Below are 57,671 nucleotides of genomic sequence, written 5' to 3'. Positions count from 1 at the left end.
TCTCCTAAATAAATCCGGGAAATCCAACCGCCTGCTGAATGTCCAATTAGGTTGATTTGCTGGGACTGATATTTCTGCAATATTTGTTGAACAGTCAGGTCAAGCTTTTGCAAAATGGGTGTGACAGGTCTACCGCCAATGGTGGGGAGCCAATCGCGCCGTCTTAGTGGTACTGTAACTGTGGGAAACCCCAACTGTGTGAGGGAGGTTTCTAAGTTGAGGTAGGCGATCGCACTTTCTAAATAGCCAGGGACAATAACTGTAGGTAACGGCATTTTGTGATGAAAATCCGAATTTTATAGTTAGATTATGATGTCATTAAAATATCAGTAATTAGCAAGCCCTACTTATTAGCGAAACCGCTAACTTAGCCACAATTAAAAACTAGCTGATGTGATACCATGTCATCTGGATGCAATTTCTGGCATACAATTGACTAAGTGCCTACTGCCACAACTCAACTGACTAAATAACATTTATACTGCTATTTGAGTCGGGTAAATTTTAGATTGATATACCTCTAGACTGATGCGTGGATTTTCACTGCCAACTACTGTAAGTGTCAGTTGGGACTGCGTAAATCTATACACAAGATAGAAATTATTGAAGCGTTAACTATTTAATTCACATTTTGATTTGCATCTGCAACCAAAAGAGATAAAATTGCGTCATTAAAAAATTGAAACCTGACAAAAAATCTAAATTTTGTCGTTTTGAATTTTACCCAAGAAGTTATTCTCTTTAGAAGGGCGCATTTTGTACCATCAAGATAATATTGATTTGCGAAAAAACTTTAACTGAGCCGAGTGAACGATAACAGCTATGTCTTACGTCTCCCTACTAAAAAATATACCTGAAATTTTAAGCCAGCCAACGGGAATCGCTGCTTTAGCTTCAGTTGGGATTCATGGCGCTATTGCACTGATTGTGCCATTAATGCCAGTAGATCCCAGTAAACCAAAAGATGCAGCGTCATCAAAATCAGTGGGTATTTTGGAGTTAAGCCAAGCTGATCAAAATCGTTTACCCCAAACTCCTGGTACATCTCAATTTGCTGTGCAACCACAATTACCAACATTGTCGCAACAGCAACTAGCACTACAACCACAAGCACTTCCGCCTAACTTTGGTGGACAAACAACTGTCATTCCTCCCTTACCACCATCTGGTTATACACAGTCAGTAATACCATCCATACCGACTACTTCTAATAACTACCGGATCTCCTCAATGCCTGGTAGGCAGTCTATACAATTTCCCAGACAAAGTTATGGCTTTGACTCCCGTTTTAAAGTTGGGAACCAAAAATTTACTGCTGCAATTCCGAATTTTGATAACAAGCCAGTCATTCCCGAAAATTCGCAACCGCAATTACCAGATTTACCCCCAGCACAAATACCACCGGACATCCTCAATAGTCCAACTCCCAATCCAGCATATAGCTCAAGTGTGACAACTGCAAATAGCAAAGTTACTCCCCAATCTGTACAGCCTGAGCCTGAGAATAATGTGGCGACTAATCCCAACCCAAATTCGGGAACCGTCATCAATCAAACACCCAAGACAGGGGATAATACAACATCAACCACAAATCTCCCTGCTTTAAAGCCAATCAATACACCGAACTTACCGACAAAAGCTCCTAACCAAACGCTAATAGCCCAAGTTCAATCTTACGAAGAACTGCGAAAAGAATTACAACAGAAATACCCTAATTCAGAAGAAAAACCCGTGATTCGGGATACAGTTCCTGTGAGTAAAACAGGTGTAGAAGGCACAGTACTAGGGGTTTTAGTAGTAGATCCTGATGGCAAAGTATTAGATATCAAATTCCAAGATAAATTGCTTTCTCCAGCACTGTTATTAAAAACAAGACAATATTTTAATGCTAAGTCTTTGAAGGGTGAGAAAACAATTAGCCGTTACCCATTTAACCTGCGTTTTCAAGATGGTAGCAACACTGCGGGAGATGGTTCACAACAGACACCATCAGCGACTAATCAACCAGCAACAGATAGCCAGCCAATCATTCTTCCCGCAGGTAATAGTAGCAAACTCAAGCCTAATCCAGTGGTGACATCTCAACCATTGACTACACCTGCTGGTGATAACCTGCAACCTAAATCATCAACATCTATAACTAATCGGAATCAATTATCTTCTTCTCAAGAACCTAATCCTGAACTAATTCAAAAGTTACGTGATGTCAAGGAAAAAAGAGAAAATTCTGATTCAGGGAAATAAAATTTGCCAAATGTTTGCTGATTTTATCCTGAATAATTTGTAGTGAAGCAATTCAGGAGAAACTGGATAAACAGAAAAAGCAAAGTACAGGTTAATGGCGTTGCTATAAAACAAGTTACAAAATTAGCGATCGCATAAATAACAAATGCGATCGCTATATTTTAGAACCATTGTTGTTTTTAAGCTAATACAAGGGAAACTTGCTTAACTGAACCGTATTGGTCTTTAACCAACAACAAAATTCACCAACTTACCAGGTACGACAATCACCTTTTTAATCTCCTTCCCTTCTAAGTGACGCTGCACAACTTCTGATTCACGGGCGTATTTTTCCAACTCAGCTTTGTCTGCTTGTGACGGAACTTGAATATCAGCCCGCTTTTTGCCATTAATTTGAATTACCAAAGTAATTTCATCAGCAATTAAAGCAGCAGCATCATAAGATGGCCAAGTTTGGGTATGCACTGAATTTTTATTACCCAATAAATGCCACAATTCATCAGCAATGTGTGGTGCAAAAGGAGCCAACAATATAATTAAACTGTGAATACCTTCGGCATAAATTGGCGAATTTTTACAATCACTATCAGTTAAGGAATTACTCAACTTCATCAATTCCGAAACAGCAGTGTTGAATTGATATTCATCTTCCAAATCTTCGGTGACTGATTTAATGGCTGTGTGAATTGCTCGACGTAAATCTTTTTCTGATTTACTTAAATCAGCGAGTTGCGCTTTTTTACGAGATACCCCAGCCGCCACATAATCTGTTACCAACCGCCACACCCGATTTAAAAAGCGGAATTGCCCTTCCACATCAGCTTCATCCCATTCCAAGTCTTTTTCTGGTGGCGCTTTGAATAAAATAAACATCCGCGCTGTGTCTACACCATACTTAGCAATGACATCTTCTGGCGCAACACCATTACCCTTAGATTTGGACATGGTAGCGTACAGACGTTGTAATGGTTCTCCGGTTTGGGGGTCGCGGGGGTCGACAGGGTTAACCAAATGGGAGGGAACCCATTTATCTTTGCCGCCCTTGTTGGGATTCATGTAAGTTAAACCCTGCACCATCCCTTGAGTTAACAACCGGGCAAAAGGTTCATCAAAATTCAACAAGCCGCGATCGCGCAATACTTTAGTAAAGAACCGTGAATATAACAAGTGCAGAATCGCGTGTTCAATACCGCCTACATACTGATCTACAGGCATCCAGTTGTTAGTTTTGGCTGAGTCAAACACCTGCTGTTCATTCTTTGCATCGGTAAACCGCAAGAAATACCACGAAGAATCAATGAAAGTATCCATCGTGTCAGTTTCTCGCTTGGCTGGAGTACCGCAAGTTGGACAAGGTACATTTACCCAACTTTCCAACTGCGCCAATGGTGAACCACCCCGCCCCGTAAATTCCACTTCTTCCGGTAACTGTACTGGTAAATCCTTGTCTGGGACTGGCACAATTCCGCAGTTCGGACAGTGAATAACTGGGATGGGTGCGCCCCAATAACGTTGTCGAGAAATCAACCAATCTCGCAAGCGGTATTGTACTCGTTCTTTACCAAAACCTTGTTCTTCGGCATATTTAACAATCGCAGCTTTCGCATCTACTGAATTCATCCCCGTAAACTGCCCAGAATTAATTAAAATTCCTGGCTCAGTATATGCTTCGTTATATTCAATTTGTATGAGTTGAGTCACTTCCTCAGTTTCGGATGCGGGAGTTAAGTCAAACCCGTCCACATCTGCTGGTGCTGCAATCACAAACTCAATTGGTAAATCATAAGCCTGGGCAAACTTAAAGTCGCGCACATCATGGGCTGGTACACCCATCACCGCCCCAGTACCGTATTCATACAAGACATAATCAGCAATTAAGATTTGCACTTCTTCCCCAGTGAAGGGGTTAACGGCTTTACCACCTGTGGGGATACCGCGCTTGGGTTTGTCTTCGGCGGTGCGTTCCAACTCACTTTGATTGGAAACTTCAGTAATAAAAGCTTCCACTGCGGCTTGTTGGTCTTTAGTGGTGACGCGCTTAGTTAAGGGATGTTCTGGGGCTAAAACTACATAGCTAACACCAAACACAGTATCAGGGCGAGTGGTGTACACACCAATTTTTTCCTCCATCCCGACAATCGGAAATTCTAAATAAGCACCGACAGATTTACCAATCCAGTTAGCCTGCATTAACTTGACACGTTCCGGCCAACCTGTCAATTTATCCAAATCGTTGAGCAATTCTTCGGCGTAGTCGGTAATTTTGAAAAACCATTGGCGCAATAATTTACGCTCGACCTTTGCACCACTGCGCCAAGAACGACCTTCGCTATCAACTTGTTCGTTGGCTAATACAGTTTGGTCAATCGGGTCCCAGTTCACCGCCGCTTCTTTTTGGTAAGCTAACCCTGCTTGCAAAAACTGCAAGAAAATCCATTGTGTCCACTTGTAATAATCTGGTGAACAGGTAGCAACTTCACTTTCCCAGTCGATAGATAAACCCAAACGCTGTAACTGTTGGCGCATTTGAGCAATATTTTGATAAGTCCACTTGGCGGGGGGAACTCCACGGTCGATGGCCGCGTTTTCTGCGGGTAAGCCAAAAGCATCCCAACCCATTGGGTGCAAGACTCGATAACCTTGCATTCGCTTGAGACGAGCAATCACATCTGTAATTGTGTAATTACGGACGTGACCCATGTGTAAGCTACCCGATGGATAGGGAAACATGGATAGAGCGTAGAATTTTGGCTTGTTGTTGTTTGTCGGGGTATGATCTAAATTCAGTTCCGCCCAGGTTTTTTGCCATTTTTCTTCAATGGCGGCAGGAGAATATTTATTTAACGCAATATCATTACTTTTAGCCTTTAAATTCTCTGTCATGCTCAGTCTAATACTCAAATGTGTAATTTTCAGTGTTTGAGAGGGAGTTTTGAGCAGAATTTGACACTTAGAGTCTATGCTCAAAAAATTCTCATTCTTTATTATCTCTTTCTCGCTGTTTTATGTAGCTCAGAGTTAGGGAAGAAATCAGAGAGGCGATCGCAGCATAATTTATTTTTGCAGATGTTTGCTACACATCCAGGGCTTATGCACAAAGATTGTCTATGAAGAATGGGTAAAAGGGCTAAATGAGAGCTTTAAACTAAAAAATAAATCCCAACAATTGCTAGAAATGGCAAAACCAGGAGTAAAACAGGCAGTTGAGACTGATAAAGCAACAGCCACAACTTGGATAAACCAGCAACTTAAAGCATTAGGCATCACCCTAACTGCCACCACTTAAACCATCTGGGAGTAATCATGAAAGCACTTAAAGTCATGGCAACGATTAACGATCAGGGACAACTAACTTTAGATCATCCGCTTTTAACTGATAAAAATAGCCGAGTAGAAGTCATTGTGCTAATCCCTGAAGAAGAAGTTCTGGATGATCAATCTCAAGCAGAAGTTTTAGCAGATTTCCGGCAAGCTTGGTATGAGGCTATGACTGGGCAAACTATCCCAGTGGCTCAACTTTGGGAAGGCTAAAAAAGATAAACCAGCAACTAAAAGCCTTGGAGGTCAACCAATCATGATTGCTCAACCTGAAACCAAACGTTACACCCTTGATGAGTATTTAGAACTGGAAATCACCTCAGAAACGCGCAACGAATATTGTGATGGAGAAATAATCCCTATGACTGGCGGTACTCCCGAACATAATGAAATTGCCAGTATTCTCAATGCCGCCTTAAGAGTCAGTTTGAAAGGTAAACCCTACAGTATTTTTGTAGCGGATCAACGGCTTTGGATTCCTGAACGCAAGCTTTATACCTACCCGGATGTTATGGTTGTTCCCCGTCCACTTGAACGACAACAGGGACGAACTGATACGATTACTAACCCAGTGATGATTGCCGAAGTGCTTTCAAAATCAACCAAAAGCTACGATAGGGATGAAAAATTTTCAGCGTATCGTACCATTTTCACATTTCAAGAATATTTATTAATTGATCAATATACTGCTCATGTTGAGCAATACTCTAAAACAGACTCTCACAAATGGATCTTTACTGAATATGACGATCCAGAATCGTATATTTCACTCTCATCGATTCCCTTTGAAATTCGTTTAGCAGATATCTATGAAAGTGTTGAATTTGAGCCATAGTAGAAATTGCTAAAACAGGAGTATAACGGGCAATTGAGACTGATACAGCAACAGCAATAATTTGGAGAAACCAGCAACTAAAAGCCTTGGAGGTCAACCGATCATGATTGCTCAACCTGAAACTAAACGTTACACCATTGATGAGTATTTAGAACTGGAAATCGCCTCAGAAACGCGCAACGAATATTGTGATGGAGAAATCATTCCTATGACTGGTGGAACCCCAGACCATAATGATATTGCCAGCAACCTTGTAGCTATCCTAAAAGCAGCATTGCGGGGAAAGGCTTACCGGGTATTTATTCTGGATCAGCGACTCTGGGTTCCCGATGCAAATCTCTATACTTACCCTGATGTCATGGTTCTACCCAAACCCATAGAACTTCAAACGGGACGTAAAGATACTGTGGTCAACCCCTGCTTTATCGCCGAAGTTTTGTCTAAATCTACCCAAAACTACGATTCTCCTATGGAGACGCTGCGCGAACGCGGTGAGAAATTTGTTGCCTATCGGAAAATTCCTACTTTCCAAGAATATCTGCTGATTGATCAATATCGCATACATGTTGAGCATCATCTCAAAACAGCCGCTCATCAGTGGCTATTTTCGGAATACGATGACCCCAATGTTACCCTTTCTTTGAGTACTTTGGAGTTGCAAATTCAAATTGCCGAACTTTACGAAAATATTGATTTTTCAAGTGTTTGAGTTGAATGACTAAAACAGAAGGAGACTGCGGCAGCGATCGCAATTTTACAACCATCATATAAGTGATACAATATGATGCCTCTATAACTGTATTCTTACAGTTGTCTAGTTAAGAAACATTACTTCTCCCACTTAGGAGCAATTATGACAAAGAAACATCTGTCGGCGTTGGCACATCGCACACTGGTTATCTTTGTCACTATGCTGATGTCATCGGAGTTAATGATGACGGCGGCTAGGGCGAATCATCTCTACATAGCCCAAAAACCGCAAAATACTAGTCCTGAAAGGCAAAGAGCCGCAGCACAAGCTAAAAAACTGCTGCAAGAAGCACAGCAATTATACGAACAAGGTACAGCTACAGGGCGGCAAGAAGCGATCGCAAAATATGAAGAAGCATTGAAAATTTGGCAGCAAATTGGCGATCGCAATTATGAAGCTACCACATTATTAGCGATCGGCACACTCTACTATACACAAAATGATAACCAACGGGCGTTGGGATATTTTCAACGAGGGCTAAACATTCGCCGCGAACAAAAAGACCGTTTTGGCGAAGCGATAATGCTAAATTCTCTTGCTAATGCTTACGCCAACTTAAGTCAACCAGAAAGAGCTTTGCAATTTTATAGTCAAGCATTGCGATTATTTCGTGCTGACAAAAAACCTGATTTTGTCGCTAAAACTTTATTAGGTATTGGGGGCGTTTATTTCAATGCAGGCGACACAAAACAAGCACTACAAGCTTATAATCAAGCCCTGGTAATTCAACGTGAGCAAAAAAATTTAGATGGGCAAGCTGATATTTTACAAACTATCGGCATTACCTATACTAATTTGGGTGAAACACAAAAAGCCTTGGAAGCTTTTCAACAGTCATTAGAAATTCAACGCACAAGAAATGACTTAGCTGGACAATCTGATGCACTCAACTATATCGGTGTAGCTTATTTATCAATTGGTGATGAGCAGAAATCTAGAGAAGCTTTCAATCAATCACTAAAACTGCAACAACAAATTGCTGCTAATCTTTCTGGTGTAGCTTTAGCATTTAGCCTCACCAAGCAAGCTATAACGCTGAGTGGGCTTGCAGGTAGCTATTCTTTTAGTGAACCACAAACAGCTTTAGAATATTATAACCAAGCGCGATCGCTGTTACAAAAAGCAGGTAATCCCCACTCGGAAGCGGAACTATTAGGTCAGGTGGCTTTTGTATATGATCGATTGGGTGAAAAGCAAAAAGCACTTGATACTTTAAATGAAGCAATTGCATTACAACGTCTCACTAAAAATCGGGCGCGGGAAGCTTTTACTCTAGATACAATTGGGGGAGTTTATGCTTCATTAGGTGATTATCAAAAAGCCATTAATACTTATAACCAAGCCCTAACTATTGAACGGGAAGTGAAAGATGTTAGCGGGGAAGGTAATACACTAAAAAATATTGGTTTAGTGTATAGTTTACTTGGTGATTATAAAACAAGTATTGACACTTATAATCAAGCCCTAGAAAAATTTAAAAGTACAGGCGATCGCGATAAACTAGCTTTAACTTTAGATAACATTGGCAGTGCCTATCGGGCGTTAGAAAATTATCCCAAAGCCATAGAATATTACAACCAAGCACAGCAGGTAAGGCGTGAACAAGGAAATATAATTGGTCAAGTTAGTGCCATTAGCGGTATTGTCCGCGTTTACGAATCATTAAAAGATTATCCCAAAGCTTTAGAAGCGACTAACCAAATTTTGGCATTGGCGCAGCAAACAAAAAATAGCTTTGCCCAAACCAGTGCTGACGGTTTTTTTGGCAGAGTTTATTTAGCGGCTGGTGACTATCAAAAAGCTTTAGAATTTTCCCAAAAAGCTGCGGCTGGCTGGCAAAAATTAGGGCTAAAAACTGCCCAAGCCAATGTTATTGGGAATTTGGGTAAAACTTATAATGCCTTAAAACAACCACAACAAGCGATCGCCACTTACAATCAAGAATTAAAATTGCGGCAGATGATAGGCGATCGTACCGGAGAAGCAGACACCCTGTATTCTATAGCTCAGACAGAACGCGATCAAGGCAATCTCACCGCCGCCCGCACCCACATCGAAAACACCATTAAAATTGTCGAAGATATCCGCACCAACGTTACCAGCCAAGATTTGCGGACATCTTACTTTGCCTCTGTGCAGAAATATTATCAGTTTTATATCGACTTGCTCATGCGCCTACATCAAAAGCAACCATCCCAAGGTTATGATGCTTTGGCATTGCAAGTCAGCGAACGTGCGAGGGCGCGTAGTCTTTTAGACTTACTCCAAGAAGCAAACGCAGATATTCGTCAAGGTGTCAACCCCAAACTACTGCAAACAGAACGCAACTTACAGCAGCAACTCAATGCCAGAGAAACATTGCGTATCCAACTGTTAAGCGGTCAATATACGGAATTACAAATTAAAAATTTAGACAAGCAAACTGAAGAAATATTGCAACAGTATCAACAAGTCCAAGCAGAAATTAAAAATAGCAGTCCACGTTACGCTGCCTTGACCCAGCCACAACCCTTATCATTAAAGCAAATTCAGCAGCAAGTATTAGATGACAATACTTTACTCTTGGAGTACTCCTTGGGAGAAGAACGCAGTTATCTTTGGGCTGTGAGCCAAAACAGCATTACTAGTTATGAACTACCCAAACGTGCTGATATTGCCACAGCCGTGCAGAAATTCCGCGATGCTTTAACCGCCCCATCCCAAAGAACAAGTGTCGCCAGAAGCAGCAAAGCCGCAATGGAATTGTCACAGATGATTCTCGCTCCAGTCGCCCAGCAACTCGGCAAAAAACGCTTAGTTGTGGTTAGTGATGGCGCTTTGCAGTATGTCCCCATTGCGGGATTAGCAATACCCAACAGTCCCACCTATCAGCCACTAATCACAACCAACGAAATTATTTCCCTCCCCTCAGCCTCAACCATCGCTTTGCTGCGTCAGGAAGTCAAAGGTCGTAAAAAAGCCCCAAAAACCGTAGCCGTACTGGCAGATCCCGTATTTTCTGCGAAAGATGAGCGGATTAAAAACCAACCAGCAAATCGGCTCTCTATCATTCCAGACTTGGATACATTTGATCTAAAACAATTAGCACGTTCAGCCAGAGAAGCAGACATTGACTTTGAACGGTTGCGCTTTACCCGCCAAGAAGCCGAGACAATTCTTTCTCTGGTATCTAATAAAGAACGTAAGCAAGCCTTAGACTTTACCGCTAGTCGGAATTTAGCCACCAGCCCAGAGTTAAGCCAATATCAAATCATCCATTTTGCCACTCACGGCATCCTCAACAGCCAAAATCCCGAATTATCTGGGGTTGTGCTGTCGTTGTTTGATAGTAACGGCACTCCTCAAAATGGCTTTTTGCGCCTCCGTGATATTTTTAACCTGAATTTGCCAGCAGAGTTAGTCGTTCTCAGTGCTTGTCAAACAGGGTTAGGTGAAGAAATCAAGGGAGAAGGATTAGTTGGGTTAACTAGAGGATTTATGTATGCGGGTAGTCCTCGTGTAGTCGTGAGTTTGTGGAGTGTGGATGACCAAGCTACATCGGAATTGATGAAACTATTTTATACCAATATGTTACGCAAAAATTTAAAACCTGCGGCAGCGTTAAGGGCAGCACAAATAGAAATGTTTCAGAATCAAACTTATGCTGCACCTTATTATTGGGCTGCCTTTACATTGCAAGGCGAATGGAGATAATTCGGAAAGAATTCAGGAGTCAGGAGTAATAATTCAGATAGAGTGGGTCTTTTTCCCTGCTGTAGGACTAATATTTGATTTCTGAAAAAAATAAGTACACTCCGAATCAGGCTTCTTTCCTACTCCCTACTCCCCATTCCCTATTCCCTACCTACACAAATAAATTCAGGAATCAAACCGTATTCCTATATATAATACGGTTGTACCCCCTATTCTTTAATTAATTATGGTACAAACAATCCAAGCACGGGATATCAGTCTTTACGAACTGGAAGAGAATTTTGGATTAGAGTTAGTTACCAATAATGATTTTTTCACTGAATGGGTAGAAAACTTACCGTTACTAACAGATGTTGAAAAATCATCTTTAGAACGATTAAAAAGCAACTATTTAAATTTAACTAAACGTCGTCCTATGTCAGAAGAAGTAGTGAAGATGGTTGTACTATCTCCACTGCTTGATTTGGCAGGTTTTTATCAACCTAATTTCGAGATTGAAACAGAAACTTCTACTGAAATTTCGGCTGTAGATGAAAGTTTTATTGTTAAAGGTAGTATTGACGTTTTATTAGTGAATAAAAAGCTATGGATACTTGTTATTGAGTCGAAAAGTACTAAATTTGATGTGGTAGCTGCACTACCTCAAGCACTTGCTTATATGCTCAATGCTCCCAATGTTGAACGACCAATTTTTGGGTTGCTTGTCAACGGTAGAGAGTTTGTTTTTATCAAGCTAGTTCAGACACAGAAGCCAAAATATGCTCGTTCCTATGCTTTATCAATAGAAAAACCAGATGAGCTACAGCAAGTTTTAAGTGTATTAAAAAAAATTAGTCAATTAATTTTATTGTAGTTATGACTCATATTTGATTTCTGAAAAAAATAAGTACACTCCGAATCAGGCTTCTTTCCTACTCCCTACTCCCCATTCCCTATTCCCTACCTACACAAATAAATTCAGAAATCAAACCGGATTCCTATATTCCTAATCTGCTAAAGTTATGACTCAAACCTTACAAGCTAAAGATATAGATTTACGCTACTTAATTGATAATTTTGGAATTCAGTTAATTTTAGATAAGCAATTCTTCCGAGAATGGCAAGAAGACTTACCTGAGATTACAGAGTTAGATAAACAACTGTTGGATAAAGTCAAATTCGGTTATTTAAATCTGCTCAATTATCCTACCTTATTAGAAGATGTCGTCAGAATGGCAGTTGTAGATCCCATTCTTTTTATTGGTGATTTTTATTTAGCTCCATTTTATGTCAAGTCGGAAGAACCTATAGATATTGCTGTACCAGATGAAGATACACTCATCAAAGGCAGAATAGATACTTTAGTCTTACAAGACCAATTATGGGTAATGATTATTGAATCAAAAAAAGCTTCCTTTTCTATTGAAGAAGGACTTGCACAAATACTTGCCTATATGTTAGGACATCCCCATCCAGACAAACCTAGTTTTGGAATGATTGCTACAGGTAGTGAGTTTATTTTTGTAAAATTAGTTAAAGAAGAGCTACCCCGTTATAGCTTATCCAAAGGTTTTTAATGCGTAACCCTGGCAATGAATTATACGATGTACTGCGTATTCTGAAGCGTTTAACTCAATTGGTGGTTTCTGAAAATATTAGTAGCTAACAGAGTGTATCAATCTGATTCAACATTCTCTGATTGTGTATATGTCTTGTAGTCTTCAATTTTCTTAGCTAATCTTGCAGCCAAAAACGGACTCGCATCTTTCAGAGTTTCATAAATCTGTATAGCCTCTTCTCGATATTTCGTAATTTTTTCTTGACTCCAGTAATGTGGCGGTGCTTGGAGGTTGCTGATTCTATCTGCTAACTTAACCATCCAAATTTCTGGTGGTTGTTGTTTTAACCGCCTTAAACTATCTGCCATTTGCAGATGTTTCGCCAAACTTTTATCTTTGGTTAATGCAAGCACACCTTTGGCAACTGCTTCACCGAACTCGGTTTTTATTTGTTCAAAAGTTATACCACTATCTTCGATGGTGTCATGTAAAACTGCACATTGAATTGCCAAATCAGCGTTAGCTACTTTTTCTACGTTTAAAGCTGCAATTAATTCCATACTGACAAAACTCAAGTGCATGATATAAGGCAATTCAGAACCGGGAATAGTTTGGTTATGATGTGCGATCGCAGCAAATTTATAAGCTTTAATATAACTCTCTTGTGACCAGTTTTTTGGATTAATTTGATTTTGATTCATGTCAAAAATTATAAATCAAATATTTAATAACTGAGAATCTAAGATCCCCGACTTATTTGAGAAGTCGGGGATCTTATCGCTCAGACATAATTGCAGGTTATTGACTAAATTTTCTCACCAGTTATAGCTGATTTAGTGGATAATTTATTCCGGCGAGAAAAGCCAAATAAACCAACTACAAAAAGTAAACCCATAACTGTACTTGGTTCTGGTACTGTAGTTGAAACAGGAGGCTCAGGAGTTGGGTTAGTTGGAGTTTCAGGTGTTTCAGGAGTTGGGTTAGTTGGAGTTTCAGGTGTTTCAGGAGTTGGGTTAGTTGGAGTTTCAGGTGTTTCAGGAGTTGGGTTAGTTGGGGTTTCGGGTGTTTCGGGTGTGGGATTAGTTGGGGTTTCGGGTGTGGGGTTAGTTGGAGTTTCTGGCTGTGGTTTGGGTATGTTAGGTAAGTTCCCAGCAAACTTAGTATTGTGAAATTCACCACTACCGGATAACGAAGAAGCTACTAAAGTTCCTTCTACATTCCCGTTATTAAATAGGACATTAGCTTTAGTTGCAAGTACACTACCATAGAACGAGAAACCAGTAGTTTTTACTTGAGTAGCATCAACAAAGTTAAACAAAATATTTTGCTTATTTAGTCCATTAAGGTTAAGTCCAAAGTTACTAATATTGACGCTATTACCTAAAATATTAAAAATTACTGTAGAGTTACTGCCTACTCCAGCAATATTCAAATAAGTGCTGTTAGAAAACTGTGAACCATCAATAGTGAAAATATTTAAATCACTATTGTTACCCTGGAGATGAATTCCACCCCATTTATACTCTGTATTACCTGTAGAACTTAACCCGCCTAAAGATTCAGAAAGATAAGTTAATTCTTGGCGTGCTGTCTCAAAATTAAGCGGTGTACCTGAACTAACACCACAGTTCGGAGAACAGTTGAAATTCACAGAAGTTTTAACACTACCACCGACAACAGCATTACCACCAAAAACTTGACCACCGTTGTAAGTTAAATCTCCACCTACTATCAGTCTAGTATCTGTACCATTAGAATTAGCTAAACGGTCAGCGATACCAAAATTAGTGAATGTCGCATTACCACCAACTGCTACACGACCTTCAGAATCGGAACTTTGATTCATGTCGCCAAACACGAATACGTTATAGTCTTGCGCGATTCCCAAATTAACAGCCATAGCTGGTTGTATTAAACTCGCTAAGGTAACTGTAGCTAGAGATAAAGGAATCACAGCAAATTTTGTTTTGTGTTTTATCGACATTGTTAGTATGACTAAATAACTGTCTTACTAATGTAGTTTCTATTCAATTAATGTTAGATAAATGCAGCATGAAATTATAGAGAAAATATCATCTCATAAAACCAGTTAAATAACCGTGTTTTCCACAGTATTCAATACAGATGATATTTTTTCATAGTATTTATACGGTGAAATTTGTCCCGGAATATTCACAAAATCATTTCAATATATAGACCAAAAAGATGTCCGACTTATTGAAGAGAATAAGGGGCAGGGTGCTGGGTGTAAGGGGGAAGAATCTTCCTTATGTTGGTCGCCGAGCGAAATCGAGGGAGCATCCCACTTTTTTTAATACGTCATTGCGAGCGCAACGAAGTGGAGTGAAGCAATCGCAAAATCCCTCACTAACAACGAGTCCATGCGATTGCTACCCTGCGGGAAGTCTTACGCCTACGTCGTGCCTCCTCTCTGCGAGACGCTACGCGAACGCAATGACAGGATTATTATTTTGCTGAGTAATAAAAACTGGGATGCACCCGAAGTCGAGGTGTTACTCTCTACCTTTTTTAACTATTCTCTTGACATTATCTGAAATACATACTACAAATGTATTACAAGGATGACAGCCCACTCAAGAGGCGAAGATTAATCCTTGCAGAACCTTGATAACTCGATAAACACAGCTATTTTCCGCATTACCCACTGTTGGGGCCGCGATTGGCGTTCGACTGCTCCGAAACCAACAAACGGACGGTTGCAGGATTCGTGTACCCTTCGGGAAGGCAAAGCCTACAATTCCCGACGGCTCCATTTGCATTGACTTTGATTAACTTCAATCAGAGCATTGCAATCATCAAAACATGGGTCTGTAGCTCTAACGGTAGAGTTCCCGGATTCCACTTGTGTCCTAACAGAAAAAGCTTACATACTAGCTCAATAGTAGAGCGATCGCTTGGAAACGATAAGTTGCAGGTGCGATTCCTGCGTGTGTTACCACGGCTTTTTCAACTTGCATGAGGAGTGAGTGCAACTCTCACAGGGAGGGTATCGGTTCAATTCCGATCAGATCCACTCAGGACTTACGCACAAAGGTTCTCTATTAAGAATGGGTGTAAGGGTTTAAGGGTATAGGGGTGTAAGAGTTGTTTACACCTATACCCTTCTCGAAAACCTTGATTTTTTGTTTTCTTACGTAAGTCCGACTATTAATAACAATTTGTAATTTAAAAGAGGTGATGCCAATGGTTCATATTCGATTTGAAGGACGTTCTGTTGATGTTGCAGAAAGACAACTAGGAATTGTTGCAGGGATGAATGATGTAACAGTCAAAGAACAGGTAGCGCGACATTTAGATGTCAAGAGCGATCGCCTTTCTGCTTACATAGTAGATCGTCGCCCTAGTGGAGACTTGATTGTGCGTCCTGAAGCTGTCTACGGTTGAAGACCCTAATTTTCCGTGTCCTGACACATCAAGCATACATACACATTGATAACGGCTCTAAGGTAGTAAAATTCGAGCGATCGATCTAGCGAAGCATGATTTCTAAGTCTCTCGCAGATTTAGCGTGCGTGTCCACTGCCAATATTTGGTAAGAACGGCCGTAGTTGTAACAAGCTTTTTGAACTCGCACGGAATTATTTAAACTTTATTCCGCACCCTAACTTGTAAAGCCTACACACTATCCAGTAATGGATATACAGGTTCGATTCCTGTCGCTCCCGCTAATGGGAGCGTAGCCAAAATGGTAAAGGCAATTGTTAAAACTGCTTTGCTAACTTGTGCGGAATTCCAATAATTGAAATTGTATTTAACTAAAACATTAATTCAATCATAGAGAGGTGAGTTCCATGATGTCCCATAACTTATGTAGCCACAAAACCCCATCAGTAAAACTATCTTTAAAGAACATAAGTTATGAGCGAACATCGTTTGAGCGAAGTTGTGATTGAACGTCCTCGTCATGGTAAAAGAATTAGTCTAAAAAAGCAGACAGGCTATAAAAAGCAACTGTATAAACTCACTCAAGAAGCAACTGAATATGGGTTATTCAATCCCTACATAATTAAAACCAACTGCAGACATAGAACAAAGCATTCTTCAGATCAGCTTGGCCCTTTGCGTCGGTTTTTGCGCTCTCATGTTGGACAACCGTGGGATGATGTTTATAGCAAACTCTGTCAACGTTTAAAGACTAACACAATGACAGGACAACACGTTATTGGTCACTTGTGGGATGTCGTTGAACGCCACGTAGAAATCATTGATGGTGTCTTGTATGGGAAGTCTTATCGGTGGTATGGAATTAAATTAGATGGGATTGACCGCAATTGCTTCTATGTTCATCCAGAAACTGGGATTCTTTGTGTAGCAAGGCGAGTAGCTCGTAGATGGAATTACCCAAGCAATAATGATGTTATTAGCATTGATGATTATCATCAATACCAAAAAATAAAAGATATATGGTATCTCGTTACTTTTGAAGATTCTCCCCCTGACCCAAAAGATGATACAGAGGATATTTTTAAAGGTGTACTGAATAGGTATTATTTAGCCGGTGGCGTTTACGCTGTGAAAAAACAACAGTGTAATAAAAAACAACTCCGATGGATTTTAAAACAACTTTCTCAAACTTAAAATTTTTCACTTCGTGTCCTAACCGTAAAAGCCTACATACTAGCCGAATTGGAATAGGCACTTGACTTAAAAGCAAGAGTTTACGGGTTAAACCCCCGTGTATGAATCAACAGCTTTTTCGACTTACATGAAGTGATTTCATGTCCGGTAAATTACTTGTGATAAGTCATTGCGAGTGTAACGAAGTGGAACGCCGCAATCGCAAGGACTCTGCGATTACTTCACTTCGCTATCGCTACGTACCCTACGGGAAGGCTTACGCCTACGTAATGACAAGCATTTAGTCGGACTTGATATGATTTTATTCATCACAAATTATGAGTTAAATGCAACTCATTGGAGGTTGCTATGTCTGTGAAAACTTTAGAAATTTTAGAACAACTCAAGTCTCTCACTGCCAACGAAACTACTCAATTAGTCAAGCAGATTGAAGCAACCTTCAATGTTGATAGTTCCACACCGAAATTAGTTCGGATTGGTAAACGAGATGAAGATGAAATTCAACCGCAAATTCAGACCGAATTTGATGTTTTATTGGTATCGGTTCCGGCGGAAAAAAAGATTACCTTACTCAAGATCATCCGTACGCTAACTGGAATGGGACTCAAAGAAGCCAAAGACTTTGTAGATTCCCTTCCTCAAGTGATGCAGTCGGGATTGGATCAAGAAGCGGCTGAAACTTTCAAACAGCAGCTAGAGGAAACTGGTGCTGTTGTTTCTCTCAAATAACATAATATCGGCAGTTGTTGCCGCGCCCCGATCGCAGAAGCTTACATAACTCTGAATCAGTTACAAAAATGCTTCTAAAACTTGCGCGGTGACAATATCACCCCGCGTGCAACATCTGCCTCCTGCAATTTTGTGATTTTAGATTGCAATCCAAAATCTAAAATCCAAAATCTAAAATTTTTTGAGGAGGTATTATGAATACTACAGAACGCGATTTGCGTTTAGAAATGCTCAACAGTTTGCTGACAACGCCTCACCGCAAACTTGAGCAAGTTGCAGAAATTCATAAGTTAATTGTTGAACTCGACCCCATATTTTACGGACATTTGGCAGTTTGGTATCAACGTTATGGTGATGTCCGCGACCACAAGGAAGTGTTTGTGGCTCATTTGCTAACTAGCAATTTGACTGAACACAGAGATGCTGGATTTATCATGCTGCAAGAGTTTCCACCTTATCAGGTGGCTCGTGTAGTCGATTTTATGAAGCAGCAGCAAAATAAAATGCCACGTTCGGCACGGACTGCGGTGCGACGTTACCTCAAAACCAGAGAAAGCAATCCGGTTTTATTCGATCGCGCGGCGCTGCGAGGACGTAAAGCAATGAAGCGTTTGTATGCGTCTCTGCACATCAAACCAAACGAACGCGCAAATGCGATTTTATTCCGCGACACTCCACCAGAAGGTTCTTTAGCAAATGTGTTGAAGCAACTGGCTAAGGCAAACAGTACCGCAGAACAAGCAAGGTTGATTGTGGAATTTAAGATTCCCTATACTATTGCGATCGGTGCAATCAAACAACTTACACCAGTTGTCTTGGTAGCCTTAATCAACAGCATGACTCCCCAAGAAGTGATCAATAACCTCAAGTCACTTCAGGCGCGGGGTGCAATGGATCATCCAGAAGTTAAAAAGCTGATTGATTTTAAGCTGGAAGAAGCATCTAAAAGTGGTCGTGTGGCTGCATTCAAAGCCCAGATTGCCGCAGACACCGCAGACTTCGACGCAGATACCGTTGCGCGACTAGAAAAAGTCACTAACGAGCAGGTGAAACGACGCGGAACAATTGCCCGTCCAACCGCTTTGCTGATTGACAAATCTGGTTCAATGGATAATGCGATCGCTCTTGGTAAGCAACTTGCGGCGCTAATCTCTGGTATCACCCAAGCAGAATTGTTTGTCTACGCCTTCGATACCATTCCCTACCCTATCACCGCTAAAGGCAAAGAGTTAACAGATTGGGAGCGTGCCTTCCAGCACATCAATGCAGGTGGTGGTACGAGTATCGGTTGTGCATTGGAAGCAATGCGGAAGAAAAAGCAGGTAGTTGACCAGATTATTCTGGTGACAGATGAAGGTGAAAATGCTACACCTTATTTCAGTGAAGCCTATAAGACTTACTGTCGTGAGTTTGCAGTGATGCCTAATGTTGTAATTGTTCGTCTTGGTACTTATTACAACTGGGTAGAAACTCAACTCAAGCAGCAGCAAGCACCTGTAGAAACTTTCACCTTCGCCGGCGACTACTACAGCTTGCCTAACCTTGTTCCACTTCTAACACGTCCCTCTCGCCTAGACTTGCTAATGGAAATTCTAGATATGCCATTGCCTGTGCGTGAGGATAAGTAGAGTGTATCAGGGTACGTTATGGTTACTTCTAACGTATCCTGATATTGCATTACTTAAGACTAAGGATTCTCAATCTTTTTAAAATTATTTACGTATGATTACAGTTGTCTAATTGTTAAAAAATATTATTTTAATAATATCAAAATTTTATCTGTTGTCATCAAAAATTATGACTAATACTAGAGAAAAGTTTGAATCAAAAATAATAGAACTTGGGGAAAGCTTATATCAATCACATTTTCACTTAAAAATTCATGAGTGGATGACGCACGAGAGCAACAAACGCCTGAATGAGTATCCACCCTTCTTTCATTGGTCACGTATGGCTCATTTTGAAATCGGAGTATTAAAACTTACTAGAGCGTATGATCAAGATAAAGATAGTTTAGGACTTTTAAAAATTCTAAACATACTTGAATCTGATTATAGACATTGGGGGTGTTCAGAAACTCTCAATCATCAAATTCTAAAGCAAGATAAAAAATTTGTAATAGAAGAGAACAATCCTATAGTTAAAAAGCTAAAACATTTGAGGGACAAAACTATTGCTCATACCGATCACAAACAATTTCCTTCCAGTATTAGTGATGATATAGCAAAAGTATATAAGGAATATGGAGATGAATTAATTTGGCAGCAAGGCCGTCTCACTACAGAAGAGATTGAAAAACAACCTCCTGCGAAGAGAGATGCAATCTTACACCAAATGAGTGAGGAAATTTTTCAAGTTTTCGATAACCATGAAAATAGAGTGTTAGGTCAAGAAATTCCCCTATTCAGTGATTTTTATCAACTAACAACTAAAGGTATTGAGATATGTAATAGATATATGCAAAAATTATCTATTCCTCTAATAGAGCTAAAACTAGAAGGAATAGATTGTTAAAAATAAACCTTACTGTAATAAAACAGTTATTTGATGAATAAGGTGTATGAAGTGGTAGGAATCGCCCGAACACAAAATCTCTCTAACCATCTTATTTATTCTCTGTATTTAAATCTGCCGTGCCTGTTTCCAAAATCCTAGTTAATTCTGTTTTTATGAATGAATAGAAATCATTTTAATGCTTTGAGTGCGATGAATTGATCTTTCTAGTTTTTCATTAGTAATAAATTCCGTTGCTCCTACAGATATAGCGGACGCAATATGTAAAGCATCCATTGCTCCCACGCCAAATTTACTTGATTCCTCATAAGCTGTTTCAATAATTGTATTAATATCCTTTGCCCAATAGGAAACTTCATCAAAAAAGGCTTCATAAAATTTTACTTCGCTTCTTTGTTGATTGTAAATTGCTTTCGGCAATACTTCTAACTTGAGAAAAATACTATAGCAATCCTAAATGATATGTGAGAGTTCAAAAAGCCTCAAACGCTTATAAAACAAGGATTTTTATCTACGTATTTTCTCACGTTTGGGGTAGGATTGCTATAGAAGCAAATTCTCGGTTTTCATCCTCCAAAATTTCTAAAGCTTTCTCAGCAATATCTCCTTGAGAACGAGCAGCATAAATTAAAACACCAGCATCAATAAAAGTACGAATCATCTCAGGTCTTCTCCATAACCACCCCGACGTTCTGCTTTCTCTATATCTGCTTCTTCCTCAGTTAACAAAGGAAGCCCAGAGTCAATAATTTCTTGACGAATTTCTCTTAATTTTATACCTAACTTAGCACTATGTTTTATTTGATGCTTTTGGCTTTCAAGTGAATCAATAAATGCTAAAACTTTTTCTTGTTCATCTGCATTTAATTCTTGCAATTTATCCAGTATTTGTTCGGGGGTCATATTGGTTATCACTTTATTTGTCAAGAGAATCATAATACATTTATATTGTACTTTCCAGGATTTTATTTGCATCAACATACATTAACCCAAGCTGATGATATGGATGACTGATATTCAGACAACTAGGCTCTACTAAAAAACTTTCTTGCCATCTATGGAAACTTTTGTAGTATAATGTATTATAAATCTTGCGTGACCCGACTCTTGGAGCCTACATACTAGTACGAGAGGAAAAGTAACACTGTCAAATGCAGTGGGCGTTTGTAAACGGGGAGTACGAAGAACCTGGGAAGTTGGCTTGAAAGTAGCCATCTTTTAAAGAGTGTGTAATAACTTACCAGTGGAGTCCCTCTAGTAACTGAGAAAACGCAATGCTCTATCAACTTGCACGCGGGATTATATAGCAATCTTAAAATTATTGTTTATTACTAAGATCCCCGACTTTTCAAAAGAAGTCGGGGATCTGAAACCTACTTATGACTAACATCCGTCAGCTAATTAACCAAATTGCTAATGCAGAAGCTGAGTTATTTACTAGTGAATTTCTCGCGCCTTGTGTCAAAGGTGGACGAGTTCGCACAAAGGTAGCGGGGATGGTTTACACCTTCACACCAAAGCCGAGTAAATTTGAAGGTTGGGGTATTTTTCAGCCTGTGGATACAAAGACAGCAAAGGTTATTGAAGAAGCCGACTTACCCCAAATTGGAGAATATCTGCAACATTTTCCTCAAATCAGGCTGCGGTTAGCATATCAATTACAGGGAAAAACTTGGTTAGCATATCCGGTGAATGAAGTAGATGTGCGTCAACGATCGCAAGTAGTAAAACCGATCGCAGTACATTTAGTAACTGAGGCTGGCGTATTTGAGCAAATTATCGCTCGTTGGAATGGACAATCTTGCTGGTTTGAGGATATTGATCGCCGCACAGATCCGATAATTGTGGAAACTCTGCAATCTGCTGTGAAGCAACTGATTCCTGTGGAGGAATTGCAGTTTAAGGATTTGACTCCAGAAATTCGCACTGTATATGAATTAGCAACTAAGCGGATTGATGGTTTTGATCAAACCAAACAAGATGAAAAGCGATTAAAAAAAGCTTTGCAGATGGGTGGTGGTGAATTAAACCAATTTCACGATCGCGGTGATTACTGGACAGTCGATTGGACAACTGCGGATGGTGTGCGTCACAGCAGTGCGATCGCTAAAACTGATTTGACGGTGATTAGTTCTGGTATTTGTCTGAGTGGACGCGATCGCGATTTTGATTTGCAATCCTTAGTTGCTGTAATAGAACAACGGGAGTATTGAGGACGATGAGCATATTTTTTCACGAACAGCTTTATCGCAGCAATGCTGTTATGGCAAAGTTGAAAAATTATCCTGTAACAATTTGTGGCGCAGGTGCATTAGGCGCTAACATTGCAGAAAACTTGGCTCGGTCTGGTTTTGATCAACTGACGGTAATTGATCGCGATCGCATTGAGGAACGCAACCTTTCGACTCAACCTTACTACCGTGCTGATGTCGGTGCATTCAAAGCCAAAATTTTGGCTAATAATTTATATCGTGCAGTTGGTACTAAAGTTGATGCCAAAACTAAAGAATTGACATCAGAAAATACCAATCAATTACTCAAAGATAGTCAGCTAATTGTTGATGTTTTTGACAATAGTGTGTCACGCCAAGCCGTGAAAGATTATGCTGATCAATTGCAGATTCCTTGTATTCATGCTGGTTTAGCTGCTGATTATGCAGAAATCATTTGGAATGACGTTTATCGCGTCCCTTCTGATGTGAATGATGATGTCTGTGACTATCCTTTAGCACGAAATTTGGTGATATTAACTGTGGCTGTGACTTGTGAGGCGATCGTTTCATTGATTGCTACAGAAAAGCAGCATAATTTCACAATCACCCTCAAAGATTTGCATGTGCAGTCTTTATGTTTGTGAACTCATAAAAAAAGGGAAAGTGATAACTTTCCCTGAGCTATGAAGTATCTACTAAACTCCCAGATTTAGTAGTAATAGCTTGTAGCTGACTTATTAGCCTTCTATTATTATTAAGTCTTCCATCATCAAATAAATCAGACTAAAGTCACCATTGATTGCATGACTTTAGTCACATTAAATAATCAAGAAGAAGCAAAATTAATATTTGCGTCTTTTGCTAAAGTTTGACGATTTAGAAAGTGAAAGTGGTTCGGATTGTGCCAATCACAATATCATCGTTGTCATTATTATGGTCTGGTGCAGTTAACCAGATGACTCCAGGCGTAATGCTGATATTATCGCTGAGTTTGTATTGATAGAAGCCTTCAATATGCAGTGAAGTATCAGGATCTGTACCAACAGCGTTTCTCAACCCAGTACTAGCACCTGTGACTTTTGGTTCCATCCCTACAATAATGCCACCAACACTGCCTTCTTTACCCAAATCTGGGAAGGCGAGGGTAACAGCATAGTTCCAAATGTCTAGTTCACCGCGAGGAATAGTACTACCATTTACATCAACTGCGGCTAAGGTACGGGTGTTGGTATAGCCAACCCAACCACCAATCACAAATTTGGGACTAAGTTGGAAGGATGCTTGAAAACCGTAGGAATTACTGGAAATTGGCAAATCTCCACCAGCAAATTGACTCAAAGAAGTTGGCAAAGAAGGATTATCTGCCAAAGCAGTACGCAAGTTAGCGCGGTTACTACCTGCACCCAAGTCTGCATTATAGGAATTAACGTAGGTAAAGCCGAGAGTCAAACCTTTAGTCGGTTGGACTGTTAACTGTCCCATCGCACCATACGCGCCGTTAAATAAACCATTTCCAGAGGTAGGATCATCAGGGCTACCAGCTAAATAACCTAAACTTAATTCTATTTGGTCATTAAATTGGTGTCTCAGACCAATTCCCGCACCATCAACGGGATAATATATCGGGTTGCGTGTACCAAATACAGACAATGCCCCAAAGTCACCATCACCGTCAAAAAATGGATTGACTGTGTTAGTAAAGTCATCAGCCGCACCAGCGTTAGCTTCTAGAATGACAGTGGTTTTGTCGCCTAGAGGGAAGCTATACAACAGTGCGTCTATTTCCACACTATTATTGTTTCCCGAACTGAAGGTGTCATTGTTTGTAAAGCGTAAATCCCCTTCTGGTGTCAAGGTGGAAGCCGACAAAGCATTTAAGTTAGTGGCTTGTAGGCGGGTTCTTAATAAGTCTTTACCAGTAAAGCTGGTGTTGAAATCCAACCGGATTCGATCGCCAAAAGAAGTTCCTCTATCCAGGTTCTCACCGTTGGCGCGATCGCCTGCAAAAAAGCTGGTTGGTGCAAAAATCGCAGTCCCACTGAGTTTGGTTGTGGTGGAAAACTGATTTGCTTCTAACTCAGAGGTGCGTGCTTCTAAAGCATCTACGCGACCCCTTAATGTCGCTAATTCTGCGGCAAATTCTTCTTGGAGTTTCTGTAATTTGGCTAAATCTTCTTTGGTGACTAAATCAGCCGTGGCGGTAGCTAGTAGTTCGTTAACTCTATCCAAACAAGCATTTAAACCTGCCGCAAACTCATAGCGTGTAAGTGCGCGATTACCACGATAAGTACTATTTGGATAACCTGCAATACAACCATAACGCTCTACCAATGATTGCAATGCTTGAAATGCCCAATCTGTAGGTTGTACATCCGACAATTGCGACACAGATGTAACTTGTGCCATTGTCTGTTCTTGATGGGAATTCTCAAGTGGCTTTTCAGAACTCGTAACAACTAATGGCTGATTTTTATCTTCTGATGTAGTTGATATTTCTTCGGCAAAAGTAGCATTATTGATTGATATAACGCTGCTGCTAACTGCTGAAATCAGCAGTAAATAAGACAATGGTTTCTGCATTTTCCCTCACACTTCTTTACCGTCTGTAGCACTTATAACTGTGCTATTTTCATCACACTTTTAAAAAGTATTCTCAAAATATTATCAGTACTGAGTAACTCTTTTAATAAATAAAGTCAATAAATATTTAATCTTTGACAGGATGTCACCAGTCGAGGTAGTAATAACCACGATTTACAAAAATCTGCTGTGTTGGCAGACACAAAAATATCCTGGGATAGATTGCATGAGAATGATAATTATTATAATATAGATTTCAAAATAAGTATCATTGTCAGTAGTGATAACCAGTAAACAAATCTCCTGTTGTGGGAGAAAGCCAATGACTAAGACTCGTAAAAGACAAGCTAGAGGTATTTTGCCGTTAATTTCCTTACTCACATTGCTAGTGAGTATTAGCGGCTGTAACCAAGCAAATACCAATCAAACCAATAGTGTTGAGAGTTCACCACAAGCACAAGCAACTTCTCAAACATCATCTAAAACCAAGGTTGTCACAACATTTTTACCGATTTACTTGTTGACTAAGGCGGTGGCTGGTGATGCGGCTGATGTGCAAATTTTAGTGCCTCCTGGTACAGAGGTACATGAGTATCAAGCAACACCAGATAACGTGAAAGCGATCGCCACAGCTAATATATTAGTTAAAAATGGTTTGGGCTTAGAAGAATTTCTGGAAAATACAGTTAAAAATGCTCAAAACACTCAATTAGTTGAAATTGATGCGAGTAAAGGTATTAAACCCTTAAACGAAATTTCTCCGGTAGAAACTACCGCATCAGGTGAAAAAGACCATGACCACGACCATGCAGAGGGAAATCCTCATGTTTGGTTAGATCCGGTTTTAGCAAAGCAGCAGGTAATGAATATTCGAGATGGATTAATTGCTGCTGATGCTAAAAATAAAGATGTTTATACAGCTAATGCGGCGGCTTATATTCAGGAATTAGACAAGTTACATAGTGAATTTCAGCAAGCTTTACAAAAAAAGCCTAACTGCACTTTTATCACTTTTCACGATGCTTATCCATATTTAGCGCAACGCTATAACCTCAAGCAAGTTGCTGTGGTAGAAATTCCTGAAGATCAATTATCACCTACCGATGTCCAAAAAGTAGTGAATACAGTCAAAAAATACAAAGTTAAAGCTTTGTTTAGCGAACCAGGTGTAGATAATAAATTGCTGAAAAGTCTGTCGCAAGATTTAAAATTACAGTTACAAACTCTAAATTCTTTAGAAACAGGTGAAAAAGACCCGCAATACTATTTCAAAGCAATGAGATTAAATTTGCAAACTTTAGAATCAGCATGTCAGTAAGCTAAATATCTTATTTTATAGTTATTTTCAAAATTTAATTTATGAACTTACCTCTTTTAAAAGTAGATGGCTTAACTGTATATCAAGGCAGTTATTTAGCGATTCGAGATGTTTCTTTTGAATTATTCCCAGGAACAGATACGGCGATAGTTGGGCCAAATGGTGCGGGTAAAAGCACTTTGGTAAAAGCCATTTTAGACTTAATACCACGAAATGCTGGCAGTGTAGAAATTTTTGGTTCTCCTATTACTAAACTAGGAAATTTGCGTCACTGGTTGGGATACATGCCACAAAATTTCATTTTTGATCGCAGTTTTCCTATTTCTGTGAGTGAATTAATTGCTTTGGGATGGCAGAAAGAAAGTCAACAGCCAAAAGCCAAAACACAACATACTTTATTTTCTCGATTATGGAAACAAAACCGCGACAAAACAGCAGCAGTGACAGCAGCTTTACGACGCACTGGAGTTTATCATCTGCGGAATCAACCCATCGGAACTCTTAGCGGTGGTCAGCTAAAGCGAGTATTACTAGCTTATTGTTTAGTTATGCCGCGAAAACTGTTGGTGTTAGATGAAGCTTTTGCTGGGGTTGATATGCAAGGTGCAGCCGATTTTTATGTTTTACTTAATGAGTTGAAACAAGAAGAAGGCTGGACGATTTTACAAGTTTCCCATGACATTGATATGGTTAGTCGTCATTGCGATCGCGTGCTTTGTCTCAATCAAACCGTCGTTTGTACTGGTCAACCAGAATTTGCTTTATCACCTGAAAATTTGTTAGCAACTTATGGCCCTGGTTTTACCCGTTATCACCATAATCATAATTAAATAGAAGGCAGGAGGCTGTGGTTCGGCTACTTCGGCTGCGCTCAGTACAAGTCCGCTCACCAACCGGATGCAGAAGGCAGGAGGCAGGAGGTTTTAGAGAGACATTATTACCTCCGCAACTCTTGGTTTTTAAGCCTCTAATATTTATTTATGGGTATTCATTCTGTCTTCTGACTTCTGCCTTCTTCATTCAGGTTCATCAAGGTGTTCAGCTACTACCTGATAAAGATGGAGAATATGATTATCATGAAGGCGGTAAAATACATTGCGGCCTTGTTTGCGATAGTTAACTAACCGCATAACACGTAAATTTCTGAGTTGATGTGAAACCGCAGATTCACTCATATCTAATAATGTGGCTAAATCGCTCACACATAATTCTTTTTGCGCCAAAAAAGAAAGAATTCTTAACCGATTAGGATCACCTAAAAAGCTAAAAAATTCGGCCATACGTTGGGCTTTTTCAATATGGAGAAATTCTGCGGTAGTTGCGGGTGCAATATCACTATCTATAGTTGATATAGGAGTATTTTGAATCATTTGTTTACTTAAAAAGTATATATAGTAGATGATATGTTATGGGATTTATGAGATCCCCGACTTCTTCAAGAAGTCGGGGATCTCGCAGTCCAACAACAAAATATTGATGATATTGACTAGAATTTTTAGCCTTAACTGAAATATTTTACCCTATACTCTGACTTTCTAATTTACCTAATAACCAAGTCACTGCACCATCAACATCTGCAACTTTTTCTCCCATTGGAACTGAGGGACGCTTGACCATAACAACTTGTACGCCTAGTTCTCGCGCGGCAATAATTTTAGCGTAAGTTGCATCACCACCACTATTTTTACTCACAATGGTATCAATGTTGTGCTGAACTATAATTTTCCGTTCATTTTCTAGGATAAAAGGGCCGCGATCGCACAATATTATTCCTGGTGGTACTAAAGTATCTTTTCCAGGCGGGTCAATCATCCGCATCAGAAACCATATATCTTGAAGATGGGCAAAGGTGCTGAGTTCTTGTCTACCAACTGTTAAGAATACTCGTTTGGCTTGGTTTGGCAAAATATCGGCGGCGGCTGCATTACTATCTACTTCAATCCAGCGATCGCCTGTTGTTTTCTCCCACGCGGGACGGATTAACATTAATCTGTGTATCCCGACTTCATTGGCTGCCGCCGCCGCATTGTCAGATATTTGATTGGCAAAGGGATGGGTAGCATCAATTAACACATCAACTTTCATTTGACGCAGATATTCTACCAGTCCATCCACGCCACCAAAACCACCAATTCGCACATTTCCAGAGGGACGTGAGGGTTCACGGGTGCGACCGGCTAAAGATGCGATCGCTTCAATCCCGTCAATAGTTGCAACTCTCGCACCCAGTTCCGCCGCTTCTGTGGTTCCACCCAAAATTAAAACACGTATATACTCAGTACTCAGCACTTTACTTACAACGGTGGAATTTTCGCTAATATACCTCGTTTCAATGGTTCTGGTCGTTCTGACCAAGGCAATACACCGTTAGTTTTAGCGTAGTATTGACTAGCACATTCCAAAACAGCCGCCGCACTGCTATCAACATCTAAATCACCAAACAGATAAGTTAACTTACCTTTAGCGGCAAAAGCAACAACACAAGAACGGTTACAAGCACTCATACATTCAACCGCTTGAATCGGAAATTCCTCGCGCAAATCCCAATCTTGCGCCAATTGCTGAATTTGGTGCAGGAGTTTTTGACCACCACTTTCACCTACACGCTTACCATCTTGCCAAACACTGGCACAGGTCTGGCAAACAAATAAAGTATGAGTGTGGGCAGAAATCGTCTCAGAATCACTTGTAATAGTAGTATGGGCAGCAGTCATCCGTACCTCGCAGATGTGATGGACTTAATTTTATAATTCGGCGGGCATTCTGACTGGGAAAGTGGCTTGTAAAGCTTCTAACTTTCCTTCACAGTTGCGGGACAGCGCCGGATTTTCACCGAACTTTCCCCCTTTCCTTTGGTGGCTGACCCCCACCAAAACCGAATATTTTACCTATCATAAACTGAGTTGAAAGTGCTGAGTAAAAAATACTAGCCTCTAGCCTCTAACCCCTAGTCTTTCTTTCATCCAAAGCTTGTGGAATTTACTTTATCTTGGCTATTTCAATTTAATGAGCCAAAGTTTTTTCTAGGTACGCTAATTGTACATTAACCTCAGTGAGATAGCTGGGATTGTATAAAAACTGATTGGGGATTTTTTTGGCATTAATGGCAGCTTTTACCAAATCTTCTGCCTTAACATTACCGCTCTGGTGTTGAAATATCAAAGTCTTACCACCGGGAATACCCTGTGATACTAAATTACCTTGATAAGCAAGATAAACTAGATTCAGTGGTTGCATAACATGAGAATTAGCAACATTACTGGGCGACATATAAGAGTTAACAGATGTAGTGATTACTCGCCCATGTGTTGTAGTATTAGCAACATTACCATTGTGTGAGATTTTTTCACCATTCGCTTGAGCAGATGAAATTCCAACAGACAAAATTAAAGAAGCGATGGTAAGAAAAGAAGTTGTGATCGTTGAGATTTTCATAAGCTTATACCTCGGTTCTGTGTAATAGTTGGGATAAAAATTAACTAGTATTAATATTTGTTCTATAACTTAAGACTTGTTTTGCTGAATTCACCTGAATGGTTGAATTATGGCTTGGTTAAGGGAGTGGATACTTGTAAAGAGTAACTACAGTCACAGTAGTCTGATTCCAGAAAAGACGGATAAAAATTTAGCAAGTTTACAGATTAGATAAGCGTCTTTCTGTAAAATGTTTTTAGACTGGTTGGAGAAAATTAGCGATCGCTCTATTTATATTTTACGCGATCGCTTACACTAAAGCTAACAAGTTAAGACGCGATTTTGTAAGTTTAATTCCAAGCGATCGCCGGGTTTAGGTTCTAACACCTGGGTGGTAAGATTGTTGTTCTGGAAAGAAGTCCGCAAATCTTCAGCAGTCCCCACAGCCTTTAAAAAATTCACCATCAACCCTTCATAGGTTGTATTTGCCTTTGCTGCTGTAGGTAGGATAAATTGTGGTTGCAGCCATTTAGCTACTTCCAAAGCACTATTTGTTCCACGAATAATTGCGCCGACTAACGGTAATGTCAAATCAACCGTTGGCGTAATTAGCACATCCACTGGTGCAAATTGTTTTAACTGTGGCGAGTGATAGCCATGCGGCTCATAGTAAAGTGTGAAATCAGTAGCTAATTCTTTTAACAAATAACTGTTTTCGATCAAAGTCGGGCCAATAGGGGAACCAGGTAAAGCCCGAATTTCTAGTTGATCATTAAAAGTAAAAGTTTCACCATGCCCCAGACAAGTGACACAAGTGTAACCCAAATCTTGAACCACTTTGGTTGCATTCGGCGAAGCCACAACCGGAATTTTATGGTCAAGTTGCTTTAATGTCGGCACATGTGCATGGTCTGGCAAACCTTGAGACAACAATATTAAATCAATCTGCTCTGAAATTAAGCGTTCTTGTGTGAGAGAACCTTTAAACAGCCAATCTAAGCCAAAACTTAATTCACCAACCAGCCAAGGGTCAACTAGTATCCGTTGACCACTCATTTCAATTAACCAACTATTGTTGTCTAACCAAGTTAAGTACATAACCAAACCGAAGTAACACCTGCTTTTATTATTACGGATGGTTTTGGTTATTGCATATCAGTCTTTAGTCAAAGCTAAAGACTGATGAAACTCCTCAGTATGCTTGACTCATACTCAGAGGTTATTGATCAAGTAAAAATAAAATTCCTGTAGTAATTATCAATTCAAAAGAATGTAATTCATCTTGTGGATAAACCAGCTAATACAGACTGCTGCTTAACAGGCTCAAACTTCCAATTAGAAAAATCCTTGATTTCCAATTGTACACCTTTAAAATTAGCTAACATCAACTCATCTCGTTTGTACCAAGCGGTAAATATTTTATCTCTGCTATCATAAAAAGTTACTGGGTCTATTTGATAACCTTCATTAACAGTTTTTAACTTTAATCCCAATAGCTTGAGTAACTTGCTGAGTATTTTGATTTGAGAAGTAACGGCTTCTTCCCTAACTAAGTTAATGCTTAAAACCCGTTTGATATGTTGACTGTGTTGATAAACAACATCTTGCAACCAAAGTAAATCAGGGTCATTTTCAATAAAAGTTCTAGCTGGGTCAATAAACTCTAGCATTCCTAAAGCTTTCATCGCTTCAACTTTGACAGTGTAAGTCTTGATGTCTGGCAAGAAAACTTTACCTTCACCTAACAGTAATTGCTGTTGCCATTCATGTTGGTCTCTAACATGAAAATAATCACTTTCGTGGGTTAAATAATAGTGAATTAATAATTGGGAGTAATAACCTTGGTCATCTTTTAATTTGAGTTCTGGTGTAACCTCGACACCATACTTTTGTTTGAGCGTATATTTATGTATTTGATGACGCTCTAAATCTGTGAGAGAATTTTTAGATGATAACTGTTGATATTCTACATAATTTATATCTGGAGCGTCGGCAATAATTTTGGCAGTAGCTAATTGATTTTTGAGCTTGATGTCTTTCATTTGCCGTTTAATATCTTTCGCCTTTTGCCGCTTATCTGTCCAATCTCTTTGGACTTTGACAATTTCCAAAATTAATCGCTTGCGTGTTGCTAAATCACTAGAGTCAGTTGCTAAAAAGGCTAAACGTAAATCTCGGATAATATTATTGTGAACTGCATTACTCCGCAGCCAAATTTGATGTCCGTCAGTGCTTAATCCATCTTGCATAGACTGACGATAAAGACGGATAGAAGCATTAACTCTTGCAGATAATTTTGCCCAAGTTCGTAAATGAATTGGGTCATATACTAAAGGCAAATCTACATCGATTTTATGCAGTGGACTCAGTAAAGCTAAATTTTCTTGTTGATTGGCTTGATACCAATCAGATAATAAACGATAGTTGGTACTACCGCTACCAATTAAACCAATTCCTCGTTTAGCACACCAAACAATCCGAGGGACATTATCTCTAACTCTGGCTAAGGCTTGTCTGGCTTCGGCATCGGGAATTACACCTTGGAATATGCCATAAACTCTATCAAAATGTTGCACATCAATACTAATACCAGTTCCTAGACTGGGAGTCACAAAAATCGTGTCGTATTCACCAATCTTTTGATTAATATTACCAACAAATTCAACTGCTGGATGGTCAGGTGTATTTGTAGTTCGACTACTAATTACTAAGCTTTTAGGAAATTGATAGCGTAATTTTTCCAACCGTTCTTTGAGATAATTTTCAATAGTTTCACAGCTATATCGTCCAGAACGACTATCGGTAGTGACGTAGCATTTACGTCCTGCAAGTAAATCCAATTCTAGTTGATGAATTAAAGGTGTGGGGTTGGGTGAATCATAAAAGGTGATATCCCAACCGCGTGCAGGTTGCCATTGGTTGACAAGTAACCAAGGTGTGATTTTAATGCCTGATAAACCTTGCAAATATTCTAAAGATACATCTGATAAATCAGCATCTTGGGCAATGACTAAACCGCCAGTTTGTAAAACTGTGGCGATTAACTTTTGGAAATTTTTTAAGATTTTGACACGTTTATTCTTACAAGTATCACTATTTAATAAATGCCATAATAATTGCTCAACTTCATCTAAGATAACTATGCCACCTTGCCATTGATCGACATTTATTTTCCAAATGGAGTCAATACATAAACCCAAAGAAGCGGTAGTTGGACTGTCAAAGTATGAGAATAAATTATTATTATTGTTTAAACCCCATTGAATCCCAATTTTGTCACATAAAAATTTTCCGAGTTGGATTCTGTGGGTAATTAATAAGATGGGCTGGTTTTTGGTTTTAGATTGTTGGACAATATTTTGTAATGCTGTGGTTTTACCTGTGCCTTTGGCGGATTTCACGCCGACTAAACCTGAGTTGGGAAAGGCTATTTCACCTAAATAGGGACGGTTGATGGTGAGTGCAGCCGGAATAGTTAATTCTGTATGTGGTTTGGTGTGGGCGAGGTAGATTTCTAAATCAACACTTTGGCGATAAACTTTATCGAAGGCGCTACTATTTTTAGCAACTATGAGTTCATCAACACCTTTTTCTGGCCCTGGTAATTCGATAACTTTAACTAAGCAATTTTTTTCTTGGAATAAGCAGCCAAGTTGAGCGATCGCATTATTCACTGCTGCTATAGTCTTAGGTTGAGTTTCAAAATCAAAACATATATATATGTGGCGTTTTGCAGTCGCAAACAACGCTAAATCAGGAATGAGTTGACGACGGGTGACTTTACCAAATCCATCTTTGACGACTCGATAACCGCTAGTAATTCCCGGAACTGCGATCGCAGCATAGCCTTGTGATAACAGAGCAGCCGCCTTTTTTGCACCTTCGCAGATAATCACGGGGATGTTCTGTTCCATCACCCATTCCCAAAAACCCACCGCTTCGCCGTTAACATCAACGCTGATATTCTCAGGTAAGTCGAGATTATAACGCTGTGCAGTTTCTTGCCAAATTTCCTGCGTCACCCGCAGACAAAATACCCTGGTGGGTGTGCTAGGGGGGTGTTCGTATTTGATTGGTTTGCCATTATCCTTGATGCGGGGTTGATTTGGCTTAAAGCATCCCCACTCCATTGGTTGCCAATTATTTAGCGGATCAAGTCCCCCACACCACCAACCGCCAGCCGTGATATGACTGTAACGCTGCAACCAGCCGCTTTTTAGCATACCTGTGTTTGTGCGCGGGAGTAGTTCGGAGATTAACAGATATTCGTAGGCGATCGCACCTTGGAGAGACTTAAAATTGAGTTGCGCTAGGTGTAAATCTATACTACTGCCCTTGACTAATTCTTCAAGGTGTTTGGGTTCTAGATAGTGTAGATACATGATGAGAAGCGCGAAAAGAAACGATAGGATTTAAACCTTATCATGCCTACCCCGATTTTTTTGATCGGCAACTACCAAGTTTTTTTGATGATTTTTTATACCTCGTTGTTAGAAATACAAGGGTGAATCGGTAGGTAATCTATTTTTCTTGGCGGGATCGCTCTACTAATAAGCTTGTATTGTAATAATTTGTCTGCATTAAATTTTATTTATCAGTGTTAATCCGCAAGTTTCAGGTAACGGCTTGCATATTTATAGGAAGATGCTTGCTGTGTCAAGGTGTAGAAAACCACACCAACTAGTACAAATAAAACTGAAGTCTGAAATGAAGAAACCCTGATGGTGCGCTGTTCGGCAATTGATCATAGGTGCTTTATTTCTGCTGACCTGTACTAATCATCAACAGGACTTACGCACCACAATTATCTGTGGGGATTGGGTGTGGGGGTGAAATGGTATGGGATGAAAGGGTTTTGAATACTTATACCCTCATACCCCTGCACCCTTTACTAAAACCTTATGTTTTCGTTTTTTTGCGTAAGTCCGAATCAAATAAATTAGATTTTTTTAACTGTTCAATATTGTCTTGAGTATGATTTTGACAACTCATTTTAAAACTCTGCAAATGTAGGTGTTTACAGTTTAGTTGCGGGCAAATGTATCTCTAAAACTGGATTAAGATTGTCACTACTTTTTTGAAACTACCCAAAGATCATCTCAAGCAAGACAGCAACGCTCAAATATGCCGTTCAGTTTGTCAGTTCCAGAAAACTAGATGTGACTAACGAAGGGACATACTCAAAATTAAGGAGAAAACAATTGCACTGGCTTCTTTACTGTCACTAACGAAGACTACGAATAATCAACGTTAGCAGAACCCCAACATCGCAGAGTTTACCAAACAAAGCAGATTTTTCTGTCTTTGTTTTTTCCCGATTTTCGGAATAGAAATAGCCTTGTCCCTAACAAGGTGCCGTGAGGCGGAGTGTGATGGAAGAAAGTACAGAATTTATCTGTTATCAATCGGCGATACACCGATCGCTCACAAAGGAGTAAACTTTCTGTTGACTAGTTACATATCGCGCGGCGGTATACGTTCAATCCAATGGTTGGCGTACCAGTTGGGCATACAGAACCCACACTAGAGCTTGGCACAATGTATTCCTAATCACTCATTAATGTAACTCAAGATAATGTGGCAGTCTGGTTTGGATGAATAAAAGAGACAAGGCGGATAAGGTAGACAAGGGGGAGATTTTTGTCAATTATTGAGGATTAGGTCGAAGCACTCAATTAAACCTAACTTGAAATTACCGAGTGTGGATACTGAGCGCAGTCGAAGTATCCACACTGCGCTACAGCTTTCTTCTCTTCAGCTGATTGAGAATTGAGCATTGAGCGAAGTCGAAATGCTCAATGCTCAATTATTGTTTCCACCTACTTATACCAATTCACGAAATTACTGATACAAATCACTTCCTCTACACCTTTGTTTCCGGTCGCCGAGCGGAGTCGAGGCGCTGCTTGCCTATCTGTATCATGTTTAGAGTGAAATGGTATTATTCTTGCCATATTTTTCTTGAATACGCTGAATTTGTTGTTGAAACTCTGCACCTTTTTCGGGGTTAACCATTGCGACAAAGTTGGCAAATCCGGTGATAGAAGCGATGAGGTTGGATGAGTTACCCCAATGCTTACCTTCTAAGCCTTCATTTTCTATTTGATGTAAAGTTGCACGGAAACTTTTTAACTTTTTCCGAGGGACATTAATTTTTTGATTAACGATAATACCTGTAACTTCTTGCTGTTGAGAGTTTCGTAAAATGCGGGTTTTGTCGGGATTGATGGCAAATCCTTCGTCAGAGATAATTGACTGAATTTGCTTGATGATATTTTTGGTATGTTTCAGATTCTCACCTGATGCGGAAAATGTTAAATCATCAACATAGCGAGTGTATCTAAACCCAAATTTTTCTGCGATCGCACACAAACGCTGATCTAAATTACGACAAATAATATTGGTAATTGCAGGGCTGGCTGGAGAACCTTGGGGAAGATGACGTTGCTTAAGTTCCACAAAGTCTGTTTTATTATCTAAGTTGTGTTCTTCCACTACAGGCGCGGTACATAATAAACCAAAAATTGTAGCTACAGATGAAGTATAACCAAACGATTGAAATAGTCCTTTAACACGCTGATATGTAATAGCTGAGAAAAAATCTTGCAAGTCGATATTAATAATTATTTCTGCACCAACATGGGGATTAGCATTAGTAATAATGGAGCGATCGCCGCAAAAACCATGTGCAGCGTCATGAATGGTAATTTTTTGTAAGATATTCTGCAAAATCCAGTATTGAGCGCGTTTTAAATCAGGCAATGGTGCAGAAATAATGCGATCGCCTGCAAGTTTTTTGGCAGTTTTAAAGTAAATATAATGTGAAATCTGAGAAGTTTTAGAAGTAAAGGTAAGAAACCGCAGTTTATCAATACTAATTTCCATAGCCGATGCAATCTGCTCGGCATTATCATAGACACCTAAATTGTATTTTTTTAACTGTTCAATATTGTTTTGAGTATGCTTTTGAAAACTCATTTTAAAACTCTGCAAATGTAGGTTTTTACAGTTTAGTTGCGGGCAAATGTATCTCCAAAACTGGATTAAGATTGTTACTACTTTCTTGAAACTACCCAAAGATAATCTCAAAAAAGACAGCAACGCTCAAATATATCGTTCAGTTTGCCCATTCCAGAAAACTGGAGGTAAACGAAGGACATACTCAAGTTAAGGCGAAAACATTTGCACAGGCTCCTTAACTGTGACTACCAACATCACTAAGTAATATTAGTAGTCAACCTACAATGCAGAGTTTTTACTCAAATTCAATTAGCTATCGTGACAGGATAGTGTCTTTTAACCCGGACAGGGTTTTGGTGGCAGAAAGTGGATTTGAACCACTGATCTTTGGGGACAGGCCCAACGAGCTAACCAACTGCTCTATTCCGCAAATTTGTCTTTTAACCTAGACAAGGTGGGAGAAAGTACAGGAATTGAACCTGCAACACATCGATTAAGAGTCGATTGCTCTACCAGTGAGCTAACTTTCGGGTGTTTGATGTAGGAATCGAACCTACGACTAGCCGAGTACCTCGGATGCTCTACCACTGAGCTAATCAATCAATGGAGTAACAAGCCATTGCTCTACGGTATACACTCAATCCAGAGGTTGGCGCACCAGTCGGGTATACAGAACCCGAACCATAGTTGAGCAGATGTATTATTACCTTGTAACTCAATGTAGCACAAAAAATTATCTTACGTAAATTGCCATTTAATTTATTTTTTATGTTTGGGCGATCGCAGCATCAATAAAACTGTAGTTAGAATAGAAAAAACAAGCTAACTGACTAATAACAGGCAATTGTACTCATCTCTATCAAATTAATTAGCTCCAGACATTATTTTTAATTGAATTTAGGCATATTTAACGGATATTTACAGCTAATGATAGAGTACGTCTGTATTTTCAATCATTAGGATACAAGTAGTTGAAAATATTCATCTACTAACAATATCTTCATTAAAATACTATGTCTGTTAATTGCTTGAAAACCAGAAATAAAAATCATGATACTGATACAGATAATTCTAATCAAGCATCAACAAAGGTAGAAATAGCTCTAGCATTAGATCAAATCAAAAGTTGTGTTTGGATGATAGGTATTCCATCATGGTTATTTGCCATCACAGACAGAAGTTTTGCGATGTTGTCAGATGGAAATTTATCACCAATAGAGATATTGCAACTATTGATGACTTGCCTCTTTTTTGTGAGTTGGATTTATTTAAAACCAGAGGAAAGTTTAACCAGCAATGATGTTGAGCCGAATGAATATGCAGAATATCTCAGTCGCAGCCAAGCCCTGAAGCTTAGGTTGAAGAAGCGACACATGATTAGCCAAGATTATATTTTACCTTTTCCTTACTATTGCCAAATCTATCACCTACTGAACTTAAAACACTTAGAAACCGTTCATAAATTCAGCCTCAATAGTTTAAAGGTTTTGAGTATCAGTCAATTCCAAACAACTCATATCGGGGGAGTGCTGAAATTTAATACCATGTTGCAACCAAATATGAATCTGTTAAGATTTTGGCGGCAACCAATAGTAGAAGTAGATTTAATTTTACATACTCCCTATACTATTGAACTGAGCATTCCTGCATATAACGATAAAAGAATCGTTGTCCTCTTTCACGCTTTCCCTATAAATGAAAAAGAACATCAATTATTTATCGATATTTATAGTGATTTAGATTGGCCGAAGCCGATATTGCAATTTGTTTTACACTGCGCCACTTGTTTGACACTTTTTGAAGATTTACCATATTTACAGGCTTTAGCGGACACAAATATCGAGCGTTTGTTTAATATAAATTCTGCTTCTAAGCATGAAACAATGTTATTGTTTAAACGATTCATAGAACTGTATGGTACTCGACAAAAGAGCATTCAGTTACCAGAATCGACATAAGTTTACTGAACAAACAGATCCCCGACTTCTTATACCATTTTGGATTTTAGATTTTGGATTTTGGATTGGGAAATTGCTTACTGGTGAGCTTTTCAGTAACCCATTTGTCGCAATCATTTTTCAAATTGGTATTAGAGGATGTTTGGAAAGTCTAAATTATTACTCACCGGGCGATTGGAAATCGCGGCTACACAGACGAAACCCACGTAGGTGGGTTTGAAAACCTTGATTTTGTGTTAGTCCACGTAGGCGGTCACTGAGCTTGCGATATGCCCTGAGCTTGTCGTTCGCGTAGCGTCTCCGGCAGGAGAAGGGTCGAAGTGTGGACTTTGCTTGTGTAGTAGCGAATTCTATTCGCCCAATACTTTTCAAACATCCTCTTAGAAGATACAGTCTGTGTCGTCTAAAAAGTCGGGGATCTGAATTAATTAATAGTTCCCGTCACAGGTGAACTAGCACTAGCATAAGATTTGATGGGCATTCGACCGGCGAGGTATGCTAAACGACCAGCGACGGTTGCTAAATTCATTGCGTAAGCCATTGCTGGGGCATTTTGGGCTAGAGCGATCGCACTATTAATTAATAAGGCATCTGCGCCTAATTCCATTGCTTGAGAAGCTTCGGAAGGTGAACCAATACCTGCATCTACCACAACCGGCACTTTAGCGTTTTCAATAATGATTTGGATATTGGCGGTGGTTTTTAATCCTTGTCCCGAACCGATGGGTGATGCTAAAGGCATGACTGTTGCACAGCCAACATCTTCTAAGCGTTTGGCTAACATTGGGTCAGCATTGATATACGGCAATACCGCAAACCCTTCTTTTACAAGTTGTTCAGCCGCTTGCAGTGTCCCAATCGGGTCAGGAAGTAAATATTTGGCATCGGGTATAACTTCTAATTTCACAAAATTATTATCTTCCTGCCCTAGCAATTTTGCCATTTCTCGACCCAAACGGGCAACACGAATTGCTTCTTCGGCAGTTTGACAACCAGCCGTATTTGGTAACATCCAAATTTTTGACCAATCCAGTGCTTCTGCTAATCCTTCATGTCCTGGGGTTTTGGTTTGAACTCGCCGCACTGCGACGGTGACAATTTCACAACCACTAGCAACAATACTTTGCTGCATTTCTGCAATGGAGCGATATTTGCCGGTTCCTGTCATCAAGCGAGATTGGAAGGTTTTACCTGCAATTACCAGTGGGGAGTCGGGGAGTGGTGAGTTGACTTCGACTGCGTTCAGTAATTTGGAATTTGGGAGGGGGGAGGGGCGATCGCCGTTGGTAAAATTGGCAGAGTGAGTGAGCATAGGGGCGGTAGATGGCTGGGTATGAAACCGAGAATAATGGAAATGTGACAATAAAGAATCTGATTTTTGTTCACAGATTAAATCAGCAATTAAGGCTGCTGTCACAGGCGCTAGTAAAATGCCGTTGCGATAATGACCTGTAGCCAAAGTCAAGTTTGCACAGTGGCTAGTGCCGAGAATTGGTAACTCATCTGGGGTAGCCGGACGAAAACCCCACCAAAATTCCTGAATGGAATAATCTTGTAATTGGGGATAGAGGCGAATCGCTTGCTGAAGTAAAGATTGGATACCTGCGGGGGTGTTATTGGGGGTAAAACCCACATCTTCGCTAGTCGCACCCAAAATAATCGAGCGATCGCGCCGGGGTACGATGTAAATATTTTCGCCAAATAACACCCGTCGCAAAGGCAATTCCGGCACAAAGTCAGGTAAGCGAATACTCAACATTTGCCCTTTGCGGGGAGTTACAGGCAAAGGTAACAATTCACTAGACCAAGCACCAGCCGCTAAAACATAGTGACCGGCACGAATTACGCCTTGGTTGGTTTGTACGCCGATGACTTGTCCTTGCTGTTGGATTAATCCTGCAACTGTGATGTTATCTTTGATTTCAATGCCGAGGGATTGAGCCGCAGTTCTGAGTGCTTGGGCTAATGCTCGATTATCAACTTGAGCATCTTCAGGATACCACCAGCCACCGACGACATCATTACTCAACCCTGGCTGATATTGATGAATGGCGGTTTGATCTAACCAATAAGCAGGTGAATCACCAGCCGCAGCAGACTTTGGTGGTTGATAAACAGGCGCAAGAATGCCACAAGCCCAGTAACCAGGATTAATCCCTGTTAAATCTTCAAGTTTGCTTGTCCATTCTGGGTATAAGGCACGCGATCGCCTGCACAACTTCCCCATCATCTCATCTTGGATAATTTCTGCATCTGGTGCTAACATGCCAGCAGCAGCATAAGTAGCAGCAGCCTGGAAATCACGACAAAGCACGGTGACATTTGTCCCGCGCAATTTAAGTTCGACGGCGATCGCCAAGCCAATAACACCGCCACCAATAATTAAAACATCGCTAGTCATTAGTCATTAGTCATTGGTTATTAGCCATTGATCATTAGTACACAACTACATAACTTATAACTAATAACTTGTAACCAATGACTAGTTTTGAGTGCTGAGTTTTGAGTGCTGAGTTTTGAGTGCTGAGTTTTGAGTGCTGAGTGCTGAGTGCTGAGTGCTGAAAGGGAGTAGACAAGGTAGAGGGGGTAGACAAGGTAGAAAGATTTCTTCCTCGTCTCCCTTGTCTCCCTTGTCTCCCTCGTCTCTTCCTACCACAAAGCCCGAATTGGCTCTCTAGTAGACTCATTCTCACTGGTGGTTGTATCAGTTGACTGACTTTCGGTTGATTGTACTTCTCTCGTAGTTGGCTCTGATGTATTGTCAGGAGTTGAAAATGATTCGCTGGGAGTTGTATTTTGAGCAACGCTGGTGCGGCGCTCAGTTGTGTTGGTGTTTAAATTTTCTTGTCTAACGCTTCTGCTGCCTCTAGCTTCTGTGGGAACATTATCTTCTTGAGGAGTGCTGGCTCTGTCTTCGCTTAAGCCACGGCTACCTCTGCTGGGGGCAGTGCTATTAACATTAATATTAGCTGGGAGAACGCGCGAGGTTTTGCCGCCGGGAGCATTATTACTGGCAGTTTGTTGCCCTCCACCCATTGGAAAGTTAATGCCTAGCAATGTACCTAATAAAATTGCCAAGCCTCCACCCATGAGAATAAGCGGTGTCCATCTACCCATATTGTTTTTCTCCTTGTGTAACCTAACCTTTTGATTTCCTTTCTTATTCGATATCCCTGATCCAATAATCCGTAAAATCCTCTGTCTGAGCGGCTAAATGCAGGTCTATTGTAGGAGAATGGGAAAGAAGCGATCGCTGCTTTTGTGACGCTAATTCACAGTCAATACATCACTTGATCGATCACACTCATACCATCACTACTAACTAACTGACTGTTTTTTGTTTCTGCACCGCCATTTTAGAGGTCAACACGATTTTGTTGCAAAACTTTTCGTAACTTAAAACCCAAATTCTTCATACAAGCCTTAATTTAACTGCATCCAGTATGGAATACAGCGCCAGACCAACGTATTGTTCGTACCCTGTGTTAGTACTTTGGGCATATTTAAATTAACGAACCGGCTTTTTGTAGTATATTGGCACATTTCCTCTACAGTTGTCTCGCATGATCTTGTCTTATGACCACAAATCCCTCTCCTCAAATTTGGCTTTATGACACAACATTACGGGATGGCACTCAATGCGAAGGGCTATCAGTGTCTATTGAAGACAAGCTACGCATTGCTAAAAGATTAGACCAACTGGGTATTCCCTTCATTGAAGGTGGTTGGCCTGGCGCTAACCCCAAGGATGTTCAGTTTTTCTGGCAACTCCAAGAAGATCCGCTCAAACAAGCAGAAATTGTGGCATTTTGTTCTACACGTCGCCCCAATACTGTGGCTGCGGCTGAACCAATGTTGCAAGCAATTTTAACTGCGGGTTCTCGGTGGGTGACAATTTTTGGCAAATCTTGGGATTTACACGTTACCGAAGGTCTCAAGACAACTTTAGAAGAAAATTTGGCCATGATCCGCGACACTATCGAGTATTTTCGCTCACATGGGCGGCGCGTGATTTACGATGCCGAACATTGGTTTGATGGTTACAAACATAATCGAGATTATGCTTTACAAACGTTAGAGGCAGCGATCGCATCTGGTGCAGAATGGTTAGTTTTATGTGATACAAATGGCGGAACTTTGCCTCATGAAGTCAGCGAAAGTGTGACAACTGTTAAAAGTCATTTGTTATCTGTCACTTGTCAAAAAACAATGACAACTCCCCAAATCGGCATCCACACGCATAACGATTGTGATCTAGCCGTAGCTAATGCCCTAGCGGCTGTCATGGCTGGGGCAACAATGGTACAAGGAACAATAAATGGATATGGTGAACGCTGCGGCAATGCCAACCTTTGTTCTTTAATTCCCAACTTACAGCTAAAAATGGGTTATAGCTGTATCACAGAACACCAGCTTACTCAAGTCACAGAAGCCAGCCGTTTTGTCAGTGAAGTAGTCAATCTTGCGCCTGATGAACACGCGCCATTTGTCGGACGTTCGGCTTTTGCCCATAAAGGCGGTGTCCATGTTTCCGCAGTGCAACGTAACCCCCTGACTTACGAACACATCCAGCCAGAAACCGTCGGGAACCGTCGGCGGATAGTCATTTCGGAACAAGCAGGACTGAGTAATGTCTTAGCCAAAGCCCGCACCTTTGGCATTGAATTAGATAAGCAAACACCAGAAGCAAAACAAATTCTTCAACGCCTCAAACAATTAGAAAGTCAAGGTTATCAATTTGAAGCCGCCGAAGCGAGTTTTGCCCTGTTAATGTATGAAGCGTTAGGGGCGCGGCAAGAATTTTTTGAGGTCAAAGGCTTTCAAGTACACTGTGACTTGGTAGAAGGGAAAGAAACCAGCAGTGCTTTAGCTACCGTCAAAGTCGCTGTTAACGGTCAGAATATCTTAGAAGCTGCTGAAGGTAACGGCCCCGTTGCAGCATTAGATAGTGCCTTACGCAAAGCTTTAGTCAATTTTTATCCCCAACTCGCCAGCTTTGAATTGACAGATTACAAAGTGCGGATTCTCGACGGACACGCCGGCACAGCTGCCAAAACCAGAGCCTTAGTAGAATCAGGTAATGGTCATCAACGCTGGACAACTATCGGCGTTTCGACAAATATCTTGGCGGCTTCTTATCAAGCAGTGGTTGAGGGTTTGGAATATGGTTTGTTATTACATTCCCAAGCCGAAGCCGCAGTGAAGGCTTAGAGATTAGGGCAGTCCCGATGAAAAAATTTCACAGTCATAGATGAAAGATATCCTTACCCTACACTCCCATACCCTTACACCCTCTTTCAATTCAGGAGGCAGAATCCAAAATTGGTAAACCGCACCTTTCAGGACGGTAAGCACAACTCTTGATTGATTTTAATATTTGTTACGTTTCGTTACACTAAAGACATCGAGAGGAAAAATTAAATCTCTCGGCAGCTTTCAAAGGTGAACGACATGAATGGCACAATTCGCGTTGGTAATCTCTTCGGGATTCCGTTTTACATCCATCCGTCATGGTTTTTGGTTTTTGGCTTAGTAACCTGGAGCTATAGTAGTGGACTTTCAGCCCAGTTTCCCTATCTATCTGGGGGGTTAGCGTTGCTACTAGGATTGATGACGGCGCTGTTATTGTTTGCTTCTGTCGTCGCCCATGAATTAGGACATAGTTTTGTCGCTTTGCGCCAAGGAATTGATGTTAAATCCATCACATTGTTTATCTTTGGTGGTTTGGCGAACTTAGAAAAAGAATCGAAAACGCCAGCCGGAGCTTTTTGGATTGCGATCGCTGGGCCGTTAGTCAGTTTATTATTGTGTGGCATCGTCACAGTAATTGGTGTGACAACGCCTGTATCGGGGCCACTAGCAGCAGTTCTTGGTGTTTTAGCTTCCGTTAACTTGGCTTTAGCACTGTTTAACTTGATTCCTGGCTTACCTTTGGATGGTGGTAATGTCCTCAAAGCTCTGGTGTGGAAAATTACAGGTAATCCCTACAAAGGTGTGACCTTCGCCAGCCGAGTTGGACAGGTGTTTGGTTGGGTGGCGATCGCTTCTGGTATACTGCCACTGGTATTTTTTGGCAGTGTAGCTAACTTCTGGAATTTATTAATCGGCTTCTTCCTGTTACAAAATGCTGGAAATGCAGCCCAATTTGCTAGAGTCCAAGCAAAACTTGATGGTTTAACAGCCGCAGATGCTGTCAACAGCAATAGCCCAATCATTTCTGCAAACCTCAGCCTGAGAGAATTTGCTGATGAACAAATTCTGCACAAACAAGACTGGAAACGCTTCTTAGTGACAGATGATGCAGAACAATTAGTTGGTGCGGTTACACTCGATGACTTGCGAAAAATTCCGACAACTCTGTGGACAGAAACTCAAGTTAAAGAAATCATGCGCCCAGTTGCTGCATCCACCACAGTAAAATCAGATCAACCCCTCTTAGAAGTCATCCAGCTACTAGAACAACAAAAACTCTCGGCTTTAGCTGTCATTCGAGAAAATGGCGTACTCGTGGGGATTTTAGAAAAAGCAGCAATTATTCAACTTTTGCAAGGACAAGCTTTAACTAACCCCGCATAAATGTTTCATCACTAAAGACTCCTTCTCACACCTCCTTCAGTTCATCTGAGGGAGTTTTTTTGTGGGAGGTGTGGGAGGTGTGGGAGGTGTGGGAGGTGTGGGAGGTGTGGGAGGTGTGGGAGGTGTGGGAGGTGTGGGAGGTGTGGGAGGTGTGGGAAGTGTGGGAAGTGTGGGAGGTGTGGGAGGTGTGGGAAGTGTGGGAGGTGTGGGAGGTGTGGGAAGTGTGGGAGGATGGTGAAGAAATCTTTCCCCCCACACTCCCCTCTCTCCCCACACTCCCCCTGCACCCCTGCGGCCTGGATGATAAATCTTTTACTAGACACGATATCACTCGGCATCTATGCCCAATTCTCGTAGTTTTGCTAGTAAAGCTGCTTGACGCTGACGTTCAATTTCCAATTGTGCGATCGCATCATCGGCGCGTTGGCGTTCTTGTTCCGCACGCTGATGTTCTTGTTCCGCACGTTGACGTTCTTGTTCCGCACGTTGGCGTTCTTGTTCTGCACGTTGGCGTTCTTGTTCGGCTTGTTCGGAACTCCACAGCAACAAATTACCTGCTTCATCCCACCATCGCAACCAATAAATATTCATCCCTAAGCGAGTTCCGCGCCAAATTCCTAAAAACAAGTCCAATTCAGGAATCCAAAATTGTCCTGATTCTGTTGGTTGCTGCACAACGTATCGCCCATTTTCCAAACGCAGAACTTCTAAGCTGACTTCGTAAGGATTAAAAATTACATAAACGGGAACTTGTAATATTTGTTCGTAAAAATAGAGTTTCCCATAGGGAAAGGTGGGACGAATTGAATATTCGCCGTTATCGGTATCTGATAAAAATTCCATCACCACAGCCACATTTTCACCTTCGATGTTGGGTGTATAGCTGCGCCGAATCACACCTATACCCACTGGTGAAACACGGGGTATATATAGCCAATCAGGTGCTTTAACAACGGTTTTTTGATTAATACTAGCAACGATGCCAAAGTTAGATGCAACTAGCATTTCTGGTTGAATGCGATTGGCTGTAGCTAGTGCTTCTGTTAAAGCTGCTGCTAAAAAAGGCTGTTGAATATTTTCCACTGGATCATCGGGCAGAATAAAATCATCTGGGAGTTTTTCCCAAGTGACAACAGGGTTTTGGCGCTGAGGTGCGGCTAGAACCATGATAGATAAAATGTCGCTTGTGGATTTAGAAGCTTATGCAAATATTTTACAGTGCTTTTTTGATAGCTTACCCCTACACCCAGTCCCAAGAAAGTTACTTTTATCTCTAGTTAGGGAACTCTAGCAATTAAGGTTTTGTTTCACAAGGACTTCTCATGGATAAATCCATTGTTCAGTTAGTTGATGAGTTACCCAGCGACAATATTACTGTCAAAGTTCTCAAAGCCCTGGATTATGTAGCGCCGGGACAGTGGGATAATTTGGTGGGATTTGATAATACTGTGCGTGCGATTACTGGCGAAACTGATGCGAATGTGATTCAAAGAATCCGCGATCGCGCCGATCGCATATACTTAGATCCACAAAACGGTTATCAAGCTGCTGTCAAACTGTATCAAATCATCGACAAAGCCGATGCAGCAATGGGAACTGCGGCTTTAGCTAACAAAGTGGGCGAAAAAATTAGTTTTCTCTCTTTTTTGAATAACATTACCCCTAAAGCCGATGTCACCCAAACAATTGACTTAGTTCTCAAGATTGCTGTCGAAATTATCGCCTTCTGTAAAATCAACGGGATTCCCCAACCGAACCCCCAAGAATTTGCTAATACCTTAGCGAATAATTATCAAAATGCTTCCCTGATGCGGATGGCTGCATTGGTATGTATCGATGGTATTTTACCTTTAGGCCCCGACTTTCTGATTAAAATTCAGGAAATTATTGGTGGTGCTAATGCTAGTGATGCGATCGCTCAAAACCCTGTATTCCAAGCTGTTAATAGTTCTTTACCTGGAAATAGCCCGGCTGATAAAGTTGGTTTTCTTTCCCAAGCCTTTAACTCAGTCCAAGGCTGGATGAATGGCCTTGTCGCCAAGACTGGAATCACACCCCAGTCAGTTGCTAGTGGTTTGAGTAGTTTTGTGCAGATTGCTGACGATAATTTAGACTTTGTAGCCGCAGTCTTAGATCAAACTACAAATTATTTTGAGCATACGGGTATTCAATCTGTTGCCCGCACCATCATTTTACAAGCTCACCCTCTAGTCAAAGCCGAAATCGCCGAAGAAGCCAAAAAACCACAAAAACAAGATACCGCATCTGCAACCAAATCTAAATCAGATACCAGCCAGTATGCAGTAAATAGCACCGTAGAAGTCTGGGACGAAGAAGACGAAGAATGGTATAAAGCCACAATTCAGAAAATTAAAGACGACCAATTCTTTATCAATTACATTGGCTATGGTTCATCTTCTGATGAGTGGGTTGGTGAACAAGATGTTCGGATTCGTGACATTGAATCATCTGATGATAATGGATTTGCTGTAGGTCAAAAAGTCAAATGCTGGGATGATGAAAACGAAGAATGGTATACTGCCACAATTGAAGAAATTCGCGGTCAGCAATACTTTGTGCATTATGTTGGTTATGACTCATCTTATGATGAGTGGCTTAATTTAGAAGAAATTTGCTAATACAGCAGGAGGTAGCGGTTCGGCTACACTCACCAAGCGGTAAATTTAGAGACGTTACATGTAACGTCTCTAAATGGTTTTGGGTTTTACTTAACTAACAAAATTCCTTCAGTTACAAGACGTGTAATTAGGGGAATAATGTCACCTTCTAAATCCAAATCTGGCGACCAGTCAGCAATATCAAATAAGCTAAATTCATCACAATTAAATAAATTTTCTACTAAGTTTTCTGGTATGGCTTTAAGGTCAATTTGTTTAGAACCAACGCGCACTTGATATTGTCCATCATCAATTTGTTTAATCCGAATCCTGTGTAGTGGCGACCAAATAAACTGAGTTGTAAATAAATTCGGAAAAATATTATTTCCCATTTGAGCGGGTAAACTAACTAATAGCTGCGGTTGATGTTGATAATTTAACGATTCTATATATCTTTGGAAAATATCAGGTTGCTGTAAAGTCGCAATTAAATGCTGACGCAATGCACTTAACTGTTGTTCTATCACATTTGTATTGCTATTAGCGATCGCGGGTAAACTTTGCCGCCAACTGACATTTTCACATAAATCTTTGATCAGCCAATCAAGCCAATCAAGTCCTGTTTGACATTCAATCCCAACAGTCAGATGAAGAGATGGCTGTTCGCAAGCCACAGCATAGTGCCAATGTCCTTTAGGGATGTACAATAAATCTCCAGCCTGCAACACACATTCTAAATAAGGCGGCTGTTGTGGTTGCTGCTGTTTTGATGATGGCATATCTGCGGTAGGATATAAAACTGTTGGTTCATAAACAAACCATTGTTTTTCACCCTCAATTTGCAAAATAAAGACATCATGAGTGTCGTAGTGACAATCAAACCCTTGCTGTTTGGCTGGCGAACAATATAAATTAACGTGGGTTTCATAGCCAATTTCATGGCGCATATTTGCTGCGAGTTCAGCGACAGCCGGTATTCGATGATGTACACCATTGATAATTAGTGTAGCGCCTTGACGCAGGCGATCGCTCCACTCTTGCCGATTCCGTGTCTCTGGGAGAGATTTACCATTCATCGAAAAGCGTAAATCTGGTTCTTTGAGTTTGTGATAATTCAGTAATTCATTTAAATCTTGCCACGAAAAAATTTTTTGCCATCTTTGAGAATTGTCACTTGAAATATGAATTGCTTTTTTTGTCCAGAACTCCGTAAAAAATTTATCTACTGGAAAGTCTGCTAGTAGTTCTTGTAAATTTTTCATATCAGATGAATATTGTCAAAAGCTGCTTTCGATTCATCAATTTATTTATTAATAAAAAAGGGGCATCGTATAGCATCCCTATTTGATATGTAAACAAAAGAAAAAATAGAGATATTGGTAAACTATTTAGGATGGCTATATCAATTAATGCCCCTTGTAAGACTGTCAAACTCAGAACTTTAATTCTCAAACACTCTCATGATGATGAGCTTTTTAGCTCCAAATTCTAATCATCATCATCATCATCTCCACTATCACTGTTGCTATTGCTATTGCTGTTGCTATTGCTATTGCTATTGCTATTGCTGTTGCTGTTGCTATTGCTATTACTGTTACTACTGCGGTTACGGTTGCGTCTGCGCTCACTATTATCCGCTAAGATTAGTTCAGCAGATTCGCTACCTGCTAGGTCAACTACACCAAATTCAATGGAAGATGTAGGTTTTAACTCAGATAGTGATGCAAGACTAGCAGCCTGAACCGATTGACTTCCTACAGGTAAAAACAAGCCGAAACTAGCACCAACAAGTAAACCAAGAATAATTTTAGGATTCATGTGCAACTCTACTATTAAGTACAAGATAGACTAGTACAAAAAGGCTGAAGTCTGAAATAAAAAAATTTATTTCCACAGACCTGTACTAGTAGTCAGAAAGCAAGCTGAAATTCCTTGTTTCTTCCTTAATGTCTATACTTGAACTTATGGATGAAAAAAACATGAATAATTGGTGAGAAGATTCTCATCAACTCTGTGATATAGATATTTCATTTCAATAGCACAAGATGAGATAATTTATCCGCATTTAGCCCAGGTGCGAGATGTAATTTACTATCCCAGAGATAGATGATTTTAGTCATTGCAAACTTCTACTAAACAATACTGAATTTCATCTGTACTTGCTCAAATGAGAATACACCGGAGTAACCTGGAATTATGGCAATCAACGAATACTGAGTTTTCAAAATTACATTATTTATAATATTTAGTAATTCTGTTAATTTATACCTAAAAGGCTTGCCGAGTCACAAGACTCGTAGACTAGACTAGTAGCACAACAGAACAATTTACAAGGAAAATATGATGAGCGATCGCGACTATACATTAATCCTAGACAAAAGCGGTAGTATGTCTACACCTGATCAGGCAGGCGGTAGAAGTAGATGGGAGATAGCCCAAGAGTCTACTTTAGCTTTAGCACGCAAATGCGAACAATTTGACCCAGACGGGATCACTGTATATGTATTTTCTGGCAGATTCAAGCGTTACGACGATGTGACATCAGCCAAAGTTACACAGATTTTTCAAGAAAACGACCCTGCTGGTACTACCAACCTAGCGGCTGTACTCCTAGATGCAACCAATAATTATTTTCAACGTAAAGCAGCAGGTAAAACTAAACCCAACGGTGAAACAATATTAGTAATTACTGATGGTGAACCTGACGATCGCAAAGCTGTCTTTGAAGTAATTATCCAAGCCTCTCGTCAATTGGAGCGAGATGAAGAATTAGCCATTTCTCTGATTCAAGTAGGTTCAGATGCCCAAGCTACAAAGTTTCTTAAAGCTTTAGATGATCAATTGCAAGGTGTCGGTGCAAAATTCGATATCTGCGACACCATCACTTTAGATGATTTAGAAGAAATGAGTCTTGCTGATGTCTTGATGAATGCAATTACCGATTGAGTTGTTAATAGTCAATGATTAGTAAATTTCTGATTTTTGCCAGATGACCAATGACTAATAACAAATGACTAATAACTAATTGGAGAACTTAATTATGCTAGACAGCCGCGACTATACTCTAATTATTGACAAAAGTGGCAGCATGGCAACACCAGACCAAAAAGGTGGAAGAAGTCGCTGGGTTGCAGCGCAAGAATCTACTTTGGCTTTAGCTAGTAAGTGTGAACAATTTGACCCTGATGGGATTACTTTGTATGTGTTTTCAGGAAGATTTAAGCGTTATGAAAATGTAACTGCGAGTAAAGTTACCCAAATCTTCCAAGAAAATGATCCATCAGGAACAACCGATTTAGCCGCAGTATTAAAACACGCCACTGATGATTATTTTCAACGCAAAGCGGCTGGTAAAACAAAGCCGAATGGCGACACAATTTTAGTAGTAACTGATGGTGAACCCGATGATCGCAAAGCAGTAATGCGAGTCATAATCGAAGCTTCGCGGCGGATGGATAAAGATGAAGAACTTGCAATTTCCTTTATTCAAGTTGGCACAGATCCCCAAGCAACTCGGTTTCTGAAAGTATTAGATGATGAACTGCAAGGTGCTGGGGCAAAATTCGATATTTGTGACACCATTACAATGGAAGATATGGAAGATTTAAGTTTGTCTGAAGTGTTGCTCAACGCTATTAACGATTAGGCTCACAATTCAGCATTATGATTATTTTATCCGCGTGCATCCTTGTGCATCTGCGGTTAACTTTCATTTTAGCGATCGCTCACACATAAAAGTAACAAAGATGGACTCTATTGATAAACTATTAGCTCAAATCAAAGCGGAATATGATCCCGCCAAACCTGCGCCTACACCGCAACAGCCAAAACCCGACATAGTTCCACCATTCATTTCTACACCGCCATCTAAGTCACAGTCGATTATCGATAATATTTTGGCGGATGTAAAAGCCGATATCGAAGCGCAAGCCGCAGCTGAAGAATTGCAAAGACAGCAGGAACTAGAACAAGAACGCATCCGCCAAGAACAAATCAAAGCTCAACAACTAGAACTTTTACAAAAACAAGCCAAAGAATGGTTAGATAAATTAGATCCTTTCTCTCCCGAAGGATTATGGTTTGAAAAATTTGCTGAAGCCTACCCCTCAAAATTAGCCGCAGCAGTTGAATATTTACAGACTAATTAAATAGAAAAGTGACGGGGTTAAAAGCTTCGTGGTGTCTAAATTGTATGATTTATCGATGTCCTAACCAACTCGGCTACTGCTATATAAGTGCAGAACCCGCAACTATGTAGAGATGTTACATATAACGTCTCTACAGTATTTCATGAATATCCAAACTGCTATATGTCATCTTGCAAAAGCAGATGTACTTAATATGCAATTAGTCGCTAATATAGATTTTGCGATTAGATTATATTTGCTTTGATTGTGCTGAACCGACCTTTACCTGAACGTTCACAAATTCGCAGGCGCTTACCGAATCAGCGTTGGCAAATTTACCCACAAAAAACAGATTTAGCTGAAAAACTGGCAGTTTCTATCAATCTTTCTCCCATCATCAGCCAGTTATTAATTAATCGTGGTATTGAAACACCAGCACAAGCACAAGCATTTTTAGAACCAGAATCAATAGTTTTACCTCCGCCTTTAGAAGAGTTTCCTGATTTGGCGATGAGTGTGGAGTTACTGCACGAGGCGATCGCATCTCAAAGTAAAATCGCTATCTGTGGCGACTATGATGCAGATGGTATGACTAGCACTGCATTATTATTGCGGAGTCTCCGAGCTTTGGGCGCACGGGTAGATTATGCTATCCCTAGTCGGATGCACGAAGGTTACGGTATTAACAAACGCATCGTTGAAGAATTTCACAGCGAAGGTGTCAAGCTCATTCTCACTGTAGATAATGGTATCTCTGCTTATGAACCCATCGCTAGAGCCAGAGAACTCGGCGTAAAAGTCATTGTCACCGACCACCACGACATCCCGCAACAATTACCCCCAGCCGATGCTATCCTCAACCCCAAACTCATCACCGAATCTTCACCTTATCGTGGTGTGGCTGGTGTAGGTGTAGCCTATATTCTGGCAGTTTGTCTCGCACAACAGCTAGGCGAAACTAGAGGCTTAATTCAGCCAATGCTAGAATTATTCACCCTGGGAACCATTGCAGATTTAGCGCCTTTAACTGGTGTCAATCGTCGTTGGGTAAAACGTGGTTTGAAGCATCTGCCTAAATCTAAGTTACCAGGTGTGCAAGCCTTAATTCAAATAGCCGGCGTGCAAGCGAAGCAGGGGGGACAAGGGGGACAAGGGGGACAAGGGGGACAAGATGGACAAGGTGGACAAGGGGGAAATATAGCTACCTTGTCTACCCCCTCTCCCCTGTCTACCCCCTCTCCCTTGTCTCCCCCCTCTCCTCCCCCCAAATCCCTCAAACCAGAAGATATCGGCTTTCGTCTCGGCCCCCGGATTAATGCAGTTGGTAGAATTGGTGATCCGCAAACGGTGATTGATTTGCTGACTACCGATGATATGGGAGTTGCACTGACAAGAGCAATGCAGTGTGAGCAAACGAACACCAGCCGTCAGCAAATGTGCGAGGAAATTGAACAAGAAGCGATCGCCTATGTCGAATCAGAATTTATCGCCTCTTTACCACAAGACCGATTATTACTGGTTATCCAACCTGAATGGCATCATGGGGTGATAGGGATTGTCGCCTCTCGCTTGGTGGAACGTTATGGTGTGCCTGTATTTATTGGAACTTATGAAGATGAAACACACATCCGTGGTTCGGCGCGGGGTATACCTGAATTTCATGTGTTTGAAGCCTTGGAATATTGTCGGGACTTGTTAGGCAAATTTGGCGGTCACAAAGCGGCGGGTGGATTTTCTTTACCAACAGAAAATTTAGAATTGGTGCGATCGCGTTTAATTGATTTTGCTAACCAGTGTCTAGAACCGCAACACCTCAAGCCACTGCTCAAAATAGATGCTCAAGCTAACTTTAACCAAATCAATCACCAATTGTTCCAGCAATTAAATGCGTTGCATCCTTGCGGTATCGATAACCCCGACCCAGTTTTTTGGACACCAAACGTCCAAGTTATCGAACAGCAAACCATAGGCAAAGGTCATATTAAAGTGACATTAGCCCAAACTATTGATGACAAACAATATACAATTAAGGCGATAGCTTGGCGTTGGCGTGATTATTATCCTCTACCGCAACGAGTGGATATTGCTTACAAGTTGCGCGAAAACACTTTTAACGGCAATACTACCATCGAGTTAGAATTAGTCGGCGTGAGATTAACAAAAGCCTCATCTCAAATCTTTTACACTGCCTCACCTAACCCACTCAAAGCCACTTTTGAGTACAATCAACGGCAGTATACTTGTGGCATTTATCAAAATAATTCCTTCCCAGAACTCAGAATCAAAAATTCTGAAGGCAAAATCCTAGTTATGCAGCCAGAACGCACAATCGGCTTGTTGGGAACCAGTCGTGAAGCAGCAATAGAGGTTGATGTGTCTCAACCGCAGTATGATTCCATTATTCAAGCAGCGTTACAAGCATTATCATACATACAGCAGAATTCAGGAGTCAGAATTCAGAATCCAGAATTACGATAGTGTTTATCCGTGGACTTTAGAATTCAATAGTATATTTTATTACTTTTATATACTGTAAATGCTGAGTCATGAATACTGATGTTTCACTCAGCACTCAGCACTCAGCACTTTACACTCTTACAGGTTGCCGTTGCGAAAAGCCAATACAAAAATTACAGCAGGGCCAGCAATGACAATTAATGCAACAGAAAGCAGTTGGAAAATAACTTCCCAGTTGATGCTGGTGAAAGTGCTAATAATACCGTCTAACATTTTTTCTCTTTCCTCCCAATTGTCTTAAAAAGTTCGATAATCAATCAGTTGCAAAACCCGCAATTGATCATATCCGGGAACGGTGTGTGATTTTTAATTTACTTAACAAAATTATAGGAAAAAACACAAAATGGCAAACTGGCAATGTGTCAAGCAATGTGGAGCCTGCTGCAATCTCGACCCTAGCGATCGTCCCGACCTAGACGAATATCTCGCGCCGGAAGAGTTGGAACTGTACCTGAGTATGGTAGGCGAAGATGGTTGGTGTATTAATTTCGACCATACCACGAGAGAATGCCAGATTTATCCCAATCGCCCACGTTTTTGCCGTGTAGAAGTCGAATCATTTCAAGATATGTATGGCATTGAACCAGAAGAACTGAATGATTTTGCCATAGATTGCTGTCGCCAACAGATTGAAGGGGTATATGGCGATCGCTCTTTAGAAATGCTGCGCTTCGACAAAGCCGTGGGGATTTAAACTTATGTGAAGTTGATTCTAATCTAGAACATCTTTTTTAGCTCTTAAAACTCGATATTGTTGGGTTTCGCTATAGCTCCACCCAACCTAACATCTTTTTCAGCAAGCCCTATTTCGTGGGTGAGTATCAAACATTAAAATTTGGTAGTTGATTTAGCAGAAAATCTATACACAAACCGTAAATCTGACAGCCGCAATAAGCCAAAATTCTTATAGGCGAGAATTCGAGAAGATTGAACATGGACATCAAAAACGGCTTCATTGGTACTGTAGGTAATACACCCCTGATTCGGTTAAACAGTTTTAGTGAAGAAACAGGATGCGAAATTCTGGCTAAAGCCGAGTTTCTCAACCCTGGTGGTTCAGTCAAAGACCGAGCCGCACTGTATATTATTGAAGATGCAGAAGAAAAAGGTTTACTTAAACCCGGTGGTACTGTAGTGGAAGGAACCGCAGGTAACACTGGTATTGGACTGGCGCATATTTGCAATGCTAAAGGCTACAAATGCCTAATCATTATTCCTAATACTCAGTCCCAAGAAAAAATCGATGCACTCACAGCGTTAGGTGCGGAAGTTCGACCAGTCCCTGCCGTTCCTTATAAAGACCCGAATAACTATGTCAAGCTATCTGGTAGAGTTGCCGCAGAATTAGATAACGCCATTTGGGCAAATCAGTTTGATAATTTAGCGAATCGCCGCGCCCACTACGAAACCACAGGCCCAGAAATTTGGACACAGACAGATGGTAAAATAGACGGATGGGTGGCTGCAACTGGTACAGGTGGAACCTTTGCTGGTGTGGCATTGTACCTGAAAGAACAAAATCCGGCGATTAAATGTGTTGTTGCCGATCCTCTGGGTAGTGGACTTTATAGCTATATCAAAACTGGCGAAATCCATTTAGAAGGTAATTCTATTACTGAAGGCATTGGTAACAGTCGAATCACAGCCAATATGGAAGGCGCACCTGCTGATGATGCCATTCAAATCGATGACACAGAAGCTTTGCGTGTCGTTTACCAATTGCTACGAAAAGATGGCCTCTTGATGGGTGGTTCGACAGGTATTAATGTGGCGGCGGCTGTTGCTTTGGCAAAACAATTAGGCCCTGGACACACCATTGTCACCATTCTTTGTGATAGTGGTTCCCGCTATCAGTCACGCATATTTAACCGTGATTGGCTGGCTTCTAAAGGACTATCAGTAAATTATTAACAGGAAATAGTTCGACAAGCTCAGTGATTACCTGCGCGGACTAGTCAATAGTCAATGGACATCTCCAGTTGACTGATGACTATTGACTATTGACAAATGACTATTGACAAATGACAAACATCACTCAACCATCAAATTCAGGGGCTAGTAGTCAAGCATCTACTCACAGGTGTGTGCGGGTGTGCCAAAATCGCACCTGTAAAAAGCAAGGCGCAGCTAAGGTTTTAGAAGCTTTGGCAAATTTACCAGTCCCCGCAGATGTGACTGTAACAGCTAGTAGTTGTTTAGGACAATGCGGTAACGGGCCGATGGTGTTGGTTCTACCGGATATGGTTTGGTATAGCGGTGTGCAAGCCGATGAAGTACCTCTATTCGTAGAACAACATCTACGCTGTGGTGAAAGAGTCAAACAGATGCTTTATTATCGGTTTCATCCTCAAGGATAATTCTAATTACAAACAACCAGGTCTGCTCTATTGTTGACTCAAGTGAGGCATCCGATGAATATTCAGCAGCTACGTCAATCATTAAAAATGAAGTGGCTGGGTTACTATAAACAAAATCGTCCCTGGCTAGTGAAAATGCGAGTTTGGGGAAATTATAATGGCTTGCGAAGACCATCATCTGGCTTTATTTTGGCGACTTTATCTGTTCTAGAACCAGAGTTTGAGCAGATGCTGAGTTTTATGATGGATCTGAATAATAATCCTGATGATATAGTGACAGCCTTGGGGCTGAATTTTAATCCTGATGAGGAGTTGCGTTTAACAAACTTAGATGAAGTTGCGCCGATAAAAGAGTTTGCTGAAAATAAATCGCTTGAGGAACAACCGGTGCGATCGCTCGCTACAGCTAACGATATCATTCCTCAATCTCCAGCTACCATCCAACATCCCGAAAACATCACTTCTGACTCGCCACAGGCGCACCAACCCTTACCAGCCTTTGCAGTTGCGACTAAGGTGAGCCTCAAATCTTCCCATAAATCACGCCAAAATAAACCAATCTCAGCTTTAGCCTTGGCTACAACAGTTCCCAACAATGGTAAAACTGTCGCCCTAGCAGTGGAACTTCCTAATTATGGCAAACTAATGCCCAGAAGCATTGTAGTTTCTCGCCAAACAGCAGTAAAAAGTCAGACGAAAACCGCACCATCTTTGATTGAGACTACTGAAGTGTCTACTAATGGCAAATCACCACAAAATTTAAAAACTCAGCCTTTGACTCATACTCATGCCCGTAGTCTAGCTTCTTGGGT

The 57,671-nt window shown here is 40.6% G+C and carries 50 protein-coding genes, 2 tRNA genes, 1 pseudogene and 1 riboswitch (2 of these 54 cut by a window edge); of the genes and pseudogenes, 30 read left to right on the top strand and 23 right to left on the bottom strand.

What is annotated here, in order from left to right; all coding sequences use genetic code 11:
* Positions 1 to 275 carry the 5' end (the start) of an esterase/lipase family protein gene (locus tag H6G28_RS00815; protein WP_190668230.1) on the bottom strand. 421 nt of this gene lie to the left of the window's left edge, so 275 of the gene's 696 nt are visible here — the first part of the coding sequence; its start codon is at positions 273 to 275; the stop codon falls past the left edge of the window.
* Between the two features lie 547 nt (positions 276 to 822).
* Between H6G28_RS00815 and H6G28_RS00810 the strand changes: the two genes are divergently transcribed.
* Positions 823 to 2,244 carry a hypothetical protein gene (locus H6G28_RS00810; protein WP_190668227.1) on the top strand — a complete coding sequence of 474 codons (1,422 nt, stop codon included), beginning with the start codon at positions 823 to 825 and terminating at the stop codon, positions 2,242 to 2,244.
* A 225-nt stretch (positions 2,245 to 2,469) separates the two neighbouring features.
* On the opposite strand, the gene leuS is transcribed toward H6G28_RS00810, so the two are convergent.
* Positions 2,470 to 5,127 (bottom strand): leucine--tRNA ligase, encoded by a 2,658-nt coding sequence (leuS, locus tag H6G28_RS00805; protein WP_190668224.1) that lies wholly within the window; start codon positions 5,125 to 5,127, stop codon positions 2,470 to 2,472.
* 187 nt (positions 5,128 to 5,314) lie between these two features.
* On the opposite strand from leuS, the gene H6G28_RS00800 reads away from it, so the two are divergent.
* From H6G28_RS00800 to H6G28_RS00770, 7 genes and pseudogenes are all read left to right on the top strand, one after another.
* Positions 5,315 to 5,530 (top strand): hypothetical protein, encoded by a 216-nt coding sequence (locus tag H6G28_RS00800; protein WP_190668221.1) that lies wholly within the window; start codon positions 5,315 to 5,317, stop codon positions 5,528 to 5,530.
* Between the two features lie 17 nt (positions 5,531 to 5,547).
* Positions 5,548 to 5,775, top strand: coding sequence for a type II toxin-antitoxin system RelN family antitoxin (locus H6G28_RS00795; protein WP_190668218.1), 228 nt, complete (start codon positions 5,548 to 5,550; stop codon positions 5,773 to 5,775).
* A gap of 43 nt (positions 5,776 to 5,818) precedes the next feature.
* A complete protein-coding gene (locus H6G28_RS00790; protein WP_190668213.1) occupies positions 5,819 to 6,397 on the top strand; it encodes a Uma2 family endonuclease in 579 nt (192 codons plus the stop codon).
* Between the two features lie 103 nt (positions 6,398 to 6,500).
* Positions 6,501 to 7,106, top strand: coding sequence for a Uma2 family endonuclease (locus H6G28_RS00785; protein ID WP_190668211.1), 606 nt, complete (start codon positions 6,501 to 6,503; stop codon positions 7,104 to 7,106).
* Between the two features lie 144 nt (positions 7,107 to 7,250).
* Positions 7,251 to 10,841, top strand: coding sequence for a CHAT domain-containing tetratricopeptide repeat protein (locus tag H6G28_RS00780; protein ID WP_190668208.1), 3,591 nt, complete (start codon positions 7,251 to 7,253; stop codon positions 10,839 to 10,841).
* Between the two features lie 226 nt (positions 10,842 to 11,067).
* Positions 11,068 to 11,694, top strand: coding sequence for a type I restriction endonuclease (locus H6G28_RS00775; protein WP_190668203.1), 627 nt, complete (start codon positions 11,068 to 11,070; stop codon positions 11,692 to 11,694).
* A 148-nt stretch (positions 11,695 to 11,842) separates the two neighbouring features.
* Positions 11,843 to 12,486 (top strand): annotated as a pseudogene (locus tag H6G28_RS00770) (restriction endonuclease subunit R).
* 9 nt (positions 12,487 to 12,495) lie between these two features.
* Here the strand turns inward: H6G28_RS00770 and H6G28_RS00765 are convergent.
* Positions 12,496 to 13,080 (bottom strand): HD domain-containing protein, encoded by a 585-nt coding sequence (locus H6G28_RS00765; protein WP_190668200.1) that lies wholly within the window; start codon positions 13,078 to 13,080, stop codon positions 12,496 to 12,498.
* 104 nt (positions 13,081 to 13,184) lie between these two features.
* On the bottom strand, positions 13,185 to 14,363 hold the full coding sequence (locus tag H6G28_RS00760) for a choice-of-anchor A family protein (protein ID WP_190668198.1): 1,179 nt from the start codon (positions 14,361 to 14,363) through the stop codon (positions 13,185 to 13,187).
* Positions 14,364 to 15,583: 1,220 nt separating this feature from the next.
* Here H6G28_RS00760 and H6G28_RS00755 point away from each other — a divergent pair.
* The 5 genes from H6G28_RS00755 (at position 15,584) to H6G28_RS00735 (ending at position 20,221) form a co-directional block, all read left to right on the top strand.
* Positions 15,584 to 15,784, top strand: coding sequence for a hypothetical protein (locus tag H6G28_RS00755; protein WP_190668195.1), 201 nt, complete (start codon positions 15,584 to 15,586; stop codon positions 15,782 to 15,784).
* Between the two features lie 474 nt (positions 15,785 to 16,258).
* A complete protein-coding gene (locus H6G28_RS00750) occupies positions 16,259 to 16,978 on the top strand; it encodes a hypothetical protein (RefSeq protein ID WP_190588275.1) in 720 nt (239 codons plus the stop codon).
* 348 nt (positions 16,979 to 17,326) lie between these two features.
* A complete protein-coding gene (rplL, locus tag H6G28_RS00745; protein ID WP_190588276.1) occupies positions 17,327 to 17,707 on the top strand; it encodes a 50S ribosomal protein L7/L12 in 381 nt (126 codons plus the stop codon).
* Between the two features lie 194 nt (positions 17,708 to 17,901).
* Positions 17,902 to 19,335 carry a vWA domain-containing protein gene (locus tag H6G28_RS00740; RefSeq protein WP_190668192.1) on the top strand — a complete coding sequence of 478 codons (1,434 nt, stop codon included), beginning with the start codon at positions 17,902 to 17,904 and terminating at the stop codon, positions 19,333 to 19,335.
* A gap of 169 nt (positions 19,336 to 19,504) precedes the next feature.
* Positions 19,505 to 20,221, top strand: coding sequence for an AbiU2 domain-containing protein (locus tag H6G28_RS00735; protein ID WP_190668190.1), 717 nt, complete (start codon positions 19,505 to 19,507; stop codon positions 20,219 to 20,221).
* 153 nt (positions 20,222 to 20,374) lie between these two features.
* On the opposite strand, the gene H6G28_RS00730 is transcribed toward H6G28_RS00735, so the two are convergent.
* The 3 genes from H6G28_RS00730 to H6G28_RS00720 form a co-directional block, all read right to left on the bottom strand.
* Positions 20,375 to 20,641 (bottom strand): PIN domain-containing protein, encoded by a 267-nt coding sequence (locus H6G28_RS00730; RefSeq protein ID WP_199332747.1) that lies wholly within the window; start codon positions 20,639 to 20,641, stop codon positions 20,375 to 20,377.
* 103 nt (positions 20,642 to 20,744) lie between these two features.
* Entirely contained in the window at positions 20,745 to 20,882 is a 138-nt protein-coding gene (locus H6G28_RS00725) for a hypothetical protein (protein ID WP_190668894.1), read from the bottom strand.
* Positions 20,879 to 21,124, bottom strand: a complete 246-nt coding sequence (locus tag H6G28_RS00720; protein ID WP_190668187.1) for a hypothetical protein — start codon at positions 21,122 to 21,124, stop codon at positions 20,879 to 20,881. The genes H6G28_RS00725 and H6G28_RS00720 overlap by 4 nt, the downstream gene beginning before the upstream one ends.
* Positions 21,125 to 21,600: 476 nt before the next feature.
* Between H6G28_RS00720 and H6G28_RS00715 the strand changes: the two genes are divergently transcribed.
* Complete coding sequence (locus tag H6G28_RS00715) at positions 21,601 to 22,434, top strand: hypothetical protein (RefSeq protein WP_190668184.1); 834 nt, start codon at positions 21,601 to 21,603, stop codon at positions 22,432 to 22,434.
* A 5-nt stretch (positions 22,435 to 22,439) separates the two neighbouring features.
* The gene (locus H6G28_RS00710) at positions 22,440 to 23,078 is read left to right on the top strand and encodes a ThiF family adenylyltransferase (RefSeq protein ID WP_190668181.1); all 639 of its coding nucleotides are present in this window, start codon (positions 22,440 to 22,442) and stop codon (positions 23,076 to 23,078) included.
* Between the two features lie 232 nt (positions 23,079 to 23,310).
* On the opposite strand, the gene H6G28_RS00705 is transcribed toward H6G28_RS00710, so the two are convergent.
* The gene (locus H6G28_RS00705; RefSeq protein WP_190668178.1) at positions 23,311 to 25,014 is read right to left on the bottom strand and encodes an iron uptake porin; all 1,704 of its coding nucleotides are present in this window, start codon (positions 25,012 to 25,014) and stop codon (positions 23,311 to 23,313) included.
* Positions 25,015 to 25,336: 322 nt separating this feature from the next.
* On the opposite strand from H6G28_RS00705, the gene H6G28_RS00700 reads away from it, so the two are divergent.
* Together H6G28_RS00700 and H6G28_RS00695 are read left to right on the top strand one after the other, a co-directional pair.
* Positions 25,337 to 26,332, top strand: a complete 996-nt coding sequence (locus H6G28_RS00700; protein WP_190668173.1) for a metal ABC transporter substrate-binding protein — start codon at positions 25,337 to 25,339, stop codon at positions 26,330 to 26,332.
* Between the two features lie 41 nt (positions 26,333 to 26,373).
* Entirely contained in the window at positions 26,374 to 27,162 is a 789-nt protein-coding gene (locus H6G28_RS00695) for a metal ABC transporter ATP-binding protein (protein ID WP_190588282.1), read from the top strand.
* 186 nt (positions 27,163 to 27,348) lie between these two features.
* On the opposite strand, the gene H6G28_RS00690 is transcribed toward H6G28_RS00695, so the two are convergent.
* From H6G28_RS00690 to H6G28_RS00650, 9 genes are all read right to left on the bottom strand, one after another.
* Entirely contained in the window at positions 27,349 to 27,612 is a 264-nt protein-coding gene (locus H6G28_RS00690) for an ArsR/SmtB family transcription factor (protein ID WP_199331466.1), read from the bottom strand.
* A gap of 235 nt (positions 27,613 to 27,847) precedes the next feature.
* The gene (locus tag H6G28_RS00685) at positions 27,848 to 28,603 is read right to left on the bottom strand and encodes a cobalt-precorrin-6A reductase (RefSeq protein ID WP_190668853.1); all 756 of its coding nucleotides are present in this window, start codon (positions 28,601 to 28,603) and stop codon (positions 27,848 to 27,850) included.
* A gap of 23 nt (positions 28,604 to 28,626) precedes the next feature.
* Positions 28,627 to 29,046 (bottom strand): DUF1636 domain-containing protein, encoded by a 420-nt coding sequence (locus H6G28_RS00680; RefSeq protein WP_190588283.1) that lies wholly within the window; start codon positions 29,044 to 29,046, stop codon positions 28,627 to 28,629.
* Between the two features lie 22 nt (positions 29,047 to 29,068).
* Positions 29,069 to 29,227, bottom strand: a riboswitch (cobalamin riboswitch).
* 108 nt (positions 29,228 to 29,335) lie between these two features.
* The gene (locus tag H6G28_RS00675; RefSeq protein WP_190668170.1) at positions 29,336 to 29,767 is read right to left on the bottom strand and encodes a hypothetical protein; all 432 of its coding nucleotides are present in this window, start codon (positions 29,765 to 29,767) and stop codon (positions 29,336 to 29,338) included.
* A 300-nt stretch (positions 29,768 to 30,067) separates the two neighbouring features.
* Positions 30,068 to 30,844, bottom strand: coding sequence for an MBL fold metallo-hydrolase (locus H6G28_RS00670; RefSeq protein WP_190668166.1), 777 nt, complete (start codon positions 30,842 to 30,844; stop codon positions 30,068 to 30,070).
* A 179-nt stretch (positions 30,845 to 31,023) separates the two neighbouring features.
* Positions 31,024 to 34,128, bottom strand: coding sequence for a plasmid replication protein, CyRepA1 family (locus H6G28_RS00665; protein ID WP_190668163.1), 3,105 nt, complete (start codon positions 34,126 to 34,128; stop codon positions 31,024 to 31,026).
* Positions 34,129 to 35,671: 1,543 nt separating this feature from the next.
* Positions 35,672 to 36,724: a reverse transcriptase family protein gene (locus H6G28_RS00660; protein WP_190668160.1), complete on the bottom strand. Its 1,053-nt coding sequence runs from the start codon at positions 36,722 to 36,724 to the stop codon at positions 35,672 to 35,674.
* Positions 36,725 to 37,161: 437 nt separating this feature from the next.
* Positions 37,162 to 37,236: transfer RNA gene (locus H6G28_RS00655), tRNA-Lys, on the bottom strand.
* Between the two features lie 2 nt (positions 37,237 to 37,238).
* Positions 37,239 to 37,308 (bottom strand) — tRNA-Tyr (locus H6G28_RS00650).
* 411 nt (positions 37,309 to 37,719) lie between these two features.
* Between H6G28_RS00650 and H6G28_RS00645 the strand changes: the two genes are divergently transcribed.
* Complete coding sequence (locus H6G28_RS00645) at positions 37,720 to 38,664, top strand: hypothetical protein (protein ID WP_190668157.1); 945 nt, start codon at positions 37,720 to 37,722, stop codon at positions 38,662 to 38,664.
* Positions 38,665 to 39,088: 424 nt separating this feature from the next.
* On the opposite strand, the gene thiO is transcribed toward H6G28_RS00645, so the two are convergent.
* Positions 39,089 to 41,065, bottom strand: a complete 1,977-nt coding sequence (thiO, locus tag H6G28_RS00640) for a glycine oxidase ThiO (RefSeq protein WP_190668154.1) — start codon at positions 41,063 to 41,065, stop codon at positions 39,089 to 39,091.
* A 248-nt stretch (positions 41,066 to 41,313) separates the two neighbouring features.
* Positions 41,314 to 41,781, bottom strand: coding sequence for a hypothetical protein (locus tag H6G28_RS00635; protein WP_190588290.1), 468 nt, complete (start codon positions 41,779 to 41,781; stop codon positions 41,314 to 41,316).
* Positions 41,782 to 42,240: 459 nt separating this feature from the next.
* On the opposite strand from H6G28_RS00635, the gene cimA reads away from it, so the two are divergent.
* From cimA to H6G28_RS36620, 3 genes are all read left to right on the top strand, one after another.
* Positions 42,241 to 43,875: a citramalate synthase gene (gene cimA / locus H6G28_RS00630; RefSeq protein WP_190668151.1), complete on the top strand. Its 1,635-nt coding sequence runs from the start codon at positions 42,241 to 42,243 to the stop codon at positions 43,873 to 43,875.
* 240 nt (positions 43,876 to 44,115) lie between these two features.
* On the top strand, positions 44,116 to 45,240 hold the full coding sequence (locus tag H6G28_RS00625; protein ID WP_190668851.1) for a site-2 protease family protein: 1,125 nt from the start codon (positions 44,116 to 44,118) through the stop codon (positions 45,238 to 45,240).
* Between the two features lie 61 nt (positions 45,241 to 45,301).
* Positions 45,302 to 45,478 carry a hypothetical protein gene (locus tag H6G28_RS36620; RefSeq protein WP_242054425.1) on the top strand — a complete coding sequence of 59 codons (177 nt, stop codon included), beginning with the start codon at positions 45,302 to 45,304 and terminating at the stop codon, positions 45,476 to 45,478.
* 89 nt (positions 45,479 to 45,567) lie between these two features.
* Here the strand turns inward: H6G28_RS36620 and H6G28_RS00615 are convergent, their stop codons facing one another.
* Positions 45,568 to 46,407 (bottom strand): Uma2 family endonuclease, encoded by an 840-nt coding sequence (locus tag H6G28_RS00615; protein WP_190668147.1) that lies wholly within the window; start codon positions 46,405 to 46,407, stop codon positions 45,568 to 45,570.
* A 155-nt stretch (positions 46,408 to 46,562) separates the two neighbouring features.
* Between H6G28_RS00615 and H6G28_RS00610 the strand changes: the two genes are divergently transcribed.
* A complete protein-coding gene (locus tag H6G28_RS00610) occupies positions 46,563 to 47,879 on the top strand; it encodes a Tudor-knot domain-containing protein (protein WP_190588294.1) in 1,317 nt (438 codons plus the stop codon).
* A gap of 86 nt (positions 47,880 to 47,965) precedes the next feature.
* Here H6G28_RS00610 and H6G28_RS00605 read toward each other — a convergent pair whose 3' ends face one another.
* A complete protein-coding gene (locus tag H6G28_RS00605; RefSeq protein WP_190668145.1) occupies positions 47,966 to 49,120 on the bottom strand; it encodes a cupin domain-containing protein in 1,155 nt (384 codons plus the stop codon).
* Positions 49,121 to 49,346: 226 nt separating this feature from the next.
* Positions 49,347 to 49,676, bottom strand: coding sequence for a hypothetical protein (locus tag H6G28_RS00600; RefSeq protein WP_190668142.1), 330 nt, complete (start codon positions 49,674 to 49,676; stop codon positions 49,347 to 49,349).
* Between the two features lie 522 nt (positions 49,677 to 50,198).
* Between H6G28_RS00600 and H6G28_RS00595 the strand changes: the two genes are divergently transcribed.
* The 4 genes from H6G28_RS00595 to H6G28_RS00580 all read left to right on the top strand — a co-directional run bounded on the left by H6G28_RS00595 (position 50,199) and on the right by H6G28_RS00580 (position 54,463).
* On the top strand, positions 50,199 to 50,804 hold the full coding sequence (locus H6G28_RS00595) for a vWA domain-containing protein (RefSeq protein ID WP_190588297.1): 606 nt from the start codon (positions 50,199 to 50,201) through the stop codon (positions 50,802 to 50,804).
* 94 nt (positions 50,805 to 50,898) lie between these two features.
* On the top strand, positions 50,899 to 51,504 hold the full coding sequence (locus tag H6G28_RS00590) for a vWA domain-containing protein (protein WP_190588298.1): 606 nt from the start codon (positions 50,899 to 50,901) through the stop codon (positions 51,502 to 51,504).
* 100 nt (positions 51,505 to 51,604) lie between these two features.
* Positions 51,605 to 52,006 carry a salt stress protein, Slr1339 family gene (locus H6G28_RS00585; RefSeq protein ID WP_190588299.1) on the top strand — a complete coding sequence of 134 codons (402 nt, stop codon included), beginning with the start codon at positions 51,605 to 51,607 and terminating at the stop codon, positions 52,004 to 52,006.
* A gap of 246 nt (positions 52,007 to 52,252) precedes the next feature.
* Complete coding sequence (locus tag H6G28_RS00580) at positions 52,253 to 54,463, top strand: single-stranded-DNA-specific exonuclease RecJ (RefSeq protein ID WP_190668140.1); 2,211 nt, start codon at positions 52,253 to 52,255, stop codon at positions 54,461 to 54,463.
* 117 nt (positions 54,464 to 54,580) lie between these two features.
* Here the strand turns inward: H6G28_RS00580 and psb30 are convergent, their stop codons facing one another.
* On the bottom strand, positions 54,581 to 54,715 hold the full coding sequence (gene psb30 / locus H6G28_RS00575) for a photosystem II reaction center protein Ycf12/Psb30 (protein WP_062296431.1): 135 nt from the start codon (positions 54,713 to 54,715) through the stop codon (positions 54,581 to 54,583).
* A 130-nt stretch (positions 54,716 to 54,845) separates the two neighbouring features.
* On the opposite strand from psb30, the gene H6G28_RS00570 reads away from it, so the two are divergent.
* From H6G28_RS00570 to H6G28_RS00555, 4 genes are all read left to right on the top strand, one after another.
* Positions 54,846 to 55,196 carry a YkgJ family cysteine cluster protein gene (locus H6G28_RS00570; protein ID WP_190590420.1) on the top strand — a complete coding sequence of 117 codons (351 nt, stop codon included), beginning with the start codon at positions 54,846 to 54,848 and terminating at the stop codon, positions 55,194 to 55,196.
* A gap of 239 nt (positions 55,197 to 55,435) precedes the next feature.
* On the top strand, positions 55,436 to 56,413 hold the full coding sequence (locus tag H6G28_RS00565; RefSeq protein WP_190590421.1) for a cysteine synthase A: 978 nt from the start codon (positions 55,436 to 55,438) through the stop codon (positions 56,411 to 56,413).
* Between the two features lie 110 nt (positions 56,414 to 56,523).
* Positions 56,524 to 56,859, top strand: coding sequence for a (2Fe-2S) ferredoxin domain-containing protein (locus H6G28_RS00560; RefSeq protein ID WP_190590422.1), 336 nt, complete (start codon positions 56,524 to 56,526; stop codon positions 56,857 to 56,859).
* 54 nt (positions 56,860 to 56,913) lie between these two features.
* A protein-coding gene (locus H6G28_RS00555; protein ID WP_190668138.1) for a DUF5331 domain-containing protein crosses the window boundary here: on the top strand, positions 56,914 to 57,671 show its 5' portion. The gene runs 28 nt beyond the window's last position; the window shows 758 of its 786 coding nt (coding positions 1-758); its start codon is at positions 56,914 to 56,916; its stop codon lies off the right edge, out of view.

The organism is Nostoc sp. FACHB-190, assembly GCF_014696905.1.
Taxonomy (GTDB): Bacteria; Cyanobacteriota; Cyanobacteriia; order Cyanobacteriales; family Nostocaceae; genus Nostoc_B.
Note: the sequence above shows the minus strand (reverse complement) of the source record. Positions and strands in the feature narration are given on the sequence as shown.

What these genes read in the sequence shown, in the direction of transcription:
- H6G28_RS00810 (WP_190668227.1), top strand. Translation starts at nt 823, where the DNA reads ATGTCTTACGTCTCCCTACTAAAAAATATACCTGAAATTTTAAGCCAG.
- leuS (WP_190668224.1), bottom strand. Translation starts at nt 5,127, where the DNA reads ATGACAGAGAATTTAAAGGCTAAAAGTAATGATATTGCGTTAAATAAA.
- H6G28_RS00795 (WP_190668218.1), top strand. Translation starts at nt 5,548, where the DNA reads ATGAAAGCACTTAAAGTCATGGCAACGATTAACGATCAGGGACAACTA.
- H6G28_RS00790 (WP_190668213.1), top strand. Translation starts at nt 5,819, where the DNA reads ATGATTGCTCAACCTGAAACCAAACGTTACACCCTTGATGAGTATTTA.
- H6G28_RS00785 (WP_190668211.1), top strand. Translation starts at nt 6,501, where the DNA reads ATGATTGCTCAACCTGAAACTAAACGTTACACCATTGATGAGTATTTA.
- H6G28_RS00780 (WP_190668208.1), top strand. Translation starts at nt 7,251, where the DNA reads ATGACAAAGAAACATCTGTCGGCGTTGGCACATCGCACACTGGTTATC.
- H6G28_RS00775 (WP_190668203.1), top strand. Translation starts at nt 11,068, where the DNA reads ATGGTACAAACAATCCAAGCACGGGATATCAGTCTTTACGAACTGGAA.
- H6G28_RS00765 (WP_190668200.1), bottom strand. Translation starts at nt 13,080, where the DNA reads ATGAATCAAAATCAAATTAATCCAAAAAACTGGTCACAAGAGAGTTAT.
- H6G28_RS00760 (WP_190668198.1), bottom strand. Translation starts at nt 14,363, where the DNA reads ATGTCGATAAAACACAAAACAAAATTTGCTGTGATTCCTTTATCTCTA.
- H6G28_RS00755 (WP_190668195.1), top strand. Translation starts at nt 15,584, where the DNA reads ATGGTTCATATTCGATTTGAAGGACGTTCTGTTGATGTTGCAGAAAGA.
- H6G28_RS00750 (WP_190588275.1), top strand. Translation starts at nt 16,259, where the DNA reads ATGAGCGAACATCGTTTGAGCGAAGTTGTGATTGAACGTCCTCGTCAT.
- rplL (WP_190588276.1), top strand. Translation starts at nt 17,327, where the DNA reads ATGTCTGTGAAAACTTTAGAAATTTTAGAACAACTCAAGTCTCTCACT.
- H6G28_RS00740 (WP_190668192.1), top strand. Translation starts at nt 17,902, where the DNA reads ATGAATACTACAGAACGCGATTTGCGTTTAGAAATGCTCAACAGTTTG.
- H6G28_RS00735 (WP_190668190.1), top strand. Translation starts at nt 19,505, where the DNA reads ATGACTAATACTAGAGAAAAGTTTGAATCAAAAATAATAGAACTTGGG.
- H6G28_RS00725 (WP_190668894.1), bottom strand. Translation starts at nt 20,882, where the DNA reads ATGATTCGTACTTTTATTGATGCTGGTGTTTTAATTTATGCTGCTCGT.
- H6G28_RS00720 (WP_190668187.1), bottom strand. Translation starts at nt 21,124, where the DNA reads ATGACCCCCGAACAAATACTGGATAAATTGCAAGAATTAAATGCAGAT.
- H6G28_RS00715 (WP_190668184.1), top strand. Translation starts at nt 21,601, where the DNA reads ATGACTAACATCCGTCAGCTAATTAACCAAATTGCTAATGCAGAAGCT.
- H6G28_RS00710 (WP_190668181.1), top strand. Translation starts at nt 22,440, where the DNA reads ATGAGCATATTTTTTCACGAACAGCTTTATCGCAGCAATGCTGTTATG.
- H6G28_RS00705 (WP_190668178.1), bottom strand. Translation starts at nt 25,014, where the DNA reads ATGCAGAAACCATTGTCTTATTTACTGCTGATTTCAGCAGTTAGCAGC.
- H6G28_RS00700 (WP_190668173.1), top strand. Translation starts at nt 25,337, where the DNA reads ATGACTAAGACTCGTAAAAGACAAGCTAGAGGTATTTTGCCGTTAATT.
- H6G28_RS00695 (WP_190588282.1), top strand. Translation starts at nt 26,374, where the DNA reads ATGAACTTACCTCTTTTAAAAGTAGATGGCTTAACTGTATATCAAGGC.
- H6G28_RS00690 (WP_199331466.1), bottom strand. Translation starts at nt 27,612, where the DNA reads ATGGCCGAATTTTTTAGCTTTTTAGGTGATCCTAATCGGTTAAGAATT.
- H6G28_RS00680 (WP_190588283.1), bottom strand. Translation starts at nt 29,046, where the DNA reads ATGACTGCTGCCCATACTACTATTACAAGTGATTCTGAGACGATTTCT.
- H6G28_RS00675 (WP_190668170.1), bottom strand. Translation starts at nt 29,767, where the DNA reads ATGAAAATCTCAACGATCACAACTTCTTTTCTTACCATCGCTTCTTTA.
- H6G28_RS00670 (WP_190668166.1), bottom strand. Translation starts at nt 30,844, where the DNA reads ATGTACTTAACTTGGTTAGACAACAATAGTTGGTTAATTGAAATGAGT.
- H6G28_RS00665 (WP_190668163.1), bottom strand. Translation starts at nt 34,128, where the DNA reads ATGTATCTACACTATCTAGAACCCAAACACCTTGAAGAATTAGTCAAG.
- H6G28_RS00660 (WP_190668160.1), bottom strand. Translation starts at nt 36,724, where the DNA reads ATGAGTTTTCAAAAGCATACTCAAAACAATATTGAACAGTTAAAAAAA.
- H6G28_RS00645 (WP_190668157.1), top strand. Translation starts at nt 37,720, where the DNA reads ATGTCTGTTAATTGCTTGAAAACCAGAAATAAAAATCATGATACTGAT.
- thiO (WP_190668154.1), bottom strand. Translation starts at nt 41,065, where the DNA reads ATGACTAGCGATGTTTTAATTATTGGTGGCGGTGTTATTGGCTTGGCG.
- H6G28_RS00635 (WP_190588290.1), bottom strand. Translation starts at nt 41,781, where the DNA reads ATGGGTAGATGGACACCGCTTATTCTCATGGGTGGAGGCTTGGCAATT.
- cimA (WP_190668151.1), top strand. Translation starts at nt 42,241, where the DNA reads ATGACCACAAATCCCTCTCCTCAAATTTGGCTTTATGACACAACATTA.
- H6G28_RS00625 (WP_190668851.1), top strand. Translation starts at nt 44,116, where the DNA reads ATGAATGGCACAATTCGCGTTGGTAATCTCTTCGGGATTCCGTTTTAC.
- H6G28_RS00615 (WP_190668147.1), bottom strand. Translation starts at nt 46,407, where the DNA reads ATGGTTCTAGCCGCACCTCAGCGCCAAAACCCTGTTGTCACTTGGGAA.
- H6G28_RS00610 (WP_190588294.1), top strand. Translation starts at nt 46,563, where the DNA reads ATGGATAAATCCATTGTTCAGTTAGTTGATGAGTTACCCAGCGACAAT.
- H6G28_RS00605 (WP_190668145.1), bottom strand. Translation starts at nt 49,120, where the DNA reads ATGAAAAATTTACAAGAACTACTAGCAGACTTTCCAGTAGATAAATTT.
- H6G28_RS00600 (WP_190668142.1), bottom strand. Translation starts at nt 49,676, where the DNA reads ATGAATCCTAAAATTATTCTTGGTTTACTTGTTGGTGCTAGTTTCGGC.
- H6G28_RS00595 (WP_190588297.1), top strand. Translation starts at nt 50,199, where the DNA reads ATGATGAGCGATCGCGACTATACATTAATCCTAGACAAAAGCGGTAGT.
- H6G28_RS00590 (WP_190588298.1), top strand. Translation starts at nt 50,899, where the DNA reads ATGCTAGACAGCCGCGACTATACTCTAATTATTGACAAAAGTGGCAGC.
- H6G28_RS00585 (WP_190588299.1), top strand. Translation starts at nt 51,605, where the DNA reads ATGGACTCTATTGATAAACTATTAGCTCAAATCAAAGCGGAATATGAT.
- psb30 (WP_062296431.1), bottom strand. Translation starts at nt 54,715, where the DNA reads ATGTTAGACGGTATTATTAGCACTTTCACCAGCATCAACTGGGAAGTT.
- H6G28_RS00570 (WP_190590420.1), top strand. Translation starts at nt 54,846, where the DNA reads ATGGCAAACTGGCAATGTGTCAAGCAATGTGGAGCCTGCTGCAATCTC.
- H6G28_RS00565 (WP_190590421.1), top strand. Translation starts at nt 55,436, where the DNA reads ATGGACATCAAAAACGGCTTCATTGGTACTGTAGGTAATACACCCCTG.
- H6G28_RS00560 (WP_190590422.1), top strand. Translation starts at nt 56,524, where the DNA reads ATGACAAACATCACTCAACCATCAAATTCAGGGGCTAGTAGTCAAGCA.